At 68.7% G+C, this 54,272-nt stretch carries 59 protein-coding genes (1 of these 59 running past the window's edge); 41 read left to right on the plus strand and 18 right to left on the minus strand.

Annotated elements, in window-relative coordinates; all coding sequences use genetic code 11:
- The 5 genes from ACFOMP_RS08030 to ACFOMP_RS08050 form a co-directional block, all read right to left on the minus strand.
- Window positions 1–817 (minus strand): carbohydrate kinase family protein (locus ACFOMP_RS08030; RefSeq protein ID WP_379029482.1); only part of this gene is annotated, 817 nt, incomplete at its 3' end.
- An 18-nt stretch (window positions 818–835) separates the two neighbouring features.
- The gene (locus tag ACFOMP_RS08035; RefSeq protein ID WP_379029304.1) at window positions 836–2,122 is read right to left on the minus strand and encodes a zinc ribbon domain-containing protein; all 1,287 of its coding nucleotides are present in this window, start codon (window positions 2,120–2,122) and stop codon (window positions 836–838) included.
- Between the two features lie 9 nt (window positions 2,123–2,131).
- A complete protein-coding gene (locus ACFOMP_RS08040; protein ID WP_379029307.1) occupies window positions 2,132–3,250 on the minus strand; it encodes an SPFH domain-containing protein in 1,119 nt (372 codons plus the stop codon).
- A gap of 320 nt (window positions 3,251–3,570) precedes the next feature.
- Window positions 3,571–4,602 carry a DUF2927 domain-containing protein gene (locus tag ACFOMP_RS08045; protein WP_379029490.1) on the minus strand — a complete coding sequence of 344 codons (1,032 nt, stop codon included), beginning with the start codon at window positions 4,600–4,602 and terminating at the stop codon, window positions 3,571–3,573.
- A 2-nt stretch (window positions 4,603–4,604) separates the two neighbouring features.
- Window positions 4,605–5,780, minus strand: a complete 1,176-nt coding sequence (locus ACFOMP_RS08050; RefSeq protein ID WP_289895758.1) for a toxic anion resistance protein — start codon at window positions 5,778–5,780, stop codon at window positions 4,605–4,607.
- Between the two features lie 248 nt (window positions 5,781–6,028).
- Here ACFOMP_RS08050 and fabF point away from each other — a divergent pair, with 248 nt between their 5' ends.
- The 21 genes from fabF (at window position 6,029) to cysE (ending at window position 24,234) form a co-directional block, all read left to right on the plus strand.
- Window positions 6,029–7,291 carry a beta-ketoacyl-ACP synthase II gene (gene fabF / locus ACFOMP_RS08055; protein WP_379029311.1) on the plus strand — a complete coding sequence of 421 codons (1,263 nt, stop codon included), beginning with the start codon at window positions 6,029–6,031 and terminating at the stop codon, window positions 7,289–7,291.
- Window positions 7,288–8,466 carry an endolytic transglycosylase MltG gene (gene mltG, locus ACFOMP_RS08060; protein WP_379029314.1) on the plus strand — a complete coding sequence of 393 codons (1,179 nt, stop codon included), beginning with the start codon at window positions 7,288–7,290 and terminating at the stop codon, window positions 8,464–8,466. Before fabF ends, mltG begins: the two co-directional genes overlap by 4 nt.
- A 266-nt stretch (window positions 8,467–8,732) precedes the next feature.
- Entirely contained in the window at window positions 8,733–9,095 is a 363-nt protein-coding gene (locus tag ACFOMP_RS08065) for a permease (RefSeq protein WP_379029317.1), read from the plus strand.
- Complete coding sequence (locus tag ACFOMP_RS08070) at window positions 9,046–10,386, plus strand: DNA-packaging protein (RefSeq protein ID WP_289895931.1); 1,341 nt, start codon at window positions 9,046–9,048, stop codon at window positions 10,384–10,386. The genes ACFOMP_RS08065 and ACFOMP_RS08070 overlap by 50 nt, the downstream gene beginning before the upstream one ends.
- Window positions 10,387–10,513: 127 nt before the next feature.
- Window positions 10,514–11,710 (plus strand): phage portal protein, encoded by a 1,197-nt coding sequence (locus ACFOMP_RS08075; RefSeq protein WP_379029320.1) that lies wholly within the window; start codon window positions 10,514–10,516, stop codon window positions 11,708–11,710.
- Window positions 11,711–11,712: 2 nt separating this feature from the next.
- Window positions 11,713–11,946, plus strand: a complete 234-nt coding sequence (locus tag ACFOMP_RS08080; protein ID WP_019352420.1) for a GTA head formation protein, RCAP_rcc01685 family — start codon at window positions 11,713–11,715, stop codon at window positions 11,944–11,946.
- Window position 11,947: 1 nt separating this feature from the next.
- On the plus strand, window positions 11,948–12,484 hold the full coding sequence (locus ACFOMP_RS08085) for an HK97 family phage prohead protease (RefSeq protein WP_379029323.1): 537 nt from the start codon (window positions 11,948–11,950) through the stop codon (window positions 12,482–12,484).
- 22 nt (window positions 12,485–12,506) lie between these two features.
- Window positions 12,507–13,673 (plus strand): phage major capsid protein, encoded by a 1,167-nt coding sequence (locus ACFOMP_RS08090; RefSeq protein ID WP_379029326.1) that lies wholly within the window; start codon window positions 12,507–12,509, stop codon window positions 13,671–13,673.
- Between the two features lie 136 nt (window positions 13,674–13,809).
- Entirely contained in the window at window positions 13,810–14,427 is a 618-nt protein-coding gene (locus tag ACFOMP_RS08095) for a head-tail connector protein (protein ID WP_379029329.1), read from the plus strand.
- On the plus strand, window positions 14,424–14,774 hold the full coding sequence (locus ACFOMP_RS08100) for a head-tail adaptor protein (RefSeq protein WP_289895751.1): 351 nt from the start codon (window positions 14,424–14,426) through the stop codon (window positions 14,772–14,774). The genes ACFOMP_RS08095 and ACFOMP_RS08100 overlap by 4 nt, the downstream gene beginning before the upstream one ends.
- Window positions 14,771–15,190 (plus strand): DUF3168 domain-containing protein, encoded by a 420-nt coding sequence (locus ACFOMP_RS08105; protein WP_379029332.1) that lies wholly within the window; start codon window positions 14,771–14,773, stop codon window positions 15,188–15,190. The genes ACFOMP_RS08100 and ACFOMP_RS08105 overlap by 4 nt, the downstream gene beginning before the upstream one ends.
- A gap of 12 nt (window positions 15,191–15,202) precedes the next feature.
- On the plus strand, window positions 15,203–15,616 hold the full coding sequence (locus tag ACFOMP_RS08110) for a phage major tail protein, TP901-1 family (RefSeq protein ID WP_058097454.1): 414 nt from the start codon (window positions 15,203–15,205) through the stop codon (window positions 15,614–15,616).
- Window position 15,617: 1 nt separating this feature from the next.
- Window positions 15,618–15,935, plus strand: coding sequence for a gene transfer agent family protein (locus ACFOMP_RS08115; RefSeq protein WP_379029335.1), 318 nt, complete (start codon window positions 15,618–15,620; stop codon window positions 15,933–15,935).
- Complete coding sequence (locus ACFOMP_RS08120) at window positions 15,932–16,144, plus strand: phage tail assembly chaperone (RefSeq protein WP_379029338.1); 213 nt, start codon at window positions 15,932–15,934, stop codon at window positions 16,142–16,144. Before ACFOMP_RS08115 ends, ACFOMP_RS08120 begins: the two co-directional genes overlap by 4 nt.
- Window positions 16,145–16,169: 25 nt before the next feature.
- Window positions 16,170–16,835, plus strand: a complete 666-nt coding sequence (locus ACFOMP_RS08125) for a phage tail tape measure protein (protein ID WP_379029341.1) — start codon at window positions 16,170–16,172, stop codon at window positions 16,833–16,835.
- Between the two features lie 3 nt (window positions 16,836–16,838).
- Window positions 16,839–17,471: a DUF2460 domain-containing protein gene (locus ACFOMP_RS08130; protein ID WP_289895746.1), complete on the plus strand. Its 633-nt coding sequence runs from the start codon at window positions 16,839–16,841 to the stop codon at window positions 17,469–17,471.
- Complete coding sequence (locus tag ACFOMP_RS08135) at window positions 17,468–18,286, plus strand: DUF2163 domain-containing protein (protein ID WP_379029344.1); 819 nt, start codon at window positions 17,468–17,470, stop codon at window positions 18,284–18,286. Before ACFOMP_RS08130 ends, ACFOMP_RS08135 begins: the two co-directional genes overlap by 4 nt.
- On the plus strand, window positions 18,283–18,708 hold the full coding sequence (locus ACFOMP_RS08140; RefSeq protein WP_379029347.1) for an NlpC/P60 family protein: 426 nt from the start codon (window positions 18,283–18,285) through the stop codon (window positions 18,706–18,708). Before ACFOMP_RS08135 ends, ACFOMP_RS08140 begins: the two co-directional genes overlap by 4 nt.
- A gap of 17 nt (window positions 18,709–18,725) precedes the next feature.
- Entirely contained in the window at window positions 18,726–22,616 is a 3,891-nt protein-coding gene (locus ACFOMP_RS08145) for a baseplate multidomain protein megatron (RefSeq protein WP_379029350.1), read from the plus strand.
- Window positions 22,609–23,331: a DUF2793 domain-containing protein gene (locus tag ACFOMP_RS08150; RefSeq protein ID WP_379029354.1), complete on the plus strand. Its 723-nt coding sequence runs from the start codon at window positions 22,609–22,611 to the stop codon at window positions 23,329–23,331. The genes ACFOMP_RS08145 and ACFOMP_RS08150 overlap by 8 nt, the downstream gene beginning before the upstream one ends.
- Before the next feature lie 63 nt (window positions 23,332–23,394).
- The gene (cysE, locus tag ACFOMP_RS08155) at window positions 23,395–24,234 is read left to right on the plus strand and encodes a serine O-acetyltransferase (RefSeq protein WP_289895741.1); all 840 of its coding nucleotides are present in this window, start codon (window positions 23,395–23,397) and stop codon (window positions 24,232–24,234) included.
- Window positions 24,235–24,236: 2 nt separating this feature from the next.
- Here the strand turns inward: cysE and ACFOMP_RS08160 are convergent, their stop codons facing one another.
- A complete protein-coding gene (locus ACFOMP_RS08160; RefSeq protein WP_379029357.1) occupies window positions 24,237–25,295 on the minus strand; it encodes a quinone-dependent dihydroorotate dehydrogenase in 1,059 nt (352 codons plus the stop codon).
- Complete coding sequence (locus tag ACFOMP_RS08165) at window positions 25,292–25,624, minus strand: DUF952 domain-containing protein (protein ID WP_289895739.1); 333 nt, start codon at window positions 25,622–25,624, stop codon at window positions 25,292–25,294. The genes ACFOMP_RS08160 and ACFOMP_RS08165 overlap by 4 nt, the downstream gene beginning before the upstream one ends.
- Before the next feature lie 125 nt (window positions 25,625–25,749).
- Here ACFOMP_RS08165 and ACFOMP_RS08170 point away from each other — a divergent pair, with 125 nt between their 5' ends.
- Window positions 25,750–27,351: a bifunctional metallophosphatase/5'-nucleotidase gene (locus tag ACFOMP_RS08170; protein ID WP_379029360.1), complete on the plus strand. Its 1,602-nt coding sequence runs from the start codon at window positions 25,750–25,752 to the stop codon at window positions 27,349–27,351.
- Window positions 27,352–27,410: 59 nt separating this feature from the next.
- Here the strand turns inward: ACFOMP_RS08170 and ACFOMP_RS08175 are convergent, their stop codons facing one another.
- Together ACFOMP_RS08175 and ACFOMP_RS08180 are read right to left on the minus strand one after the other, a co-directional pair.
- Window positions 27,411–28,529, minus strand: a complete 1,119-nt coding sequence (locus ACFOMP_RS08175) for a Hint domain-containing protein (protein WP_379029363.1) — start codon at window positions 28,527–28,529, stop codon at window positions 27,411–27,413.
- 140 nt (window positions 28,530–28,669) lie between these two features.
- A complete protein-coding gene (locus ACFOMP_RS08180; protein WP_379029366.1) occupies window positions 28,670–29,026 on the minus strand; it encodes an ArsR/SmtB family transcription factor in 357 nt (118 codons plus the stop codon).
- Window positions 29,027–29,213: 187 nt separating this feature from the next.
- Between ACFOMP_RS08180 and ACFOMP_RS08185 the strand changes: the two genes are divergently transcribed.
- The 5 genes from ACFOMP_RS08185 (at window position 29,214) to ACFOMP_RS08205 (ending at window position 31,885) form a co-directional block, all read left to right on the plus strand.
- Window positions 29,214–29,555, plus strand: a complete 342-nt coding sequence (locus tag ACFOMP_RS08185; protein WP_379029369.1) for an AtpZ/AtpI family protein — start codon at window positions 29,214–29,216, stop codon at window positions 29,553–29,555.
- A 2-nt stretch (window positions 29,556–29,557) separates the two neighbouring features.
- Window positions 29,558–30,304, plus strand: a complete 747-nt coding sequence (locus ACFOMP_RS08190; protein WP_289895734.1) for a F0F1 ATP synthase subunit A — start codon at window positions 29,558–29,560, stop codon at window positions 30,302–30,304.
- A gap of 55 nt (window positions 30,305–30,359) precedes the next feature.
- Window positions 30,360–30,593, plus strand: a complete 234-nt coding sequence (locus tag ACFOMP_RS08195) for a F0F1 ATP synthase subunit C (protein ID WP_010394077.1) — start codon at window positions 30,360–30,362, stop codon at window positions 30,591–30,593.
- A 78-nt stretch (window positions 30,594–30,671) separates the two neighbouring features.
- Window positions 30,672–31,334: a F0F1 ATP synthase subunit B' gene (locus tag ACFOMP_RS08200; protein ID WP_379029374.1), complete on the plus strand. Its 663-nt coding sequence runs from the start codon at window positions 30,672–30,674 to the stop codon at window positions 31,332–31,334.
- The gene (locus ACFOMP_RS08205; RefSeq protein WP_289895732.1) at window positions 31,331–31,885 is read left to right on the plus strand and encodes a F0F1 ATP synthase subunit B; all 555 of its coding nucleotides are present in this window, start codon (window positions 31,331–31,333) and stop codon (window positions 31,883–31,885) included. Before ACFOMP_RS08200 ends, ACFOMP_RS08205 begins: the two co-directional genes overlap by 4 nt.
- Before the next feature lie 224 nt (window positions 31,886–32,109).
- On the opposite strand, the gene ACFOMP_RS08210 is transcribed toward ACFOMP_RS08205, so the two are convergent.
- Both ACFOMP_RS08210 and ACFOMP_RS08215 read right to left on the minus strand, forming a co-directional pair.
- Entirely contained in the window at window positions 32,110–32,787 is a 678-nt protein-coding gene (locus tag ACFOMP_RS08210) for an OmpA family protein (RefSeq protein WP_289895731.1), read from the minus strand.
- Between the two features lie 148 nt (window positions 32,788–32,935).
- Window positions 32,936–33,532 (minus strand): methylated-DNA--[protein]-cysteine S-methyltransferase, encoded by a 597-nt coding sequence (locus ACFOMP_RS08215; RefSeq protein WP_379029378.1) that lies wholly within the window; start codon window positions 33,530–33,532, stop codon window positions 32,936–32,938.
- Window positions 33,533–33,634: 102 nt separating this feature from the next.
- On the opposite strand from ACFOMP_RS08215, the gene nth reads away from it, so the two are divergent.
- Together nth and ACFOMP_RS08225 are read left to right on the plus strand one after the other, a co-directional pair.
- On the plus strand, window positions 33,635–34,303 hold the full coding sequence (gene nth, locus ACFOMP_RS08220) for an endonuclease III (protein ID WP_379029380.1): 669 nt from the start codon (window positions 33,635–33,637) through the stop codon (window positions 34,301–34,303).
- Window positions 34,300–35,307: an adenosine kinase gene (locus ACFOMP_RS08225; RefSeq protein WP_289895728.1), complete on the plus strand. Its 1,008-nt coding sequence runs from the start codon at window positions 34,300–34,302 to the stop codon at window positions 35,305–35,307. The genes nth and ACFOMP_RS08225 overlap by 4 nt, the downstream gene beginning before the upstream one ends.
- A 229-nt stretch (window positions 35,308–35,536) precedes the next feature.
- Here ACFOMP_RS08225 and ACFOMP_RS08230 read toward each other — a convergent pair whose 3' ends face one another.
- The 6 genes from ACFOMP_RS08230 to ACFOMP_RS08255 all read right to left on the minus strand — a co-directional run bounded on the left by ACFOMP_RS08230 (window position 35,537) and on the right by ACFOMP_RS08255 (window position 42,560).
- Window positions 35,537–37,714, minus strand: a complete 2,178-nt coding sequence (locus ACFOMP_RS08230; RefSeq protein WP_379029383.1) for a 3-hydroxyacyl-CoA dehydrogenase NAD-binding domain-containing protein — start codon at window positions 37,712–37,714, stop codon at window positions 35,537–35,539.
- An 11-nt stretch (window positions 37,715–37,725) separates the two neighbouring features.
- Window positions 37,726–38,937, minus strand: a complete 1,212-nt coding sequence (locus ACFOMP_RS08235) for an acetyl-CoA C-acetyltransferase (RefSeq protein ID WP_289895726.1) — start codon at window positions 38,935–38,937, stop codon at window positions 37,726–37,728.
- Window positions 38,934–39,575 (minus strand): glutathione S-transferase family protein, encoded by a 642-nt coding sequence (locus ACFOMP_RS08240; protein ID WP_379029386.1) that lies wholly within the window; start codon window positions 39,573–39,575, stop codon window positions 38,934–38,936. The genes ACFOMP_RS08235 and ACFOMP_RS08240 overlap by 4 nt, the downstream gene beginning before the upstream one ends.
- Window positions 39,576–39,852: 277 nt before the next feature.
- Window positions 39,853–41,631: an acyl-CoA dehydrogenase C-terminal domain-containing protein gene (locus tag ACFOMP_RS08245; RefSeq protein WP_379029389.1), complete on the minus strand. Its 1,779-nt coding sequence runs from the start codon at window positions 41,629–41,631 to the stop codon at window positions 39,853–39,855.
- Window positions 41,632–41,653: 22 nt separating this feature from the next.
- Window positions 41,654–42,043, minus strand: coding sequence for a MerR family transcriptional regulator (locus ACFOMP_RS08250; protein ID WP_289895723.1), 390 nt, complete (start codon window positions 42,041–42,043; stop codon window positions 41,654–41,656).
- Window positions 42,044–42,143: 100 nt separating this feature from the next.
- The gene (locus ACFOMP_RS08255; RefSeq protein WP_289895722.1) at window positions 42,144–42,560 is read right to left on the minus strand and encodes a MerR family transcriptional regulator; all 417 of its coding nucleotides are present in this window, start codon (window positions 42,558–42,560) and stop codon (window positions 42,144–42,146) included.
- A 136-nt stretch (window positions 42,561–42,696) separates the two neighbouring features.
- Between ACFOMP_RS08255 and ACFOMP_RS08260 the strand changes: the two genes are divergently transcribed.
- Genes ACFOMP_RS08260 through ACFOMP_RS08270 form a run of 3 tightly spaced genes read left to right on the plus strand, consistent with a single transcriptional unit; the run spans window position 42,697 to window position 45,012 of the window.
- Window positions 42,697–43,140: a PaaI family thioesterase gene (locus tag ACFOMP_RS08260; protein ID WP_379029392.1), complete on the plus strand. Its 444-nt coding sequence runs from the start codon at window positions 42,697–42,699 to the stop codon at window positions 43,138–43,140.
- A 1-nt stretch (window position 43,141) separates the two neighbouring features.
- Window positions 43,142–43,645 (plus strand): PaaI family thioesterase, encoded by a 504-nt coding sequence (locus ACFOMP_RS08265; protein ID WP_289895720.1) that lies wholly within the window; start codon window positions 43,142–43,144, stop codon window positions 43,643–43,645.
- 2 nt (window positions 43,646–43,647) lie between these two features.
- Complete coding sequence (locus ACFOMP_RS08270) at window positions 43,648–45,012, plus strand: MATE family efflux transporter (protein ID WP_379029396.1); 1,365 nt, start codon at window positions 43,648–43,650, stop codon at window positions 45,010–45,012.
- 98 nt (window positions 45,013–45,110) lie between these two features.
- Here the strand turns inward: ACFOMP_RS08270 and ACFOMP_RS08275 are convergent, their stop codons facing one another.
- Window positions 45,111–45,425, minus strand: coding sequence for a DUF1476 domain-containing protein (locus tag ACFOMP_RS08275; RefSeq protein WP_379029399.1), 315 nt, complete (start codon window positions 45,423–45,425; stop codon window positions 45,111–45,113).
- A 145-nt stretch (window positions 45,426–45,570) separates the two neighbouring features.
- Between ACFOMP_RS08275 and purC the strand changes: the two genes are divergently transcribed.
- From purC to rnr, 9 genes are all read left to right on the plus strand, one after another.
- Window positions 45,571–46,335, plus strand: a complete 765-nt coding sequence (gene purC, locus ACFOMP_RS08280; protein ID WP_028716635.1) for a phosphoribosylaminoimidazolesuccinocarboxamide synthase — start codon at window positions 45,571–45,573, stop codon at window positions 46,333–46,335.
- A gap of 11 nt (window positions 46,336–46,346) precedes the next feature.
- On the plus strand, window positions 46,347–46,586 hold the full coding sequence (gene purS / locus ACFOMP_RS08285; RefSeq protein ID WP_289895717.1) for a phosphoribosylformylglycinamidine synthase subunit PurS: 240 nt from the start codon (window positions 46,347–46,349) through the stop codon (window positions 46,584–46,586).
- Between the two features lie 87 nt (window positions 46,587–46,673).
- Window positions 46,674–47,546 (plus strand): LysR family transcriptional regulator, encoded by an 873-nt coding sequence (locus tag ACFOMP_RS08290; RefSeq protein ID WP_289895716.1) that lies wholly within the window; start codon window positions 46,674–46,676, stop codon window positions 47,544–47,546.
- A 75-nt stretch (window positions 47,547–47,621) separates the two neighbouring features.
- Window positions 47,622–48,101 carry a formate dehydrogenase subunit gamma gene (locus ACFOMP_RS08295; protein ID WP_289895715.1) on the plus strand — a complete coding sequence of 160 codons (480 nt, stop codon included), beginning with the start codon at window positions 47,622–47,624 and terminating at the stop codon, window positions 48,099–48,101.
- Window positions 48,098–49,624, plus strand: a complete 1,527-nt coding sequence (locus ACFOMP_RS08300; protein ID WP_289895714.1) for an NADH-ubiquinone oxidoreductase-F iron-sulfur binding region domain-containing protein — start codon at window positions 48,098–48,100, stop codon at window positions 49,622–49,624. Before ACFOMP_RS08295 ends, ACFOMP_RS08300 begins: the two co-directional genes overlap by 4 nt.
- Window positions 49,621–52,500: a formate dehydrogenase subunit alpha gene (gene fdhF / locus ACFOMP_RS08305; protein ID WP_379029405.1), complete on the plus strand. Its 2,880-nt coding sequence runs from the start codon at window positions 49,621–49,623 to the stop codon at window positions 52,498–52,500. The genes ACFOMP_RS08300 and fdhF overlap by 4 nt, the downstream gene beginning before the upstream one ends.
- 4 nt (window positions 52,501–52,504) lie before the next feature.
- Window positions 52,505–53,320, plus strand: coding sequence for a formate dehydrogenase accessory sulfurtransferase FdhD (gene fdhD, locus ACFOMP_RS08310; protein WP_379029408.1), 816 nt, complete (start codon window positions 52,505–52,507; stop codon window positions 53,318–53,320).
- Window positions 53,321–53,326: 6 nt separating this feature from the next.
- On the plus strand, window positions 53,327–53,548 hold the full coding sequence (locus ACFOMP_RS08315; RefSeq protein WP_289895711.1) for a formate dehydrogenase subunit delta: 222 nt from the start codon (window positions 53,327–53,329) through the stop codon (window positions 53,546–53,548).
- A gap of 44 nt (window positions 53,549–53,592) precedes the next feature.
- Window positions 53,593–54,272, plus strand: the 5' portion of a protein-coding gene (rnr, locus tag ACFOMP_RS08320) for a ribonuclease R (RefSeq protein WP_379029411.1). The gene runs 1,585 nt beyond the window's last position; the window shows 680 of its 2,265 coding nt (coding positions 1–680); it begins with the start codon at window positions 53,593–53,595; the stop codon falls past the right edge of the window.

Consider the following 54,272-nt stretch of genomic DNA (forward strand, 5'->3'; position numbering starts at 1 on the left):
TGGCGCCGGCGGTCAGCGCGTCCAGCCCCTTGCGCGAGAGCACCCCGGCGCGGTCGAGCGCGGCCAACACCCCGGCGTTGAAGGTGTCGCCGGCGCCGATGGTGTCGGCGACCTCGACTTGCATCGCCGGGGCGGCCAGCGGTTCGCCCGACCAATGCGCCCGGGCACCGGTGGAGCCGCCGGTCTGGAAGACCACCCGCGGCCCGCGGTCGAGGATCGCGGCGGCGGCTTGCTCGAAGGTCTTGCCCGGCATCAGCCAGTCGAGGTCGTCGCCCGAGAGCTTGACCAGGTCGACCATCCCGAAAAGCCGGTCGAGCCGGGCGCGATAGGCCGTCTCGTCGGCGATGAAGAAGGGGCGGATGTTGGGGTCCAGCATGACCGGGATGCGGTGGCGGACACGCTCGACCAGGGCTTCGACGGCGGCGCCGCAAGGGTCGGGGACTAGGCTGATGCCGCCGATGAACAGGGCCGAGACCGCGTCGGGGATCTCGGGCAGATCCTCGGGCGCCAGCATCCGGCCGGCCGAGCCCTCGTCGTAGAAGGCATAGCGCGCCTCGCCCCCGGTCAGGGTGACGAAGGCCAGTGTGGTCAGCCGGTCGCTGCGCGGGCAGAGGCCGGTATCCACCCCCGCCTCGGCCAGCGGGCGCAGCAGCATCTCGCCGAAGGTATCGCGCGAAATCGGCCAGAGATAGCCGGCCCGCGCGCCCATGCGGCCAAGCGCAATGGCGGTGTTATAGACCGAGCCGCCGGGCAGCGGCCGGTAAAGGGCGCCCTCGGGCACCATGTCGATCAGCGATTCCCCGGCGCAAAGGATCATAGCCTCTCCCTTCCTTCGTCAGTCCGCTCCCGTCTCCTGATAGCGGTAACTGCCGCCGATGGAAATATCCGGCGTGAGGTCGGCGGCGCCGATGCGGACGAAGCCGCCGCGTTCGTTCAGCCAGAGCAGCGCCAGCAGCAGCGCCAGCGCCAGCAGCAGCGCGAAGCCGATCTTCCAGGCCGACCAGGGCCGTTCGCCCTGCACGCGACCGGACTGACCGTTGACCACGAAACGGTAGCTCTGGCCGTTGTAGCGATAGGCGGCGGTCCAGACCGGCAGCAGGATATGCTTGAAGGTCTCGTCGCTGTGGCGGGTTTCGATGCCGGTGATGCGCTGTTCGTCGCCGCCGATGGCGTGGCGCACGTCCATGGCGATGACGCCGGCCATTTCCTGCCGGGCGATGTCATGGCCCGAGCCGAGCGGGATCGTGTAGCCCTCGGCCAGGAAACCGGCCAGGTATTCGGGCCGGTAGGGCACCAGGTGCGACAGATCCCAGGGCGTCAGCGCGTCGGTGATGCGGCGCGGCAGCGCGCTGGAGGCCAGCACCAGCACGTCGTCGAAATTCCGCGCCACCTGGCCCGAGGCCGGGGTCCAGCGCGTCCTGCGCACCTGCTGGGCCACCCGCTGCTGGCGGCCGTCCACCATCTGCGTGACGTAGACCGTCTCGTAATACCAGTCGCCGCGCGCGCCGCTGTAGCGCGAGGCGGTGTCGGCGTCGAAGGTCCAGAACGGCGAATAGACCCCGCTCATCCTTTTGCCGCGCCGCGCATAGGCGGTCAGGCCCGAAGGCGCGAACCAGAGCCCGCGCAGCCAGTCCTCGAGCGCGGTCTTGGCCTGCGCCTCGGTGATGACGAAGGGCAGCACGCCCTGCGGCTTGAGGTGGCGGCTGGTGCCGGTGTCGGTGACCACGGCGGTGGCGCAGAACGGGCAGGCCGAGGCGTGGCGGTCGCTGGTGATCTCGACCTTGGCGCCGCAATTCGGGCAGGAAAGCGTGCGCACCGTTTCGGTCAGGTCGCTGTGCCGGTCCAGCGACAGCCCGTGTTCCAGCGGCAATTCGCGCAGGCCCGGCGCCTTGTGGCCGCCGTCCCATTGCAGCGCCCGCCCCGTCGCCGGGTCGAGCAGGATGGCGCTTTCGCCCCACGGTCCCTGCCGGGTCTGGCGGGAGGGCGCGCGGGCGGGGCCGGGGCCGATCCGGCTTTCATGCCCGCAATAGGGGCAGACCAGGCTTTGCTGACCCGGCGAGAATTCCAGGCTGGCGCCGCAATTCTCGCAAGGATAGCGATATTCCGAGGGCGGCGTCGGCATTCCGGCCGCTTACCCCGCCTTCGGGACCGGCGGCGGCGGCGGCGCGACGGTGAAGAGCTGGGCGAGTTCCGCCACCTCGTCCGCCGGTTTCCAGCCGTCCTGTCCGGGGGTCCAGACCAGCGTCTCGCGGGTGAAGCCGCCCTCGCGCACGAGGCGGCCGAGATGGGCGCGGCCATAGGGGCCGTCGGCCTGGCCGTTCACGGCGATGTGCCAGACGGTTTCGGGATGCAGCGGCGGCGGGCTTTGCGGGGCCTGCTGCTGCTGCGGCAGGGCGCCCCAGGGGCCGCGCTGCGCCATCGCCGCGCCCAGTCCGGCGCCCAGTCCGGCGCCGATGCCCGCGCCCATGCCGCCGGGCTGGTTCGAGGCGTTCAGCATCGCCTCGGAGGCGGCATATTGGCCGAAGCGGTTCAGGTCGCCGACGATGCCCATCGAGGTGCGCTTGTCGAGCATCCTTTCCACCTCGTCCGGCAGGCTGATGTTCTCGATATAGAATTCCGGAATGGTCAGGCCGTAGCCGGCCACCGTCGGGCCGATCGCCTTGGCGACCATCTGGCCCAGCTCGGCGGTATTCGCCGCCATGTCCAGCACCGGGATGCCCGAGGCGGCGATCAGGCGCGAAAACTCCTGCACGATGATGTTGCGCAGCTGGAAGCTGATCTCGTCGCGGGTGAACTCGCCATCGGTGCCGACGATTTCGGTCATGAAGCGGCCGGGATCGGTCACGCGCATGGAATAGGTGCCGAAGGCGCGGATGCGGACGGGCCCGAATTCGGGGTCGCGGGCGATGACCGGGTTTTTCGTTCCCCATTTCAGGTCGTTGAAGCGGGTGGTGTTGACGAAATAGATCTCGGACTTGAAGGGGCTGCGGAAGCCGTGGTCCCAGTGCTGCAGCCGGGTCAGGATCGGCAGGTTGTTGGTTTCCAGCATGTAGAGGCCGGGCTGGAACACATCGGCGAGCTGCCCTTCGTGGATGAAGACCGCGGCCTGGCCCTCGCGTACGGTCAGCTTGGCGCCGTATTTGATCGCCTTGCCGACGGTCGGGTAGCGATAGACCATGGTGTCGCGGGTGTCGTCGGTCCATTCGATGATCTCGATGAACTCGCCGCCGAGGATGTTGAACAGGGACATGGGTCTGCCTTTCCGTTGCGGCGCCGCGGGCAGGAGCGTGCCGGGACATCCCTGGTCCCCAGCCCGCCCGGCGCTGTCGATGAGGATAGTGCCGAGGCCGCCCCGCTCGTCAAGCGAGGAGAGGGTGGCGATGCCGGCCGGGATTCATCTTTTCTTGAGGAAAGGGTGCTGGCCAATCGGAAATGCCGTCCCGCCCCCGATCCCGGATAGGTGCCATGCCGAAGCAGCCAGACCCTCCGCCCGACCGGATCCTGCGCCGGTTGACGGGGATCGCGGCCTGGCTGGGCCTGACGTTCCGGTCGCTGCGGGGCGGGGGCCGGTCACACCTCGGTCCCCAGCAGCTCGCGGGCGATCTGCATCACGATGGGGCGGGCCTCGGCCTCGGTCATGCCGGGGTGCAGGCGCGGGTCGTAAAGGATCTTCAGCAGCAGTTCGTCATGCCGGGTCAGATAGGCGAATTCCTCGTCGTCGTTGAAGATCGAGGGGCGCACGCGCGGGCTGTCATTGGCCAGCCCCATGCCCTGCGCCAGTTCCTCGTGGATGCAGGAGCGGCGCAGGCGCGGCGGCAGCTCGGCCCGGATCAGCGCCACCGCCTGGGCATAGGTCGGGGAATTGCCGCTGGAATAGGCGAAGACCGTGCAATAATTCTGCGGCGCCAGGTCGCGCAGCGCGGCGATGTCGCCGGCCGGAATGCCCGGCACCAGCGCGGACAGGCGCGGACCGATGGCACGCCGTTCGTCCTCGTTCAGGATCAGCACGTTGAAATTGCCCGAGGCGCCGGTCAACGCCACCGGCTGGCCGCTGACGCGCTGCAGGCGCGCCGCGAAGCCTGCCACCTCGGCGCGGTCGCGGGCGCGCTGGGCCGGGGCGACCGAGTCGCCGAATTCCAGCCGCACCCGCACCGGCTGCTGCCAGCGCCGCAAGGGCGCGGGCACCGGGCGCGAGACCAGCTTGCCGCCGTCGCGCACATATTCGTCATGCAGCGCCACCTCGATGAAATCCTCGGCCAGCTTCTCGGGGGTCAGCGCGATCTCGGTGCCGGGATCGGTGCGCAGCCGGCCGCGGGCGATCAGCGTCTCCTCGATGCCGGCGAGATAGTCGCGCATGTTGCGGCTGACGGGGGATGCGGCTGCGGCCTCGGCCCGGGCGGTGGCGGCGCGGGCATTCTCGGCGCGTTCGCGGCGCAGCGCGGCCTGATCGACCGGCGGCGGTTCGGGCCGGTCGGGTGGCGGCGGCGCCTCGACAGCGGGGGGCGGGGTTTCCGTCGGCGGCTGGGGCGCGCAGGCGGCAAGCAGCGCCAGCAGGGCCAGCGCGACGGGCAGGGGCAGGAGCGGAGGAAAGCGGGCAGGCAGGGTCACGATGGCGTCGTTGCTGGGGTTGCGGATCGGGCGCTGGCCGCGGCGAGGGTGTTGCGCAGCTCGGTCTCCATGGTCTTCAGGTCTTCCTCGGCGGCGGCGCGGCGGGTGCGGCCCTCGTCGGCGATGCGCAGGCTGTCCTCGATGGTCGAGATCAGCTCGGCATTGGCGGTGCGCACCGCCTCGATGTCGAAGACGCCGCGCTCGATCTGGGTGCGGATCTGGGCATTGGCCTCGCGCAGGTTCTTGGCGTTGGCGGTCAGAAGGTCGTTGGTCAGGTCGTTCGCCTCCTTGACCGCGCGAGCGGCCTCGGCGCTGCGCTGGATGGTCACGGCCTGCGCAAGCTGCGTTTCCCACAGCGGCACGGTGTTCACCAGGGTCGAGTTGATCTTGGTGACCAAGGACTTGTCGTTTTCCTGCACCAGCCGGATCGAGGGCAGCGACTGCATGGTCACCTGCCGGGTCAGCTTGAGGTCATGCACCCGGCGGTCCAGGTCGTCGCGGGCCGCGCGCAGGTCGCGCAACTCCTGCGCGGCCATGACCTTGTCGTTCTCGGCCGCGGCTTCGACGGCGGCTTCCTTGGCAGGGGTCTCGTCGCGGTCGATCTGGGCCAACTTCTCCTCGCCCGCGGCGATATAGAGCGCGAGTTCGTCATAGAAGTTCAGCGTCCGGTCATAGAGCAGGTCGAGCGACTTGATGTCCTTGAGCAGCCGGTGCTGGTGCTGGTCGAGATCGGCGGTGATGCGGTCGATCTGGCCCTGCACCTCTTCGTAATTGGCGACGAATTTGGCGAAGGGCGCGGCGCGGCCCAGAAGCTTCTCCCACCAGCTGCGCCGGCGGCGCACGTCCAGCTCGCTGACCGAAAAGCCGCGGATGGTGGTCACGATCTCGCGCAGCGACTCGCCGGCCGGGCCCACGTCCTTGTTTCTGACGTCGGCCAGCATGGCCTGGCTGATTTCCTGCAGCTCGTTCTGGGCGCGGGCGCCAAAATGCACGATCGAGCCGGAGTCGCGGATATCGACCTCGGCCATGCGCTTGCGGATCTCCTCGGCCACGGCGGGCCCGGCCTCGGCCAGTTTCGGCGCGGCGGCGGGCGGTTCGGGCAGGACCACCGAGGTCACGGTCTGGATCTCGTCCAGCGCGGCCTGGGCGCTGGCCTGTGTCTGCGTGGTCATCCGGCGTCGTCCTTTCCTGTGGGAGCTTCTGCAAGGCAGGGGCTCGGCCGCAGAATAGGCCGATTCCCGATGAGTTCAACGAGCGCCCGCGGGTGCGGTTCCCATTGCCCCGGCGGGTGTTGCCATCCTGCCCGGGTGGCGCCGGATCCGCCGGGGCGGGGGCTTGCCGGCCGGGCCGCTTTGCGTTGCGCGGCGGGCGGGGGGCGTGTAGAACCTGCCCGATTGAGCGTTGCGAAGGGAGCCCGTGCATGCGCAGAGTTGTCGTCACCGGTCTGGGGATGGTCACGCCGCTGGCCTCGGGGGTCGAGGAGACCTGGTCGAGACTTCTGGCCGGGGAATCCGGCGCCGGACCGATCACCCGGTTCGACACCAAGGACGTAACGACGAAATATGCCTGCGAGATCCCGTTCGGCGACGGTACGGGCGGCAGCTTCAACCCCGATGACTGGATGGAGCCCAAGGACCGGCGCAAGGTCGACGACTTCATCCTTTACGGCATGGCCGCCGCCGCGCAGGCGGTGCAGGATTCCGGCTGGGAGCCGGCAAACGAGGACGAGCGCGAGCGCACCGGCGTCATGATCGGCTCGGGCATCGGCGGGTTGTCCTCGATCGCCGATACGGCGGTGCTGATCAAGGAACGCGGGCCGAAGCGGGTCTCGCCCTTCTTCATTCCGGGGGCGCTGATCAACCTGGTCTCGGGCCAGGTCTCGATCCGCTTCGGCTTCAAGGGGCCGAACCATGCGGTGGTCACCGCCTGCTCGACCGGCGCGCATGCCATCGGCGACGCGGCGCGGCTGATCGCGCTGGGCGATGCGGACGTCATGGTCGCGGGCGGCACCGAAAGCCCGATCTGCGAGATCGGCATCGCCGGCTTCAACGCCTGCAAGGCGCTGTCGACCAAGCGCGAGGACGACCCCAGGGCGGCATCCCGCCCCTGGGACGAGGACCGCGACGGCTTCGTCATGGGCGAGGGCGCCGGCGTCGTGGTGCTGGAGGAATACGAGCACGCCAAGGCCCGCGGCGCCAAGATCTATGCCGAGATCCTGGGTTACGGCATGTCGGGCGACGCCTATCACATCACCGCGCCCAGCGAGGATGGCGACGGCGGTTTCCGCAGCATGACCAATGCCTTGGCGCGCGCGAACCTGTCGCCGGGCGACCTGGACTACATCAATGCGCACGGCACCTCGACCATGGCCGACGTGATCGAACTGGGCGCGGTCGAGCGGCTGCTGGGCGAGGCGGCGGGGAACGTCGTCATGTCCTCGACCAAGTCGAGCATCGGGCATCTGCTGGGTGCGGCCGGCGCGGTCGAGGCGATTTTCTGCATCCTGGCGCTGCGCGACCAGATCTGCCCGCCGACGATCAACCTGGACAACCAGGCGCGTGAATCCGCCATCGATCTGGCCGCCAATGCCGCCGTGCGGCGCAAGGTGGATTACGTGCTGTCGAACAGCTTCGGCTTCGGCGGCACCAATGCCAGCCTGGTGATGGGGCGGGTCAAGGAATGATCTGGCGCCACATCGCGTCGAACTTCCTGACGCTGCTGATCGTGATCCTGATCGCGGTCGCGGCGGCCATCGCCTGGGGCAAGCACGAATACTCCCGGCCCGGCCCCAGCGCCGTGGCGGCTTGCGTGCGCGTCGCGCCGGGCGCCAGCCTGAACGCGGTCAGCCAGCAACTGGCCGAGCAGGGCGTGGTGTCCAATGCCTATGTGTTCCGGGCCGGCGCGGATTATGCGGGGAAGTCGCGCGATCTGAAATACGGCTCTTACCTGATGCCGCCGCAGTCCAGCATGGAGGAGATCGTCCGGGTCATCACCGCCGGCGGTCCCAGCACCTGCGGCACCGAGGTGGTGTTCCGCATCGGCGTGCGCGAGAACTCGGTGATCCTGCGCGACATGGATGCCGGGACCGGGGTGTTTGCCGAGCAGGCGAAATACAACCCCGCCAGCGAGCCGGCGCCCGAGGTCATCGCCGCGGCCGAGCAAAAGCCGGACGCGCGGCTGCGCATCTCGGTCGCCGAGGGCGTCACCAGCTGGCAGGTGGTCGAGGGGCTGAAGCAGGCCGGCTTCCTGGGCGGCGAGGTCGCGAAACTGCCGGAGGAGGGCAGCCTGGCGCCCGATACCTATGACGTCGAGAAGGGCGCCGACCGCGCCGCGCTGCTGGCCGAGATGGCGCGGCGGCAGGCCGCGCACCTGGCCGCGGCCTGGGAGAAGCGCGAGCCGGATCTGCCCTATGCCACGCCGCAAGAGGCGCTGATCATGGCCTCGATCATCGAGAAGGAGACCGGGGTGCCGGACGAGCGCCGGGTGGTGGCCAGCGTCTTCGTCAACCGGATGCGGCAGGGGATGCGGCTGGAGACCGACCCGACGGTGATCTATGGCATCACCGGCGGCAAGGGGGTGCTGGATCGCGGCATCCGCGGATCCGAGCTGCGTCGGCGGACGCCCTACAACACCTATCAGATCGACGGGTTGCCGCCGACGCCGATCGCCAATCCCGGCCGGGCCGCCATCGAGGCGGCGATGGATCCGGAGGATACCGATTACGTGTTCTTCGTCGCCGACGGCTCGGGCGGCCATGCCTTTGCCCGCACGCTGGAGGAGCACAACCAGAACGTCGCGCGCTGGCGCGAGATCGAGCGGCAGCGCGGCGAGCCGTTGTCGCCGGTGCAGGGCGACTGACACCGCAAGACGGGGGCGATTCCGTCCCCGTTTTCGCCCTGTTGCGCGGCCGCGCGATGGGGTGTTGCGCGAGGCAATTCATTGTTTCGAAAGAGTAATTGGCAGAGGGGCGCGCAACCATGGGTTTTGCGTTGACTCTGCGAACGCCCTGAAGTAGAAATTACCCATGCTGGGAGAAATGGGCAAGCGGCCGGGTCGGTGACCTTGGGCCGCTTTTTTCATGTCTCGCTCGTGCGGACAGGCACACGAGGGCAGGGCGATCAAGAATGACCATGAGTTTCGATCCGGGGCCGGAGGCGCCGGAAGGGCCTTTCGTGCCCGGCGCCGCCACGGCGCCCGATATGAGCGTGCTGGAGATCGCGGACGGGCTGTTTTGGTCCTACGCGGCGGATCTGGACAGGCTTCGCCGCAAGATCACGGCGGGCAAGACCGACGATTTGAAGGAATCCGGCAAGCTGGTGCGCGCCCTGCGGGACGCGACCCAAATGGTGCTGGAGGAAAGGAACAAGGTTGACAAGCTTCGCAAGGATGCTGCCGGACAGGTCGGTGCAGGGGCACTCGACCTTGTCGCGGCACGAGATGAAATCGGGCGCCGCCTGGCTTGCCTCCGCCGAGCCGGAGGAAGTTGACGAATTCCTGGGGGGCCTCAGCGACAATGCCCTGGCGGCGCTGCCCTGGCTTTTCGAGTTCTGGGCGCTGCCGCATCAGCTGCCGCCCGAGGGCGACTGGAAGACCTGGGTGATCATGGGCGGGCGCGGCGCGGGCAAGACCCGCGCCGGCTCGGAATGGGTGCGCGCGCAGGTCGAGGGGGCGACCGCCGATGCTCCGGGGCGGGCGCATCGCGTGGCGCTGGTGTCCGAGACCTTCGACCAGGCGCGGGACGTGATGGTCTTTGGCGAGTCGGGCATTCTGGCCTGTTCGCCGCCAGACCGGCGTCCGGTCTGGGAGGCGGGGCGGCGGCGGCTGGTCTGGCCCAATGGTGCGACGGCGCAGGTCTATTCGGCGCATGAGCCCGAGGCTTTGCGCGGGCCGCAATTCGACGCGGCCTGGGTCGACGAGCTGGCGAAGTGGAAGAAGGCCGAGGAGACCTGGGACATGCTGCAATTCGCGCTGCGGCTGGGGCAGCATCCGCAGCAGGTGGTCACCACCACGCCGAAGAACGTCGGGGTGCTGAAGCGGATCCTGGGCAATGCCTCGACGGTGACCACCCATGCCCCGACCGAGGCCAACCGCGCCTATCTGGCCGAAAGTTTCCTGGCCGAGGTCGAGGCGCGCTATGCCGGCACCCGGCTGGGCCGGCAGGAGCTGGAGGGGCTGTTGCTGGAGGATGTCGAGGGGGCGCTGTGGACCACCGCCATGGTCGAGCGCTGCCGGGTCGAGGCGGCGCCGCGGCTGTCGCGCATCGTGGTGGCGGTCGATCCGGCGGTGAGTTCGGGCGCGGCCTCGGACGAATGCGGCATCGTCGTGGCCGGCGTGGTCAGCGAGGGGCCGGTGACGGAGTGGCGGGCCTATGTGCTGGAGGACGCCTCGGTCCGGGGCGGGCCGTCGGACTGGGCGCGGGCGGCCATCGCGGCGATGCAGCGGCATGGCGCCGAGCGGCTGGTGGCCGAGGTCAACCAGGGCGGCGACCTGGTCGAGAGCGTGATCCGGCAGGTCGATCCGCTGGTGCCGTTCCGCGCCTTGCGGGCCGGGCGCGGCAAGGGCTTGCGGGCCGAGCCGGTGGCGGCGCTTTACGAGCAGGGGCGGGTGCATCATCTGCGCGGGCTGGGCGTGCTGGAGGACCAGATGTGCCGGATGACCGTGGCGGGCTATGGCGGCAGGGGCTCGCCCGACCGGCTGGATGCGCTGGTCTGGGCAATCCATGAGCTGGTGATCGAGCCGGCGGCGGCCTGGAGACGGCCCTCGGTGCGGGGGTTGTAGCGCCGGACCGGGGGACGTCGCGTCCCCCGGACCCCCTGCGGGGTATTTGGAAAACGGAGAAGGGGCCTTGGGGCCTGCGGAGGGTCGCGGGAGCGGCCCTTTTTCATTGGGGATTCAGGAGGGACCGATGGCATTTCCCTGGTTCGGACGGGGGGCTGCGGCCGCGAGGCCGCCCGTCGTCGAGGTCGAGAAGAAGGCCAGCGCCACCGGCAAGGTGGTGGCGCTGGCGGCGGGCTCGGGGCGGGTGGTCTGGTCGCCGCGCGACACGGTCAGCCTGACCAATGCCGGCTTTGCCGGCAACCCGGTCGGGTTCCGGGCCGTGCGGCTGATTGCCGAGGCCGCCGCCGCGGTGCCGCTGGTCTGCCAGGACCGCGAACGGCGCTACGAGGTGCACCCGGTGCTGGACCTGCTGCGCCGGCCCAATGCCGGGCAGGGTCGCGCCGAGCTGTTCGAGGCGCTGTTCGGGCAGATCCTGCTGAGCGGCAATGGCTATCTGGAAGCGGTGGGCGAGGGCGCCAAGGGCTTGCCGGCCGAGCTGCATGTGCTGCGCTCGGACCGGATGGCGGTGGTGCCGGGGCCGGATGGCTGGCCCGTCGCCTATGAATATGGCGTGGGCGGGCGGAAGGTGCGCTTCGACATGGCGGGCAGTCCCGATCCGATCTGCCATATCCGCAGCTTCCATCCGCTGGACGACCATTACGGGCTGTCGCCCATGCAGGCGGCGGCGGTGGCGGTGGATGTGCATAACAGCGCCTCGAGCTGGTCGAAGGCGCTGCTGGACAATGCGGCGCGGCCTTCGGGGGCGATCGTCTACAAGGGGGCGGACGGGCAGGGCAGCCTGTCGCCGGACCAGTATGACCGGCTGGTGACCGAGATGGAGATGCACCATCAGGGCGCGCGCAATGCCGGGCGGCCGATGCTGCTGGAAGGGGGGCTCGACTGGAAGCCGATGGGGTTCTCGCCCAGCGACATGGAGTTCCACGAGACCAAGCTGGCGGCGGCGCGGGAAATCGCCCAGGCCTTCGGCGTGCCGCCGATGCTGATCGGCATTCCGGGCGAGGCGACCTATGCCAATTACGCCGAGGCGAATCGCGCCTTCTATCGGCTGACGGTGCTGCCGCTGGTCTCGCGCGTCGCCGGCGCCGTGGCCTGGTGGCTGTCCGAGCATCTGGGCGCCGAGATCGACCTGCGGGCCGATCCGGACCGGGTTCCGGCGCTGGCCGAGGAGCGCGACAGCCATTGGCGGCGCATCGGCGAGGCCGCCTTTCTGACCGAGGCCGAGAAGCGGGCGGCGCTGGGCCTGCCGCCCTTGGCGGAGGGCTGACGATGGAGGGCTCGCGTTTCGTGAAGGAGCCCTTCGACTGGCACGACCAGCGCTTCGATACGCAGGAGCGGATCATGGCGCTGCAATTCGGCCAGGTCGAGCGGCGGCTGGAGCGGATCGAGGCGCTGATCGAGGGGCTGGAGCGGCGGCTGTGGATGACCGTCTATGGCGTCGTCGCGGTGATCCTGACCCAGGCGGTGCAGTCGATCCTGGAATATGCACCGAAAGGAGGCTGACATGGATTCAAAGGATTACGGGCTGGAGCTGAAATATGCACCAGGCGGCTCGTTGATGGCGGAGGGCACGCGCATCGAGGGCTATGCCAGCTTGTTCGGCCTGGCCGACCAGGGCGGCGATATCGTGGTCCGCGGCGCCTATGCGGCCAGCCTGGCGCGGCTGGCGGCGCGGGGCGACAAGGTGCGGATGCTGTGGCAGCACGATCCTGCCAGGCCCATCGGCGTCTGGGACGAAATCCGCGAGGACGAGAAGGGGCTGTGGGTGAAGGGCCGGCTGCTGCCCGAGATCGCCCAGGCCCGCGAGGCGGCGGCGCTGATCGGGGCGGGCGCCATCGACGGGTTGTCGATCGGCTATCGCACCGTGGCCGCCGAGCGCGACGGCAAGGGCCGGCGGCTCTTGTCCGAGGTCGAGCTGTGGGAGGTGTCGCTGGTCACCTTCCCGATGCTGGCCGAGGCCAAGATCGGGCGCAAGTCCGAGGGCGCATCGGAATTGGCGGCGGCCTTCCGGGCCGCGACGCGGGCGCTGCGCGCCGAGTGAGGTTCACCAGATGGAGGGGACGATGACCGAGGTGAAGGCCGCGGCCGGGGCGGACATGCCCGGCGAGCTGGGGGCCGAGATGCTGGGGTTCGTCAATGAACTCAAGACATTCCGATCCGACATTCAGAAGCGACTGGAAGCACAGGAAGAACGCATGACCATGCTGGACCGCAAGACCATTTCCCGCGCCCGCGCCCCGCTGTCGGCCGAGGCCGATCAGGGCGCGCCGCATCAGAAGGCTTTCGATGTCTATATCCGCCACGGCGACGACGGCGCGCTGCGCGGGTTGCCGCTGGAGGGCAAGGCGATGACCACCACCAGCGACGGCGGCTTTCTGGCGGCGCCGACGGTGGCCCTGCAGGTGCAGGAGGCGCTGAACGTCACCGCCTCGCTGCGCAAGGTCGCCAATGTGGTGACGGTGGAATCGGCCACCTACGAGGTGCTGGTCGACATGGGCGACATCGCCCATGGCTGGGCGAGCGAAGCCACGGCGCAGGCCGAGACCGGCAGCTCGACCGTGCAGCGGGTGGTGATCCCGGTGCACGAGCTTTCCGCCATGCCCAAGGCGAGCCAGCGGCTGCTGGACGACAGCGCCTTCGACGTCGAGACCTGGCTGGCCGGCCGCATCGCCGAGAAATTCGCCCGCGCCGAGGCGACGGCCTTTGTCAACGGCGACGGCGTGAACAAGCCCAAGGGCTTCCTGACCCATGCTAAAGCGCCGAACGGCACGGCGACCAATGTGCAGATCGGCACCATCGCCTCGGGCGGGGACGGGGATTTCGCAGCGACCAATCCGGCCAATGCGCTGATCGATCTGGTCTATGCGCTGGGCGCGCAATACCGGGCCAATGCAAGCTTCCTGATGAACTCGAAGACCGCCGCCGCGGTGCGCAAGATGCGCGATACCGATGGCCGTTTCCTGTGGGCGGATTCGCTGGCGATGGGGCAGCCGGCGCAGCTGCTGGGCTATCCGGTGCTGGTCTGCGAGGATATGCCGGACATCGCCCGCGGCTCGTTCTCGATCGCCTTCGGCGACTTCCGCTCGGCCTATACCATCGTCGAGCGGCCGGACCTGCGGGTGCTGCGCGATCCCTTCTCGGCCAAGCCGCATGTGCTGTTCTATGCCACCAAGCGCGTCGGCGGCGGCGTCACCGATGCCCGCGCCGTCAAGCTGATGGTCTTCGGCTGATCCAGGGCCGAAGCGGGGGCCGCGCGGCCAATGTCCGCCGGACCGGCAAGCCACTGTCCGCGCGCGCGAGGGCGGATATGCGCGGCCCCCTTTTCGTCCAGAGGATGCGGCACTCCGGCGAGTGGGAGAGACGAAGATGATGCTTGTGGAAGTGACGGCCCCCGCGGTCGAGGCGCTGCCCGTTGCCGGGCTGCGGGAGCACCTGCGACTGGGCACGGGGTTCGAGATGGCGGGGGATGCGGCCGAGACCGCGGCGCTGGCGGGGTTCCTGCGCGCGGCCATCGCCGCCATCGAGGCGCGCACCGGCAAGGTGCTGCTGGCGCGGCAGTTCCGGCTGCGGCTGGAGGAATGGCGCGACCCTTTGGGCCAGCCGCTGCCGCTGGCCCCGGTCGAGGCCGTCGAGCAGGTCGAGATCGCCGATGCGGCGGGCGTGGGGACGCCGGTCGATCCGGCGAGTTACCGGCTGGTGCCGGATGTGCAGCGGCCGATGCTGAAGCCGGTGGGGACGTTCTTGCCATCGGTTCCTGCGGGCGGCTTTGTCGCCATCACCTTCCGGGCGGGGTTTGGGACGGACTGGGCGCGGGTGCCCGCCGACCTGGCGCAGGCGGTGCTGCTGCTCGCCGCGCGCTATCACGAGGACCGCAGCTTCGAGGGCACGCAGGGCGCGATGCCCTTCGGGGTCAGCGCGCTGATCGAACGCTGGCGCTCGGTCCGGGTTCTGGGGGGGCGCGGCACTTCGCGCGGCCGGACATGAGCGCGCCGCGGCTGACGGTGCCGCTGGTCATCGAATCGCCGCTGCGGGAACCGGACGGGATGGGCGGCTTCACGCTGTCCTGGCAGGAGGTCGGGCGGATCTGGGCCGAGATGCGATCGGGCGCTGGGTCCGAGCGTTTCGCCGAGGTGGGGGCTCAGAGCGTGGTGATCTGGCGGATCACTGTCAGGGCGGCGCCGTCCGGCGATGCGCGCCGCCCGCGCCCCGAGCAGCGGCTGCGGCTGGGCGAGGGTGCCGCAGCCCGGCTTTTCCGCATCGAGGCGGTGGCCGAGAGCGACCCGCAAGGGCGCTGGCTGGTCTGCGTGGCGAAAGAGGAGGCGCCGGCATGAGCTATCTGGGGACGGCCGCGCTGCAGGCCGAGGTGTATCGGGTGCTGCGCGCGGATGCGGCGCTGCGCGCGCTGGTCGGCGACGCGATCTTTGACGCGATGCCGGTGGCGGCGCCGGCGGGCACTTATGTCTCGCTGGGTCCCGAGGAGGTGCGCGATGCGGGCGACATGACGGCGGCGGGGGCGGTGCATGATTTCGTCGTCTCGGTCCTGTCGGGGGCCGAGGCGGCGGGCGGTTTCGGCGCGGTCAAGGCGGCGGCGGTCGCGGTCAGCGAGGCGCTGGAGACGGCCGAGATGCAGCTTTCGCGCGGGCATCTGGCGGGGCTGTGGTTCCTGCGCGCCCGGGCGCGGCGGGCGGAAAACGGCGCGGGGCGACGGGTCGATCTGACCTTTCGCGCGCGCATCGACCTGGGTTGAGGAGAGACGGTGATGGCGGTGCAGAACGGACGCGACCTGCTGATCAAGATGGACATGACCGGCGACGGCCATTTCGAGACCGTGGCGGGGCTGCGGGCGACCCGGCTGGGCTTCAATGCCGAGACGGTGGACGTGACGAGCCTGGAGAGCGAGGGGCGCTGGCGCGAGCTGCTGGCGGGGGCGGGCGTGCGCTCGGCCAGCATCTCGGGGTCCGGGGTGTTCCGGGACGGGACCACCGACGAGCGGGCGCGGCAGGTGTTCTTTGACGGCGAGGTGCCGCGCTTCCAGGTGGTGATCCCGGATTTCGGCACCGTCGAGGGGCCGTTCCAGATCACCTCGCTGGAATATGCGGGCAGTTACAATGGCGAGGCGACCTATGAGATTTCCATGGCAAGCGCGGGCGCGATCAGCTTCGTCGCCTTCTGAGATGGTCAATCCGCTGGCGGGCGAGGTCGAGATTTTCCTCGACGGCCGGGCGCATGTGGCCAGGCTGACGCTGGGCGCCCTGGCCGGGCTTGAGGCGGAACTGGGCGCCGAGAGCATGATCGCGTTGGCCGAACGTTTCGAGGGCGGGCGGTTTTCCAGCCGTGACGTGATGGCGGTGCTGGTCGCGGGCCTGCGCGGCGGCGGCTGGCCGGGCGGCATGGCGGAACTGGCCGCGGCCGATCTGCGCGGCGGGCCGGTGGCCGCCGCCCATGCGGCGGCGGCGCTGCTGGCGCGGGCCTTCCGCATCGAGGGGACATGAGTGGCGGGCTGGACTGGCCGGGGCTTTTGCGCATGGCCCTTGGCCCCGTCCGGCTGGGCGGGCTGGGACTGACGCCGGAGCAGTTCTGGGTGCTGACCCCGGCGGAGCTGGCGCTGATGCTGGGCATCGAGCCGGGGCGCGGCGGCGCGATGACCCGCGACCGCCTGGCGGAACTGGTGGCGCGCTATCCCGACCGGCCGGCGACATGAACATCTGCAAGAAGGAGGTGCCGTCGTGGCGGACAAGGACGGATTCGACCGGCTGGACGAGGACGGGCCGGCCCTGGGCAAGGGCCTGGAGCAGAGCGCGCGGATGGTGGCGGAGTTCGACGCCGAACTGGCCCGGCTGCGCGAGTCGATGACCTATGCCAATCGCGAGGTGGGCACGCTGACCCAGGGTATCGGCAGCGGGCTGCGCCGGGCATTCGCAGGCTTGGTCTTCGACGGCATGAAGCTGTCGGACGCGCTGAAAGGCATCGCGCGCAGCATGGCGGACAGTGCCTTCGCCGTGGCGATGAGGCCGGTCGAGCAGGCGCTGGCGGGCGCCCTTGCGCAGGGTGTGAACGGCATGGTCTCGGCGGCGCTGCCCTTTGCGAATGGCGGGGCGTTCGCGCAGGGGCGGGTGATGCCCTTTGCCAAGGGCGGCGTGGTCAGCCAGCCCACCTTTTTCCCGATGCGCGGCGCGACCGGGCTGATGGGCGAGGCCGGGGCCGAGGCGATCATGCCGCTGCGTCGCGGGGCCGATGGCCGGCTGGGCGTGGCCGCAGCAGGCGGCGGCGGGCGGCCGTTGAACGTGACCTTCAACGTCTCGACCCCCGATGTGGCGGGATTCCAGCGCAGCCAGAGCCAGATCGCCGCGCAGATGGGCCGGCTGCTGGCGCGCGGGGAAAGGAACGGGTGAACCATGGCATTTCACGAGATCAGGTTTCCGGCGAATCTGTCCTTTGGTTCGGTCGGCGGGCCGGAACGGCGGACCGAGATCGTCGCGCTGACCAATGGCCACGAGGAGCGGCGCACGCCCTGGGCGCATTCGCGGCGCCGCTATGACGCCGGGCTGGGGCTGCGCTCGCTGGACGATGTGGCGGCGCTGATCGCCTTTTTCGAGGCGCGGGCGGGGCAGATGCACGGATTCCGCTGGAAGGACTGGGCGGATTGCAAGTCCTGCGCGCCGAGCGGCACGGTGAGTTTCCAGGACCAGGAGATCGGCACCGGCGACGGGGTGCGGCGGGAATTTGCGCTGCGCAAGGCCTATGCCTCGGGCCCGGCGCGCTATTGGCGGCCGGTGACGAAGCCCGTCGAGGGCACGGTGCTGGCCGGGATCGGCAATGTCGAGCGGCGCGCCGGGGTGGATTTCTCGGTGGACACGGCCTCGGGGGTGATCCGCTTTGCCGGCCCTCCCGAGGCGGGGGCGGTGGTCACGGCGGGGTTCGAGTTCGACGTGCCGGTGCGCTTCGACACGGATCGCATCGCGGTCTCGGTCGCCTCGTTCCAGGCTGGAGACTTGCCGCAGGTGCCGGTGGTGGAGGTGCGGCTATGACCGAGACGATTGCGCGGGCCTGGGCGGTCCAGCGCCGTGACGGGCTGGTGCTGGGCTTTACCGATCACGACCAGGCGCTGTCCTTTGACGGCATCGCCTTTCGCCCCGACAGCGGGCTGAGCGCGCGGGCGCTGGTGCAGGGCCTGGGCCTGTCGGTGGATAACAGCGAGGCGGCGGGCGCGCTGTCGGACGCGGCGATCACCGAGCGCGACCTGATGGCCGGTCGCTGGGACGCCGCCGATGTGCGGCTGTGGGAGGTGGACTGGGCCGATCCCGCCAACCGGCGGCTGATCTTTCGCGGCCATCTGGGTGAGGTGGCGCGCAGCGGCGCGGCCTTCCGGGCCGAGCTGCGCGGGCTGTCCGAGCCTTTGAACAAGGCGCAGGGACGGGTCTATCATCCGCGCTGCTCGGCGGCGCTGGGCGATGGGCAATGCCGGTTCGATTTGTCCAGGCCGGGTTATTCGGCCGAGGGCGCGGTGGTCCTGGAAGACGGCAGCCGGCTTATGCTGTCGGGGGTGACCGGGCATGATGCAGGCTGGTTCGAGCATGGCCAACTGCTGGTGCTGACGGGTGCGGCCCGGGGGCTGTCGGGTCTGGTCAAGGCCGATGCCGCCCTGCCGGGCGCGCGGCGCGAGGTCGAGCTTTGGACGGCGCTGGGTATCCGGCCTGCGGTGGGCGACCGGGTGCGGTTGTTGGCGGGCTGCGACAAGCGGGGCGAGACCTGTCGGATGAAGTTCCTGAACTATCCGAACTTCCGCGGCTTTCCGCATCTGCCGCCCGAGGATTGGCTGATCGCGCCCAAGGTGAACCGGTGAGTGCGGCGGTGGTGGCGGCGGCCCGGGCCTGGATCGGCACGCCCTATGTGCATCAGGGCTCGGTCAGGGGGGCGGGGACGGATTGCCTGGGGCTGGTGCGCGGCATCTGGCGCGAGTTCTTCGGCGCCGAGCCCGAGGCCATGCCGACCTATACCCCCGACTGGGGCGAGGTCGGCGGGGTCGAGCTGTTGCTGGGCGGCGCGGCGCGGTTCCTGCTGCCCGCGCCGGACGAGAGGCCGGGCGACGTGCTGGTCTTTCGCATGCGGGTCGGGTCCGTCGCCAAGCATATGGGAATATTGGTGGAAATCGGCGAGCAGGCCAGCTTCGTCCATGCCTATGACCGGCATGGCGTGGTGGAAAGCCCGCTCTCGGCACCGTGGCGCGCGCGGATCGCGGGCCGGTTCCGGTTTCCGCCGGTTTGAGGGAAAGGTGAGGCGCAATGGCGACGATACTGCTGTCGGCGGTCGGGGCATCGCTGGGTGCGGGCTTTGGCGGCACGGTTCTGGGGCTTTCGGGGGCCGTCATCGGCCGGGCCATCGGGGCGACGCTGGGGCGGGTCATCGACCAGCGCCTGCTGGGCGGCGGCTCGAAGGCGGTCGAGACGGGGCGCGTGGACCGGCTGCGCATCCAGACCGCGGGCGAGGGCACGCCGATCCCGCGGCTTTGGGGGCAGATGCGGGTGCCGGGCCATGCGATCTGGGCGGGTCCTTTGGTCGAGACGCGGCGCCGGCATGGCGGCGGCAAGGGCTCGGGGCCCAGCGTGACCGAGATCGGCTATCGGCTGAGCTTTGCGCTGGCGCTGTGCGAGGGGCCGATCCTGGGCGTGGGCCGCATCTGGGCGGATGGCGAGGAGATCTCTGCCGACGACCTGAACATGCGCGTCTATCCGGGCGACGAGGACCAACTGCCCGATCCGGCCATCGCCGCGCAGGAGGGCGATGCCGCTCCGACCTATCGCGGCATCGCCTATGTCGTCTTCGAGGATCTGGCGCTGGAGCGTTGGGGCAACCGGGTGCCGCAACTGTCTTTCGAAGTCACGCGGGCGGCGAAGGAAGGCCGGGGGCTGTCGCGCGAGGTGCAGGCGGTGGCGATGATCCCCGGCACCGGGGAATATTCGCTGGCGACCACGGCGGTCAGCTATGACCTGGGCCTGGGCGAGACGCAGGTGGTCAACCACAATACCCCGCTGGCGTCGAGCGATTTCCAGGCCTCGATGCGGGTGCTGGGGCGGGAATTGCCGAATGTCGGCTCGGTCTCGCTGGTGGTGTCCTGGTTCGGCGACGATCTGCGGGTCGGCGAATGCACGGTGCGGCCCAAGGTCGAGGACCTGTCGCGCGACGGGCGCGAGATGGCTTGGCGTGCGGGCGGCATCGGGCGTCAGGATGCGGCCGAGGTGGCGCGGGTGGGCGGCAGGCCGATCTATGGCGGCACGCCGGCCGACGGCGCGGTGATCGAGGCGTTGCGGGCGATCGCCGAGAGCGGACGCAAGGCGGTGTTCTATCCCTTTATCCTGATGGAGCAACTGGCGGACAATGGCCGGCCCGATCCGTGGAGCGGCGCGGCGCATCAGCCGGTCATGCCCTGGCGCGGGCGGATCACCACCAGCGTCGCGCCCGGCCGCACGGGCAGCCCGGCCGGCACGGCGGCGGCCGAGACGGAGGTGGCGCGGTTCTTCGGCACGGCCGAGGCGGGGGATTTCTCGCACGACGGCCGGACGATCCGCTATAGCGGGCCTGAGGAATGGTCCTATCGCCGCTTCATCCTGCATTACGCGCATCTTTGCGCGGCGGCGGGCGGCATCGACGCCTTCCTGATCGGCTCCGAGATGGTCGGACTGACGACGATCATGGGATCGGCGCATTCGTTCCCGGCGGTCGCGCAGCTCAGGCGGCTGGCGGCGGAGGTGCGCTCCATTCTGGGTGAGGGGGTCAGGATCGGCTATGCCGCCGACTGGTCGGAATATTTCGGCCATCACCCCGGCAACGGCGACGTGCATTTCCACCTGGACCCGCTTTGGGCGGATGAGAACATCGACTTCATCGGCATCGACAATTACATGCCGCTGTCCGACTGGCGCGAGGGCGAGGCGCATCTGGACGCGCATTGGGGGCGGATCGACGAGCCGGCCTATCTGCGCGGCAATGTCGCGGGGGGCGAGGGCTACGACTGGTATTACGCTAGCGAGGCCGACCGGCAGGCGCAGCGGCGCACGTCGATCCATGACGGCGCGCATCACGAGCATTGGGTCTGGCGCTACAAGGACATCCGCGGCTGGTGGCAGAACCGGCATCACGACCGCATCGGCGGGCTGCGGCAGGCGCAGCCGACGGCATGGGTGCCGGGCAGCAAGCCCGTCTGGTTCACCGAGATGGGCTGCGCGGCGCTGGACAAAGGCACCAATCAGCCGAACAAGTTCCTGGACGCGATGAGCTCGGAATCGATGCTGCCCTATTTCTCGGACGGGCGGCGCGACGACGTGATCCAGGCGGCCTATGTGCGGGCGATGACCGGGTTCTGGTCGGATCCGGCCAACAACCCGGCCCGCGCCGCGTTCGGCAGGACCGGGGCGGGGCGGATGGTGGACATGGCGCGCGCGCATGTCTGGTGCTGGGATGCGCGGCCCTATCCGGCCTTCCCGGCGCGCACCGACCTGTGGTCGGACGGCCCGGCATGGGAACGCGGGCACTGGCTCAACGGTCGCGCTGGTGCGGTGCCGCTGACCGATGTGGTGGCCGAGATCTGCCGCGAGGCGGGGGTGCGTGCCTTTGACGCCGAGGGGCTGCGGGGGTTGGTGCGCGGCTATGCGCTGTCCGGGGCCGAGACCGGTCGCGCGGCCTTGCAACCGCTGATGCTGGCGCATGGATTCGATGCCGTCGAGCGCGAAGGCGTCCTGCGCTTCGTCATGCGCAGCGCGCGGGTCGACGCAGATCTGGGACCGGACGACATGGCGCTGACCGATGAGGTCGAGGCGGTCGAGGTCTCGCGCGCCGCCGATGCCGAGATCGTCGGCCGCATCCGGCTGACCCATGTCGAGACCGGCGGCGATTATGCCGCGCGCACCGCCGAGACGATGATGCCGGGGGCCGAGTTCCTGCCGGTTTCGGACAGCGAGCTGGCGATGGCGCTGACGCGGGGCGAAGGTCGGGCGCTGGCCGAACGCTGGCTGTCGGAATCGGCGGTGGCGCGGGACGGGGTACGCTTTGCCCTGCCGCCCTCGCTGGGGCATCTGGGGCCGGGGGATGTGGTGCGGCTGGCCGAACCCGGCGTCGAGGCACGGCGCTGGCGCATCGACCGGGTCGAGCGGGCGGGCGCGATCACCGTCGACGCGGTGCGGGTCGAGCCGGGGGTCTATCGCCCGGCCCGGCTGATCGAGGGCGAGACGGCGCTGCGGCCCTTTGTGCCGCCGATCCCGGTCTGGCCGGTCTTCCTGGACCTGCCGTTGCTGCGAGGGGACGAGTCACCGCATGCGCCACATCTGGCGGTGACGGCGACGCCCTGGCCGGGGGCGGCGGCGATCTGGGTCTCGACCGAAGCGGCGGGCGGCTATGGGCTGAACATGACGCTGGACCAGCCGGCGATCATGGGTCGGACCGAAAGCCCGCTTTCGGCCGCGCGGCCCGGGGTCTGGGATCGCGGGCCGGCGCTGCGGGTCCGCGTCAAGGGCGGCACCCTGGAATCTGCGACGCCGGAGGCGCTGATGGCGGGCGCCAACCTGCTGGCGATCGGCGACGGTTCGGCCGAGGGCTGGGAACTGCTGCAATTCACTGACGCACGGCTGGTCGCGGCCGGGCTGTGGGAGATCTCGACCCGGCTGCGCGGGCAGGCGGGGACGGATGCCTTCATGCCGGAGGTCTGGCCCTCGGGCAGCGTGGTGGTGGTGCTGGACGGCGCGGCGCGGCAGGTGGAACTGGCACCCTCGGCCCGCAACCAGATGCGATATTGGCGTATCGGACCGGCGACGCGCGCGCCGGACGACCCGAGCTATCGCCATGTCGCCGCGGCGTTCCGCGGCGCCGGGTTGCGGCCGCTGTCGCCCTGTCACCTGGAACTCCGCGGCCGGGTCGCGACCTGGATCCGGCGGACCCGGGTGCAGGGCGATGGCTGGGACGGGCCGGACGTGCCGCTGGGCGAGGCGCAGGAGCGTTACGCGGCCCGGTTGGTTCGGGACGGGCAGGTGTTGGCCGAGGCCGTGCTGGCCGAGCCGCGCTGGGTGGTGCCGGAAGACAGCTGGTCCCGGGCCATGGCCGGAGGCGACTTCGCCGTCGAGGTCGCCCAGCTTTCAGACACGTTCGGGGCCGGGCCCCATGCAAGGAGGATGATCCATGCCTGAGAACACGACCGCCAATTGCGCGCTGCCGCTGTTGATGCCGGCGCAGGCGCAGAAACATGTCACGGTGAACGAGGCGCTGCTGCGGCTGGACGGGCAGGTCGATTTGGTCTTGCAGAGCCTGACCCGCACCACCCCGCCCGACACGGTGGTGGACGGGATGTGCTGGGCCGTGCCCCCGGGTGCGGTCAATGCCTGGGAGGGGCGGGGCGGTATGGTGGCCATCGGCGCGAATGGCGGCTGGATCTTTGTCCAGCCGCGCTTTGGCCGGCGCGCGGTCATCGCCGATCAGGGGGTGGGGGCGATCCATGACGGCACGGCCTGGGTGGCGGGTGCGGTCACGCTGGGCCAGCACGGCTCGGGCCTGCTGGCGCGACAATTGTCCGAGGAGGTGACGCTGGGCGCCGGCGCCTGGTTCGAGACCGCGATGGTCGTTCCGCCGGGCGGGCTGGTCATCGGGGCGACGGCGCGGGTGCTGCAGGCGGTCACCGGCAGTGCGAGTTCGTGGTCGCTGGGCACGGCGGGCAACGCTGACAGCCTGGCGCGGTTCGGGCAGGGGCTGGGCAAGGCGCAGGGTTCCTGGGCGCGGGGGGTGCTGTCGCCGCCCACCGCCTTCTGGGAGCCGGTGCCGCTGCGGCTGACCGCCATAGGCGGGCAGTTTACCGGCGGCCGGGTGCGCGTCGTGCTGCATTGGTGGGAGTTGCGGCTGCCGGACTGACGGTCTTTTCGCGCCCGTCGGTTTCCGCTAAACTTAAGGGGTGAAACCGACGGGCGCGCCTGAATGAACCTGCAGAAAGACATGATCGAGCCGCTTTCCGACGCTCGGGACGCCCCCCGCGATTCGGTCTGGGGGCGTATCCAGCGCGAGGCGCGGGTTGCCGTGCGCGACGAGCCGCTGCTGGGTGCGCTGATTCATGCCGGGCTGTTGCACCATGCCACATTCGAGGCGGCGCTGGCCTATCGCTTTTCGCTGAAGCTCGCCTCGCGCGAGATGAGCGAGCAGATCCTGCGCGAGATCGCCGACGACGCCTTTGCCCGGGCGCCGGAACTGTCGGCGGCGGCGCAGGCCGACCTGCTGGCGGTCTATGACCGCGACCCGGCGACGCATCGGCTGATGCAGCCGATCCTGTTCTTCAAGGGCTACCAGGCGCTGCAGGCCTATCGCATCGGCCATTGGCTGTGGCAGCAGGGCCGGCGCGACATGGCCTATTTCGTGCAGATGCGTTGCTCGGAAGTGTTCGGGGTGGACATTCACCCGGCAGCGGTGATCGGCACCGGCGTGATGATCGACCATGCCCATTCCATCGTCATCGGCGAGACGGCGGTGGTGGGCAACGATGTGTCGATGCTGCATTCGGTGACGCTGGGCGGCACCGGCAAGGAGGATGGCGACCGCCATCCCAAGATCGGCAACGGCGTGATGATCGGCGCTGGCGCCAAGGTGCTGGGCAATATCCGCGTCGGGCATCACTCGCGCATCGCTGCGGGTTCGGTGGTGCTGGCCGAGGTGCCGCCCTGCAAGACCGTCGCCGGGGTGCCGGCGCGGATCGTGGGCGATGCCGGTTGCTCGGAGCCATCGAACACCATGAACCAGCTTCTGGGTCACGAGGACCTGTTCTAGAGCTAGAGCCAGTCCGCGTTGCCGCTGCCGGTCAGCTCGGCCAGTGCGAGGTTTTCGCGTGCGAGCCGTTCGTCGAGTTCGCGCGCGATCTGCGCGGCAAGCGAGAAGCCCTGATAGACCAGCGCGGAATAGATCTGAACGGCCGCGGCGCCGGCGCGCAGCTTTTGCCAGGCCTGCTCGGCCGAGGCGATGCCGCCGACGCCGATCAGCGGCACCCGGCCCCGCGTCTCGCGGTAGAGCCGGGCGAGGATGCGGGTGGCGGGATCGAAAAGCGGCGCTCCGGAAAGGCCGCCGGTTTCACCGGCATGGGCCGAGACGAGGCCGTCGCGCGAAAGCGTGGTGTTGGTCGCGATGATTGCATCGACCGGCGCGGCAAGGGCCACGGCAGCGATGTCTGCGAGCGCGGCCTCGTCGAGGTCGGGCGCGATCTTGATGAACACGGGCGGGCGGTTCGGCAGCGCGTCGCGCGCGGCCAGCACGCCTTGCAGCAGCGCGGCCAGCGCCTGTGGCCCTTGCAGGTCGCGCAGCTTTTCGGTGTTCGGGGACGAGACGTTGACGGTCAGGAAATCGGCATGGGCGCCGGCAAGGCGCACGACCTCTGCGAAATCGGCGCTGCGGTCGGCGCTGTCCTTGTTCGCGCCGATGTTCAGCCCGACCGGGATTCCGGCGGGACGCCGGGCGAGACGTTCGGCGATGACCTGCGCACCGTCGTTGTTGAAGCCGAAGCGGTTGATGATGGCGCGGTCCTGGGTCAGGCGGAACAGGCGCGGCTTGGGATTGCCGGGCTGGGGGCGCGGGGTGGCGGCGCCGACCTCGACGAAGCCGAAGCCGGCGCGCATCAGCGCCGGCAGGGCGCGGGCGTTCTTGTCATAGCCGGCGGCGAGGCCGACCGGGTTCGGCAGGTCGAGACCGGCAAGGCGGGTGCGCAGGCGGTCCGAGGTGACGGGCTTGCCGGGCAGCGTCACCAGCCCGCGTTGCAAGGCGAGGATCGAGAGATCATGCGCGCGCTCCGGGTCGAGGCGATGCAGCGCAGCGAGGCCAAGCCGCTCGATGGGGTTCATGCCAGGTCTCCGGTCTCGTGGCCGTCGGGGCCGAGGGGCAGGGTGCGGCTCCAGAGCACATCGCCGGCCCGCAGCCTGCGGTAGAGATGCGGGAACAGGTCGCCGCCGCGGGAGGGTTCCCAGCGCAGGGCATCAAGCCCCTCGGTTTCGATGGCCAAGAGGTGCAGGTCGGGCTCGCCCGCGAAATGCTTGGCGAGCGTTTCGGGAAGCTGCGCGGCGGTGGACAGGTGGATATAGCCGTCGGCCAGGTCGACCGGCGCGCCGGCCGACCCTCCGTCGCGCAGGAATGCCTGATATTCGGGATCGCGGAAAATCTTGTAGGCCAGCATGGCCGGTTCATGCGTCGCGGTCCGGCCGCCGTCAAGCGCGAACCTTTGGCCGAGCACGATTGACGCAGGCGGGTGCATCGCCCAATCTTCCCCCGGTTCAGATATCCGTGACGAGAGGGATTGAGATGAAACGCTGGCTCCTGGTTACAGCGGCGGCGGTGGTGCTGTCTTCGGGCGCGGCGCAGGCGGATTACACGCTGCATGTGCTGCATATCAACGATTTTCACAGCAGGATCGAACCGATCAACAAGTATGACAGCACCTGCGATGCCGAGTCTCAGACAAAGAACGAGTGCTTCGGCGGCATCGCGCGCCTGGCCAGCAAGATCCGCGAGCTGCGCGAGCAGCTGAAGGCCGAGGGGCAGAACGTCGTCGTTCTGGACGCTGGCGACCAGTATCAGGGCAGCCTGTTCTATACGACCTACAAGGGCAAGGACACGGTCGAATTCATGAACGCTATCGGCTTCGACGCCATGGCGGCCGGCAACCATGAGTTCGACGACGGGCCTGGCGGCTTGCAGATCCTGGCCGAGGGGGCGAAGTTTCCGGTCGTCTCGGGGAACCTGGATCTCTCGCAATCGCCAGAGTTGAAGGGCAAGGTCGGCGACGCGCTGACCCTGGAGGTCGGCGGCGAAAAGATCGGCATCGTCTCGGCCTTGGCGATGGACACCCCCGAGACCGCCGCGCCCGGTGACAAGGTCATTTTCCAGGACGACATGGACAGCCTGAAAGCCGACGTGTCCGCGTTGACCGACGAGGGCGTGAACAAGATCGTCGCGCTGACCCATTCCGGCTACAAGCGCGACCAGGAATTCGCGGCCGAGGTCGCCGGGATCGATGCGGTCGTCGGCGGGCACAGCCACACGCTGCTGGGCGACATGGAGGGTGCCGAAGGGGCCTATCCGACCATGGTGAAGGGCGCGGACGGGGTCGAGGTTCCGGTGGCGACCGCCTATGCCTATGGCAAATATCTGGGCCATCTGGTCCTGACCTGGGACGACAATGGCAAGCTGGTCAAGGCTGAGGGCGCGCCAATCCTGCTGGATGCCTCGGTCGCGCCGGACGAGAAGCTGGCGGCGCGGGTCAAGGAGATGGCCGCGCCGATCGAGCAGCTCAAGCAGAAGCGGGTGGCCGAGATCAAAGCGCCGATCGACGGCAGCCGCAACAATTGCCGCGCCCGGGAATGCGAGATGGGCAACGTGGTGGCCGACGCCATGCTGGCGCGGGTCAAGGACCAGGGCGTCACCATCGCCATTCAGAACGGCGGCGGGCTGCGTGCCTCGATCCAGGCCGGAACGGTGACGATGGGCGACGTGCTGTCGGTGCTGCCGTTCCAGAACACGCTGTCGACCTTCCAGCTTAAGGGCGAGGATGTCCTCGCGGCGCTGGAGAATGGCGCGAGCCAGCTCGAGGAGGGAGCCGGGCGTTTTGCCCAGGTCGCGGGGCTGAAATACACCCTGGACCCGGCAGCGCCGCCCGGCAGCCGGATCGGCGATGTGCAGGTGCGCGACGGCACGAACTGGGTGGCCATCGACCCCAACGCGACCTATGGCGTCGTGTCGCAGAACTACATGCGTTCGGGCGGCGATGGTTACAAGGTCTTCGCCGAGAAGGCGATGAACGCCTATGATTTCGGGCCGGACCTGGCGGATGTGCTGGCGGAGTACCTTGCCAAACAGGGGCCGGAATTCGTGCCCAAGCTGGACGGCCGCATCACCGTCGAGTGAGATCGTCGGAAGCGGACAGGGCCGGGCATTGCCCGGCCTTTTTGCATATCAGGCCGGCGTCATGTCGGCAGGAAAGCGCGGGCGTTCTTCAGATGCCGCTGCAGCAGCCTGCGCGCCTCGTGTCCGCGGGGCAGGAGGCGGGCGGCGGCGGAAAGGCCGACCAGCGCCTGCGGTCCGGTCAGCAGCGATTCCGTCCAGATGCCCTCGGACAGCAGCAGTTCATGGCGGTCGAAGAGCAGGTGCAGGTAGCGGATGCCGCCGGCCGGCGCCAAAGCCCGGATGCCGGGCAGCGCGGTCAGGTGCTTGGCGGCAAGCAAGACCTCCTGGGCGCCAAACATGCGTTGCGCGATGAGCGAGCGGATCAGCACCCGATGCTGGGGCGAAACAAGGAGATCGCGTGCCGGCAGGTCCGGCCCCAGCGCCCCTCGGCCGATCCGGATCGGCCGGAGGTTGGGCTGCAGGTCCAGTTGCCCGGCCGTCAGTTGCGCGCCGCCGATCCAGCGCAGCGGCCGATATCCGTGATCGCGGGTCAGGATGGCATCGCCCGGCAGAAGCGACTCGACCGGCCTGGCGCCTCGGGCGGTGGCGATCAGTGTGCCAGGTGTGAAGCAGGGTGGCGCCTTTGCCGTCTGGTCATAGGCGATCGAGGTCTGGCCGAAGCCGATCTTGTAGCTGCCGACGAAGCTGTAGGTCGCGTCCTGACGGAATTGCGGCCAGTAGTCGCGGCCCTCCGCATCCTGCCGGATCTTCGGCACGATCAGGACGCTGTGCCGGCCGCCTGCTTCGATGGGATAGCCGCTGAGCGCGTAATCCACATGGGTCGGGAACGAGATGTAGAACTCGTTGCCATCAGCATCGCGCAGGATGGCGGCGTCCTGAAAGGATATGCGTTGGCCCGGGTCGAGATCATCCGGTGCGTGCGATGGGCCGAAACGGACGCTTTCCAGCAGGGACTGGCCGGTGTCGCTGCCGGGATCATCGTAGAAATTGCCGGAACCGCCGCGCGAGAGATAACCGAAGCGGGCGTCGTCATCCTCGATGCGGATCTCCCCCATCTGCGCCGCGTCGAGCCGGATGGAGCTGCGGTTCAGGAAGGGCAGGTATTTGTCCGAGCCGGCAGCGGAGGGATCGTTGTAAACTTGGGTGTCGAACGTTGCCGTCATGATCCGGTATTCCATGGATCCACCTGCACAATCATTGATTGTGTGTCAGATAGGATCACAATCGCAGGCCTATCAACTAAACATTAATTTGCCTGTCTCATTTGGCGTTTTCTGTATCGATGGCGCAACTTATGAGCGATTTGCAGGTTAAGATGTCAATCTTCGGGGGGGTCGCTGCCGATCTGGGGCAGGGCGGTGCGAAGGAAGTGTTCGAAATCGTCGAGGTCCACCGGCTCGAACTGTCCGAAGCCCTGCATCCAGACAGAGGCGCTGCGCAGCCCGTCGGGCTCGAGCTTGCACCAGATGATGCGGCCGCGACGCTCCTGCCGGATCAGCCCGGCGGCGGCGAGTACCGCGAGATGCTTCGAGATCGCCGCCAGGCTTACCTGGAAGGGTGCCGCCACATCCGTCACCGCCATGTCGTCCTCGAGCAGCATGCCGAGGATCGTTCGCCGCGTCGGATCGGCAAGGGCGGAGAAAATGGCGTCGAGGCTGGGTGGCTGCGCGGTCATCGGCTTTCGCTTAACTTCGCGGTTGAATATGCGGCGGATGCCCTGTCGACTGCAAGGCCGGGTTTTCGGAACGCAGGGCGTTTCCGCGACTATCGAAAAAACAACGGGTTACACGGTAGACCCCCTTGCTTGACTCGGCTGGCGCAAGCCCCTATCACCGCGCCAACCGATAACGGGGGTGTGAGCCGTGGCCGAGGACGACCATGACGCCGCGCGGACCCGGGACGCGGAGCGGTTGCGCGCGCTGGAGGCCCGGTTGGGCGAGAAGGCAGCCGACACGCCGGCCTCGCGCGCGGAAGAGCATTTCAGCCAGGCCAACATGGCCTGGCGCATGGTGACCGAGCTGGTGGCAGGATTGGCCCTCGGCTTCGGGATCGGGTTCGGGCTGGACTATCTGACCGGCCTGCGACCGGTCTTCATGGTGGTTTTCGTGTTGCTGGGCCTGATGGCCGGCATCAAGACCATGATGCGGACCGCGAACGAGATAGGCAAGGCACCGGGGCGCCCCGGCGACGACAAGGGTGAATGACGATGGCAGAAGAAGAAGCAGGTGGTCTGGTTTTCCATCCGATGGATCAGTTCGTCATTAAGCCGCTGTTTGGCGAAGGGCCGGTGAACTGGTACACGCCGACCAACGCGACGCTTTGGATGGCGCTGGCGGCGCTGGCAATCACCGCGCTTCTGGTCTTCGGCACCCGCGGTCGGGCCATCGTCCCCAACCGTGTCCAGTCCATCGCCGAGTTGCTTTACGGCATGGTCCGCAAGATGGTCGAGGACGTGACCGGCAAGGACGGGCTGAAATACTTCCCCTATGTAATGACGCTGTTCTGCTTCATCCTGTTCGCCAACTTCCTGGGCCTGCTGCCGAAAAGCTTCTCGCCGACCTCGCATATCGCGGTCACCGCGGTGCTGGCGGTGCTGGTCTTCGTCGGCGTCACCGTGCTGGGCTTCGTCAAGAACGGCGCACATTTCCTGGGGCTGTTCTGGGTCAGCTCGGCGCCGCTGGCGCTGCGCCCGGTGCTGGCGGTGATCGAACTGATCTCGTATTTCGTGCGGCCGGTCAGCCACTCGATCCGACTTGCCGGCAACATCATGGCCGGCCACGCGGTGATCAAGGTCTTTGCCGCCTTTGCCGCCGTTGCCGCGATCGCGCCGGTCTCGATCGTCGCCATCACCGCCATGTACGGGCTCGAGGTGCTGGTGTGCCTCATCCAGGCCTATGTCTTCACCATCCTGACCTGCGTCTATCTGAAGGACGCGCTGCATCCGGCGCACTGAGCCCGGCTGCAAGGTTAAAATCGAAACTCTTTCCAAAGCCTCAAGGAGCATGAATATGGAAAATCTGGGTCAACTGGGACAGTATCTCGGCGCCGGTCTGGCTTGCGTCGGCATGGCCGGTGCGGCCATGGGGGTGGGCAACGTTGCCGGCAACTACCTGGCGGGCGCGCTGCGCAACCCGTCGGCTGCCGCCTCGCAGACCGCCACGCTGTTCATCGGCATGGCCTTCGCGGAAGCCCTGGGCATCTTCTCGTTCCTGGTCGCGCTGCTGCTGCTGTTCGCAGTCTGATCCTTTGCCATCCTTGCGGTTGGGTGGGGGCCGTCCGGGCGCCCACCCGATTGTGAAACGACCGGCATGGGGTAGGATATGTTCAGCCTGTTGCAACAGACCGCGCCCGGCGTGGTCGAAGAATCTGAAACGGTGGTGATCACCGAATCCGTCGAAGCGGCGGGACATGGCGCCGATGCGGCCCATGCCGTGGCCGGTGCAGCGGATGCAGCCCATGGCGCGGCTGGCCATGCCGCCAGCGCCCCTGGCATGCCGCAACTGGATTTCACGACCTTCGGCAACCAGATCTTCTGGCTGCTGGTCATTCTGGCCGTGATCTATTGGGTGCTGTCGCGGATCGCGCTGCCGCGCATCAGCGGCGTTCTCTCGGACCGCCAGGGCGCCATTACCGGCGATCTGATGGCTGCCGAGGAATTCAAGCAGAAGGCCAAGGAGGCCGAGGCCGCCTATGACAAGGCGCTGGCCGACGCCCGCGCCGAGGCCCAGAAGATCGTCGCCGCCAACAAGGCAGAGATGCAGAAGGAACTCGACGCGGCCATCGCCCATGCGGATGCGGAAATCGGTGCCCGCTCGGCCGAGTCCGAGAAGCGCATCGGCGAGATCCGCGCCTCGGCCGTCGAGGATGCGCGCACCGTCGCCCGCGACGTGACTGCGGCGCTGGTAGAGAATTTCGGCGGCGCGGCCGACCAGAACCTGGTCAGCGAAGCGGTCGATCAGCGGCTGAAGGGGGTGCTGCAATGAAGCGTCTGAGCGTTCTCTTCGCCCTGATGGCGAGCCCGGCCCTGGCGGCTTCGGGTCCGTTCTTCTCGCTGCGCAATACCGATTTCATCGTCACGCTGGCCTTCCTGCTGTTCGTCGGCATCCTGGTGTATTTCCGGGTGCCGCAGATCGTCGGCGGCCTGCTGGACAAGCGCGCCGAGGGCATCCGCAACGATCTGGCCGAGGCCCGGCGCCTGCGCGAGGAAGCGCAGGAGATCTATGCGAGCTACGAGCGGCGCCAGCGCGAGGTCAAGACCCAGGCCGACGAGATCGTCGCCAATGCCAAGCGCGAGGCAGTGCTGGAGGCCGAGAAGGCCAAGAAGGCGCTGCAACTGTCGATCGAACGCCGGCTGAAAGCCGCCGAGGAGCAGATCGCCAGCGCCGAGGGCGATGCGGTCCGCGCCGTGCGCGACCGGGCGATCCAGACCGCGATCTCGGCCGCAACCGAGATCCTGGGCAAGCAGGCCACCGCCGAACAGCGCGCAGCCGGCATCGACAAGGCCATCGACGACGTGGCGCGCCGCCTGAACTGAAAACGGGCCGACAAGGCGCGACAAGGGACAGCGATACGAGGAACCCCCTTGGCAAAAGCCTCGGGGGTTTCTTGCATGTCCGGGCCCCGCGTCGTCGCCCTTCACCGCTTTCTGAATGCTAAGGGCACCGCTGCCGGGACCGCCGCTCGGTGGTTCCGGCGCCGGGGCATGAAAAAGGCCGGCGGCAGCGCCGCCAGCCCCTGCCTGTTTCCGGCCCGCCGCGGTCAGCGGGTCGGGATGATCAGGATTTCCACCCGGCGGTTCTGCGCCCGACCCGCCGCGCTGTCGTTCGAGGCGGCCGGCTGGCTCGAGCCGCGGCCGGTGGTGGTGACGCGGTTCGAGGACACGCCGCCGGCGGTCAGGATGCCCGCGACCGAACGCGCCCGGCGCTCGGACAGGTCCTGGTTATAGGCGGCCGAGCCGGTGCTGTCGGTATGGCCGACCACCTGGATGGTGCTGTTCGGATATTGGTTGAGGTTGCGGGCGATGATGTAGAGGTCGTTCTGGCCCTGCGCGCCCACAGCCGCCGACTCGGTGGCGAACAGCGTCGATTCCGGCATGGTCACCGACAGGTAGCTGCCATGGTTCACCACGCGGATGTTGGGGTTGTTCAGCGACTGCTGCAGCGCCTTCTGCTGCTGGTCGAGGATGGCGCCGCCGACGCCGCCAACGGCCGCACCGACGATGGCGCCTTTGATCGCGTCCTTGCCCTGATCGTTCTTGTCCTTGTCGCGGGTCGCGCCCAGGATGCCGCCGACCACGGCGCCGGCGATGGCGCCCTGCTGGGCGCGGTTCATCTGGGTTCCGCCCGTCGTCGGGTTGCCATAGGGATCGGTGGGGGCGCAGGCGGTCAGGGCGATGGCGCCGGCCGAGGCGATGAGCAGCGGAATACGGGTTTTCATTTTTTCACCTTTCTTTTCAGGGCGATCCACCGTCGCCTGTCCTTACGACTTGGCCGGAGAGTCCGGCTGCTGGTGCCCAAACAACGGGAACTTGGCATGAGTTCCACGGCAAGGCCAGAGAAAGGCGCGCAAAATTGCTGACGGCCTCTCACAATGCGGCGATGCTGCGGGGTGCGATGCTTGCGCCCTCGCGCGTCAGCAGGGCGCGCTTGACCGCCTCGCCCCAGTGATAGCCGCCGATGGCGCCGCCGGTGCGGGTGACGCGATGGCAGGGCACCGCCCAGGAGACCGGGTTCTGCCCGACCGCGGTGCCGACGGCGCGCAAGGCTCTGGGCCGGCCGATACGCTCGGCCAGCATGGCATAGCTGATGACCTGTCCGGCCGGCACCTGGGTCAGCGCCCGCCAGACCTGCAGCTGAAACTCGGTGCCGCCGAGCCGGACGGCGATCTCGCCCCGACCGCTCAGCAGCGTCTGGATCGCCGGAGCCAGGGCTTCGGGCGCCTCGACCACCTTGGCGCGGGGAAAGCGTGCGGTCAGATCGGCCTCGACCTGATCCTCGGGGGTGGGACCGGCGAAGCCCAGGGCCCAGAGCGTGCCGCCCGCGCCATAGGCGATCGCCGTGCCAAAAGGGGCCGGGAAGCGCCCGCGACAGAGCACGGCGCCCAGATCCTCGGCCGGTTGCGTCGTGATGGCGACGCGCAGCCCCGGTTCGGCCGGGGCAAGGGGAAAGAGCGTCCGTGTCATCTTGGCCTCGCTGCTGTTGCTGGCGGCAGAGTAGCGCGGCGGCGGGCCGAATCCACGCAGGAATGCTTGCGTATGGCGGCGGGGCGGGGCATCTGGGGGGCCATGGCACGCAGCGCTTCCCCTCGTCTTCCGTCGGCCCTGCCCTATGCGGCGCAGGTCGAGATCTTTTCGCGGTTCCGCGCGGCGAATCCGCATCCGGTGACCGAGCTGGAATATACCAATGCCTTCACCCTGCTGGTGGCGGTGGCGCTGTCCGCGCAGGCCACCGATATCGGCGTGAACAAGGCGACGAAGCGGCTTTTCCAGCGCGTCAGCACGCCGCAAGAGATGCTGGAACTGGGCGTCGAGGCCCTGACCGACGAGATCAAGACCATCGGACTTTACCGCCAGAAGGCCAAGAACGTCATCGCCCTTTCCCGCCGGCTGGTCGAGGAATATGGCGGCGAGGTGCCGCAATCGCGCGCCGCGCTGATGACCCTGCCTGGCGTCGGGCGCAAGACGGCGAATGTCGTGCTCAACAGCGTCTTTCATTTCCCGGCCCAGGCGGTCGACACGCATATCTTCCGGGTCGGTAATCGCACCCGCATCGCGCCGGGCCGTGACGTCGAGGCGGTCGAGCGCGCCGTCGAGGACAACGTTCCCGTCCCCTTCCAGCAGAACGCGCATCACTGGCTGATCCTGCATGGCCGCTACATCTGCCAGGCCAAGCGCCCGCGCTGCAAGATCTGCCCCATCGAAGATCTCTGCCCCTACGAGGAGAAGACCGAATGACCACCCCCTATGTGATCGGCATCGGCAATGCCGTCATGGACGTGATCGCGCCGACCTCGGATGCCACCTTGGCGCGGCTGGAGGTGGAAAAGGGTATCATGCAGCTGATCGACCGCGAGCGGTCCGAGTTCCTGATGGCGGCGCAATCGGCCGATCCGCAGGCCGGCAAGGCGCGGCTGGTGCCGGGCGGTTCGGTAGCCAACACCCTGGCGGGGCTGGGAATGCTCGGGCTGCGCACCGCCTTCATCGGCAAGGTGGCCGGCGATCCGCTGGGGCTCAGCTATGCCGAGCAGACCGAGGCGCAGGGCACGGTCTTCGTCAATCCGCCGGTGGCGGGAGAGGTGGCGCCCACCTCGCGCTCGATCATCTTCGTGACGCCGGACGGCGAGCGGTCGATGAACACCTATCTGGGGATTTCGGCGGGGTTGGGGCCGGAAGACGTGAACCCGGCGACCTTCAGCGGCGCCGGCTGGCTGTTCCTGGAAGGCTATCTCTTCGACAAGGATGCCGGCAAGGCGGCTTTCCTGAAGGCGGCGGGGGCCTGCCACCAGGCGGGCGGGCAGGCGGGGATCGCGCTGTCGGACCCGTTCTGTGTCGACCGGCACCGCGCCGATTTCCGCCGGTTGGTGGCCGGGCCGATGGATTACGTCATCGGCAATGTCCACGAATGGCAGTCGCTCTATCAGGTCGAGGATCTGGAGGAGGCGCTGCGGCAGGCCGCGGCCGACTGCGGCACGGTGATCTGCACCCGCTCGGGCGAGGATGCGATCCTGATCCGCGGTGCCGAGCGGGTGACGGCGCCGGTGCATCGGGTCGTCCCGGTCGATGCGACGGGCGCGGGCGACCAGTTCGCGGCCGGGCTGATCTATGGCCTGGCGATCGGCGCCGATCTGGCGGCGGCGGGACGCATGGGTTGCGTCGCGGCGGCCGAGGTCATCAGCCATGTCGGCGCCCGGCCCGAAAGCGACCTGCGTGCGGCGTTCCGGGCCGAGGGGCTGACCTGATCGCGCCCTGGGGCGCGGTCGTCGCAAGACTTGGAGAACCGAGAAGCGCCGGAGGGGAACCCTTCGGCGTTTGGTCTTTCCGGGTATTTTGGAAACGGTGAAATGCCCGGGCCCTGCCCTTCCTGTCGGGGTTCCGGAAGCACCACGGTGGCGGGTTTCACCGTTTTCCAAATACCCATGCGACCGGGAGGACAGGGCCGACCATCGCGGCCCTGTCCCCAGGCTTGCGTCAGGCGGCCTTGCGGGCGGTCTTGCCGTAGAAGCTTTCGCCCTTCGCGGCCATGTCCTTGAGCAGTTGCGGCGTGGCGAAGCGGGGGCCGAACTTCGCCGCGAGCTTCTCGGCGATCTCGGCGGCGCGGGGGGCGCCCAGCATGTCGAGCCAGCCGAAGGGACCGCCCGACCAGGGCGCGAAGCCCCAGCCGAGAATGGCGCCGACATCGCCTTCGCGGATGTCTTCCAGCACGCCTTCCTCGAGCGCGCGGACCGCTTCCAGCGATTGTGCGAACATCAGCCGGTGCTGGATCTCGGTCAGCTCGGGCTGGGTGTCGGCTTCGGGCCATTCGGTCGCGAGGCCCGACCAGAAACCCTGGCGCTTGCCGGCCTCGTCATAGTCATAGAAGCCGGCCTTGGCCTTGCGGCCGAGCCGGCCCTGGTCGGCGAGCTTGAAGATCACCGCGTCCACCGCGCCGTCCGGGTAGGCATCGCCCATGGCCGCCCTCGTGGCCTTGGCAATCTTGACGCCGAGGTCGATCGAGGTCTCGTCCACCAGCTGCAGCGGCCCCAGCGGCATGCCCATCAGCTTGGCGGCGTTCTCGATCAATGTGGGGCTGACGCCCTCGGCCACCATGCGGATGCCCTCGTTGAGATAGGGGATGATGCAGCGGTTGGCGTAGAAGAAGCGTGCGTCGTTGACCACGATGGGGGTCTTGCGGATCTGGCGCACGAAATCCAGCGCCTTGGCCACCGCGCGCGGGCCGGTCTCGCGGCCCTTGATGATCTCGACCAGCAGCATCTTGTCCACCGGGCTGAAGAAATGGATGCCGATGAACTGCTCGGGCCGGATGCTGGCCTTGGCCAATGCGGTGATCGGCAGGGTTGAGGTGTTGGTGGCGAAGATCGCGTCGGCGGGGATCACTGCCTCGGCGCGTTTGGTTACCTCGGCCTTGACGGCGGTGTCCTCGAACACCGCCTCGACGACCAGATCGCAGCCCTGCAGCGCGGCGTAGTCGGTGGTCGGCGTGATCCGGGCCAGCACCTCGGCCTTCTTCTCCTCGGTGGATTTCTTGCGGCTGATCGCCTTGTCCAGCAGACCGGTGGAATAGGACTTGCCGCGCTCGGCCGCCTCTGGCGTCGAGTCGATCAGCACCACCTCGATCCCGGCCATGGCGGAGACATAGGCGATGCCGGCACCCATCATGCCGGCGCCGAGGATGCCGACTTTCTTCACGCTCTGGTCGGGGGCCTCGGGACGGTTCGCGCCCTTCTCCAGCGCTTCCTTGTTGATGAACAGGCTGCGGATCATCGCAGTGGCGCTGGGGTTCATCAACACATTGGTGAACCAGCGCGCCTCGATCTTCAGCGCCGTGTCAAAGGGCACCATGGCGCCTTCATAGACGGCGCTCAGCAGCGCCTTCGCCGCCGGATAGACGCCCAGCGTCTTGCCATGCACCATGGCGCTGGCGCCGACGAAGGTCATGAAGCCCGCCGGATGGTAGGGTTCGCCGCCCGGCATCTTGTAGCCCTTGGCATCCCAGGGCTTCACCAGATCGGCATCCGAGGCCTTCAGCACCCAGTCGCGGGCGGCGGCCAGCGGATCGGCCGCCACCTCGTCGATCAGCCCGGCCGCCTTGGCCTTGGCCGGGTCGCTGAGCTTGCCTTCCAGCAGGAAGGGGGCGGCGCCCATGGCGCCCAGCTTGCGCACCAGCCGCGTCGTGCCGCCGGCGCCGGGAAAGATGCCGACCATGATCTCGGGCAGGCCGATCTTGGCCTTCGGGTTTTCGGCGGCAAAGATGCGATGCGTGGCCAGAGGCAGTTCCAGCCCGATCCCCAGCGCGGTGCCGGGCAGGGCGGCCGCGATCGGTTTGCCGCCCTTTTTCGTCTTGGGGTCCATCCCCGCCAGCTCGATCTTGCGCAGCAGGCGGTGCAGCGTCATCACGCCGTCGAAGACCGCCTGCGCCCCGCCCTGCTTCATGCCGGCGATGACGTTCAGGTCCATGCCGGCAGCGAAATCCGCCTTGCCGCTGGTGATGACGATGCCCTTCACGGCTTCGTCGGCCAGGGCATCGTCGATCAGCGCGCCAAGCGCGGCAGCGCCGTCCAGCGACAGCACGTTCATCGATTTGCCGGGCACGTCCCAGATGATGGTCGCGACGCCCTCGGCGTCCTTCTGCATGGTGAAATCGGTCATGTTCCCCTCCCTCAGACGCGCTCGATGATGGTGGCCGCGCCCATGCCGGACGCGATGCAGAGCGTGGCGAGGCCCACGGTCTTGTCCTGCCGCTCAAGCTCGTCCAGCAGCGTGCCGATGATGATGGCGCCGGTCGCGCCCAGCGGGTGACCCAGCGCGATGGCGCCGCCATTGACGTTGACCATGCCGGGATCGACCTGGAAGGCCTGCATGAAGCGCAGGACGACCGAGGCGAAGGCCTCGTTCACCTCGAAGAGGTCGATGTCCGAAATCGCCATGCCGGAGTCGCGCAGGATCTTTTCCGTCACCGGCACCGGGCCGGTCAGCATGATGGTCGGATCGGTGCCGATCTTGGCGGTGGCGCGGATGCGGGCGCGGGGCTTGAGCCCATGCGCCTTGCCGAATTCCGCGTTGCCGATCAGCACCGCGGCGGCGCCGTCGACGATGCCCGAGCTGTTGCCGGCATGGTGGATATGCTCGATGCGGTCCAGATGCGGATATTTCAGCATCGCCACCTTGTCGAAGCCGGGCATGCTCTCGCCCATTTCCTTGAAGCTGGCCTTCAGCTTCGCGAGATCCTCCAGCGTGGTGCCGGGCCGCAGGTATTCGTCGCGGTCGAGGATGGTCAGGCCGTTCTGGTCCCGGACCGGCACGATGGACTTGGCGAAGCGGTTCTCTTGCCAGGCGCGGGCGGCGCGGCGCTGGCTCTCGACGGCCAGGGCATCGGCCTCCTCGCGGGAAAAGCCGTATTCGGTGGCGATGATGTCGGCGCTGATGCCCTGCGGCACGAAATAGGTCTTGAAGGTCAGGCTGGGATCCACGGCGATGGCGGCGCCGTCGCTGCCCATCGGCACGCGGCCCATCATCTCGACCCCGCCGGCGATATAGGCCTGACCGGCGCCGCCCTTGACCTGGTTCGCGGCCAGGTTCACCGCCTCCATGCCCGAGGCGCAGAAACGGTTGATGGCAAGGCCGGGGATCGACTCGTCCAGGTCGGATTCCAGCACCGCCGAGCGGGCCAGGCAGCCGCCCTGTTCCTTGACCTGGGTGACATTGCCCCAGATCACGTCCTCGACCGCGTGGCCTTCCAGGCCGTTGCGTTCCTTGACGGCATTCAGAAGCCGCGCCGACAGCGCGACCGAGGTGACTTCGTGCAGGCCGCCATCCGGGCGACCCTTGCCGCGTGGGGTGCGGGCGGCGTCGTAGATATAGGCTTCGGTCATGCGTCCTCCTTCGCGGCCCGGTCCGCGGGATTGCCGGGCATCAGGTCATAGGGGTGTTTCCAGCCGGGCAGCGCCGCGATGCGCGCCAGCCAGGCGTCGATATGCGGCCATTCGGCGCGGTCGAAGCCGAAGGGCTCGGGGTAATAGAGATAGCTGCAGCAGCACAGGTCGGCGATGCTCGGCCCGTCGCCCGCCAGCCAGTCGCGGCCGGCCAGATGCCCCTCCAGCGTCTTCAGCGCTGCCCTGCAGCGGCCTTGCAGCCAGGCGATGACCTCGGCCGGGCGTTTGTCGGGCGGCAGGAAGTTCATCAGGAAGCGCAGCGCGCCGAATTGCGCCGAGCCCTTGTGGTTGTCCCAGAACAGCCAGCGCAGGATCTCGTTCCGGTCGCCCTCCAGGAAGCGCCCGGTCCGTTCGGCCAGGTGCAGCAGGATCACGCCGGACTGGGTCAGCGTCAGCCCGTGCTCGACGAAGACCGGCGCCTCGCCCATCTCGTTCAGCGCGCGATAATCGGCGCCGCGGGTGGCGCCGCCGAAGAAGTCCACGAAGACCGGCTGCCAGGGATAGCCGGTCAACTGCATCATCAGCGCCACCTTGTAGGAATGGCCGGATTCTCCGAAACAATGAAGCTGGGCGGTCATCTGGGCTTCCTTTTCTGTACTGGCAGCGCCGGTTGAGCTCTTCGCGTGGGTATTTGTGAAACAAAGAAGACTTTAGGGTTTGCTTAACGCTTCCATCCTAATGTCGGTCTCGCGGTACAGGCTGGGGAGCCGATGACCGCAAACAGAGAAGGCGCTCCGGGTTCCCCGCTTCTTTCCTGCCCTTCAGGGGGAGCCGGGTTCTCGGAGCCCAGCTTTGGCTTTCTCTGTTTTTCAAATACCCATGCGGCCTTGCCTCCTGGCGCTATCGCCGCTGATTTCAGAACCGCGCTGCATCCAGGGCCATCACCGGCTCGGCGCCCGAGCGGATGCGGGCAAGATGCATCGCGGTCGCCGGCAGCTGCCTGGCCATGTAATAGCGCCCCGTCGCCAGCTTGGTCTCGTGGAACGCGGCGTCCTGCGTGCCTTCCCCCAGCGCCTTGCGCGATGCGGCGGCCATGCGCAGCCACATCAGCCCCAGCGCCACATGGCCGAACAGATGCATGAAGTCGTAGGAGCCGGCCAGCGCCGCGTTCGGGTTCTTCATGCCTTGCTCCATGAAGAACATCGCCGCCGATTGCAGGTCCTTCGAGGCCGCTTTCAGCGGCTCGCAGAACTGGGCCTGCAGCACCTCGTCGGCTTCCTGCGCCTTGATCTCGGATTTCACCATCTCGAAGAAGGCCATGATCGGCTTGCCGCCTTCGGCCGCCAGCTTGCGGCCGACCAGGTCCAGCGCCTGCACGCCGTTCGCGCCCTCGTAGATCATGGTGATCCGGGCGTCGCGGACGAATTGCGACATACCCTGTTCCTCGATATAGCCATGGCCGCCGAAGACCTGCTGGGCCTGCACCGCCGCCTCGAACCCCTTGTCGGTCAGGAAGCCCTTGATCACCGGCGTCAGCAACGAGACGAGCGCGTCCGCCTCCTTGTCATCGGCCAGCACGGCGTGGTCGATCAGATGCGCGCCCCAGAAGGCCAGCGCGCGCGCGGCTTCCAGGAAGCTTTTCTGGTCCATCAGGTTGCGGCGGATGTCCGGGTGGACGATCAGCGGATCGGCCGGACCCGCGGGGTTCTCGTCCCCCGTCACCGCGCGGCCCTGCAGCCGGTCGCGGGCATAGGCGACGGCGTTCTGATAGGCGCCCTCGGCCACCGAATAGCCCTGCAGGCCGACGCCGATCCGGGCCTCGTTCATCATGGTGAACATGGCGCGCATGCCCTTGTGCAGCTCGCCCAGCAGCCAGCCCCTGGCGCCGTCATAGTTCATCACGCAGGTGGCATTGCCGTGAATGCCCATCTTTTCCTCGAGACTGCCGACCGAGAGCTTGTTGCGCTCGCCCAGGCTGCCATCCTCGTTCACCAGGAATTTCGGCACGATGAAGAGCGAGATGCCGCGCGTGCCCTCGCCGCCGCCGGGGGCCTTGGCCAGCACCAGGTGGATGACGTTTTCCGCCATGTCGTGGTCGCCGGCCGAGATGAAGATCTTCTGCCCGGTGATCAGATAGCTGCCGTCCTGCTGCGGCTCGGCCCTGGTGCGCAGAAGCCCCAGATCGGTGCCGGCATGGGGCTCGGTCAGGTTCATCGTGCCGGTCCATTCGCAGGACACCATTTTCGGCAGATAGGTGGCCTTTTGCGCGTCGCTGCCATGGGTGTGGATCGCCGAATAGGCGCCATGGGTCAGGCCCTGATACATGGTGAAGGCCATGTTCGAGGCCGAGAACATCTCGCCCGCCGCCAGGCCGATCACATAGGGCATGCCCTGACCGCCATAGGCCGGGTCGCAGTCGAGCGCGGCCCAGCCGCCCTCGCGCATCTGCTCGAAAGCCGCGCGGAAGCCGTCGGGCGTGCGCACCATGCCGTTTTCCAGCCGGCAGCCCTGCCGGTCGCCGACCGGGTTCAGTGGCGCCAGCACTTCCGAGGCCAGCTTGCCGGCGGCATCCAGCACGGCCTGAGTGAAGTCGCGGTCGAGATCGCCATAGCCGGGAAGCGCCTGCTTCGAGATCTCGAGCACGTCATGCAGCACGAATTGCATGTCGCGGACGGGGGCGGCATAGGTGGTCATCGGTCCTCCCAGGGTTGGCGCGTCAGGCGCCGGATTTCAGGTTCTGCAGCCAGAGCTCGCCCTCGGCGATCTGCTCGCGCAGCTCGGTGATGGCTCCGCCCAGCTCGTGGTGTTGCCGCTCCATGTCGGCAAGCCGCTCGCGGGCGGTGGCCAGGGTGGCCTCGGTCTGGGTGAGGTTGCGCTCGGCCGGGTCGTAAAGCTCGAGCAGCTGGCGGATCTGCTCCAGCGAGAAGCCGAAGCGCTTGCCGCGCAGGATCAGTTTCAGCCGCGCCCGGTCGGCGCGGTCGTAAAGCCGGTGCTGGCCCCGACGCTCGGGGAAGATCAGCTCGCGGGACTCGTAAAAGCGCAGGGTGCGGGGCGTCACCTCGAAGGCGTCGCACATCTGGCGGATGGTCATCAAAGCGTCGCTCATCGCCGATCCCTCCCTCAGTGGAACGCCTCGAAGGGGAATATAGGCGCAGTTGACGTGCGCGTAAGGTGCGACGTGGCGTCAGAGCCGCGGGGCGGTCCCGTCAGCGCCCGGCCGCCGCCGCGCCGTCCTCTCCGGAGGTTTCCATGTCCTTCAGCAGCGTCTGGGTCTCGTTGCGCAGCGCCAGCAGGTCGGCCATCGCCGCCTCCAGCTCGTCGCGCTGCTGGGCCAGCACCTCGAGCTGGCGGTCGGCCAGTTCGATCCAGACGCGATATTGTTCGCGCGTGCCCTTCTCGCCATAGATCAGCAGCCATTGCCGGATGTCCTCGAGCGAGAAGCCGAAGCGGCGACCGCGCAGGATCAGCTTCATCCGGGCGATTTCGCGCGGGCCGTAGAAGCGCGAGCGGCCTTCCTTCTTCGGGCTCAGAAGCTCGATATACTCGTAATAGCGCAAGGTGCGCGGCGTCACGTCGAAACGCGCGCACATTTCCTTGAAGCCAATGTATTCGTTATCGGACATCGGAAGAACTCATGCTCGGGCCGGCCTCGGCGCAGCCTAGCGCGCCGCCCGCGCAAACTCAACCATTGGTGGGAGCGGGCTTGCCAGTGTGCCCCGCGATGCTACCATTCCCCATCCAGCAGAGGCAGCCAGACGCATGACCGACCCATCCTCCGAGGAGCAGATCGAGCAGCGCCAGCGCATCGCGCGGCAGTTCATCGAGGTGATCCCGCATGCCCGCGCGCTTGGCATGAGCTTCGGCGAGCTGTCCGAGCAGGGGGCCGAGATCTGGCTGCCCTGGCGCGAGGATCTGGTCGGCGATCCGCGCAGCGGCGTGATCCATGGCGGCGTCATCTCGGCGCTGATGGACACCTGCTGCGGGGCGGCGGTGATGGTGCATCCGACGGGCGCGCGCTCGACCGCGACCATCGACCTGCGCATCGACTACATGCGCGCCGCGACGCCCGGCCAGACCATCCGCGCCAAGGCGAGCTGCTATCACATCACCCGCTCGGTCGCCTTCGTGCGGGCGGTGGCGACGGATGACGACGACAGCCGCCCCGTGGCCTCGGCCACCGGGGCCTTCACCATCGAGCGCTGACATGGCCGACCGCAACGAACCCCTGGCCGCGATCAAGTCGCGCCGCGACAACGCCCTGAACGCGCTGGTCTCGGGCGTGCCCTATATCCGCTGGCTGGGCATCCAGTTCGACCGCCGCGGCGACGAGTTGACCGCCGTGCTGCCCTTTGACCAGAAGTTGATCGGCAATCCGATGCTGCCGGCGATCCATGGCGGCGTCACCGCCGCCTTCCTGGAGGTGACCGCCATCGTCGAGCTGACCTGGACCGCGATCTGGGAGGACATGGAGCAGGGCCGCATCGCCCCCGACGCCGCGGTGCCCGACAGCCTGCCGCGCCTGCCCAAGACCATCGACTTCACCGTGGACTACCTGCGGTCCGGCCTGCCGCGCGACGCCTATGCGCGGGCCAAGGTGGTGCGCTCGGGCCGGCGTTATGCCAGCGTGCAGGTCGAGGCCTGGCAGGACCACCGCCAGAAGCTCTTCGCCCAGGCGACCGGGCATTTCCTGATGCCGCAGAACGGCTAACCATGGTCGAGCTGCAATCCGGCGGCCAATCCGGCGGCCTGTCCGGGGCCGTGCCGCCGCGGGCGCTGACCCACCGCCGGGTGCTGGCCATCGCCCTGCCGGTGGTGCTGTCCAACGCCACGATTCCCATCCTGGGCGCGGTGGATACCGGCGTCATCGGCCAGTTGGGCCGGGCCGAGCCGATCGGCGCGGTCGGGCTGGGCGCGGTGATCCTGACCTCGCTCTACTGGATCTTCGGCTTCTTGCGCATGGGCACTTCGGGGTTGGTGGCGCAGGCGCATGGCGCGGGCGACGCGGGCGAATCCGGCGCGCATCTGATGCGGGCGCTGGCCATCGGCGCGGCGGCGGGGCTGGGCTTCATCCTGCTGCAGGCCCCGTTCTTCGCCGCCGCCTTCCGGTTGGCGCCGGCCTCGGCGCAGGTCGAGGCGCTGGCCCGGGACTATCTGGCGCTGCGCATCTGGGGGGCGCCGGCGACCATCTCGCTTTACGCCCTGACCGGCTGGCTGATCGCCGTCGAGCGGACGCGCTCGGTGCTGGTGATGCAGCTGGCGATGAACGGGCTGAACATCGGCCTGGACCTGTGGTTCGTGCTGGGTCTGGGCTGGGGCGTGCGCGGCGTCGCCGGGGCGACGCTGATCGCGGAATGGTCGGGGCTGTTGCTGGGCCTGTGGTTTGCCCGGCACGCCATCCGCGCCGGGCTGCGGCGGGCCGGGCTGTTCGCCCGCGACCGGCTGGAACAGCTGGCGCGGGTGAACGGCGACATCCTGATCCGCTCGGTGCTGCTGCAGGGCTCGTTCACCACCTTCATGTTCATGGCGGCGGGGCAGGGCGACGTGACGCTGGCCGCCAACCAGGTGCTGCTGCAATTCCTCTCCATCGTCGCCTATGGGCTGGACGGCTTCGCCTTTGCCGCCGAATCGCTGGTCGGGCAGGCGGTGGGGGCGCGGCGGCCGGATCGGCTGCGGCGGGCGGCGCGGCTGGCCTCGGGCTGGGGCGCGGCGGGGGCGGCGCTGCTTGCGGCCGTCTTCCTGCTGGGCGGGCCGGCGATCATCGACCTGCTGACCACCGCCCCCGCGGTCCGGGCCGAGGCGCGGGAGTTCCTGCCCTGGCTGGTGGTGGCGCCGCTGGTCGGCGTGGCCTCGTGGATGCTGGACGGCATCTTCATCGGCGCCATCCGCACGCGCGAGATGCGCAATGCCATGCTGGTCTCGGTCGGGATCTACGCGGTTCTGGTGCTGCTGCTGCCCAGGGCCTTCGGCAATCACGGGCTTTGGGCGGCGCTGATGGCGCTGAACGCGTTGCGCGGTCTGACGCTGTGGCGGCTTTATCCGCGGGTCGAGGCGGCGGCCCGCGGCATGGCCCCCTGACCCGTGATGTCCTGAACCGCGATGTCCTGAACCGCGGCCCCGGAACGCAAGACGCCCCGGCGCGGGGCCGGGGCGTCGGGAATGGCGCGGCGGGCCGCTTACATCTCGTTGACGATCTGGTCGCGGGCGGTGGCGCGCAGCTCGATCATCTTGGCGCGGATCGCCGCCTCGTCGGCCTTGCCGGTCAGGTCGGCCACCAGCTTGCGGAACACGTCCTCGTCGCCCGGTTCGTCGAAATCCGAGCTGACCACGGTCAGTGCATAGGCGCGCGCATCGTCGCCGGACTTGCCCAAAAGCCCGGCCGCCCATTCGCCCAGCAGGCGATTGCGCCGTGCCTCGGCCTTGAAGTTCAGTTCCGCATCATGGGCGAATTTCGCCTCTTGCGCACGCTCGCGGTCGTCAAAGGTGGTCATGGCGGCCTCTGCTTGGGTTTTCCCGTGGTCTTATCGCAGGATATGCCCGCGCCGGGGTCGCATCGCAAGCCTGTATTGCCCCTGACCCCGTTTCTGGCCTATAGCGCGATAAAGATTGTCACCTTGCGGACGGGAGAAGCGCAGCATGGCACCAAGGCGCAAGAAAATCTACGAAGGCAAGGCCAAGATCCTGTACGAAGGCACCGAGCCCGGCACGCTCATCCAGTATTTCAAGGATGATGCCACCGCCTTCAACGCCCAGAAGAAGGCCACCATCGAGGGCAAGGGCGTGCTGAACAACCGCCTGTCCGAATTCTTCATGACCGGGCTGACCAATATCGGCGTGCCGAACCACTTCATCCGCCGCATCAACATGCGCGAACAGTTGGTGCGTCAGGTCGAGATCATTCCGCTGGAAGTGATCGTCAGGAATTTCGCCGCCGGTTCCATCGCCAAGCGCCTGGGCATGGAAGAAGGCACGCCGCTGCCGCGCCCGATCGTCGAATACAGCTTCAAGAACGACGAGCTGGGCGATCCCTTCGTGTCCGAGGAATACATCATCGCCTTCGGCTGGGCCAGTCAGCAGGATCTCGACGACATCGTGTCGCTGGCGCTGCGAGTCAACGACTTCCTGTCGGGGGTGTTCTTCGGCGTCGGCATCAAGCTGATCGACTTCAAGATCGAGGTCGGCCGGATCTGGGACGGCGATTTCATGCGCCTGGTGGTCGCCGACGAGATCAGCCCGGACAGCTGCCGGCTCTGGGATGTCAAGACCGGGCAGAAGCTGGACAAGGACGTGTTTCGCCGCGACCTGGGCAGCCTGACCGATGCCTATACCGAGGTGGCGCGCCGGCTGGGCCTGATGCCCGCCAACACCACCTCGCTGACCAAACCCACCCTGATCAACTGAGAGGCCCGCAGATGAAAGCCCGTGTCACCATCATGCTGAAGGATGGCGTTCTGGACCCCCAGGGCGAGGCGATCCGGCACGCGCTCGGCGGGCTGGGCTTTGCCGGGGTTTCCGGCGTGCGCCAGGGCAAGGTGATCGAACTGGACCTGGCGGCAGCCGATGCCGAGGCCGCCAGGGCCGAGGTGGCGCGCATGTGCGAGGGGCTGCTGGCCAATACCGTGATCGAGAAATACGCGGTCGAGATCGTCTGATCCGCCGGGCCGGGGGCTTCGCGCCCCCGGACCCCCGCGGGGTATTTGGAAAACGGAGAAAGCCGGCCGGGCGGGGAGGGCGGGTCCGTGATCGACAAGCTTTCCATGTTCATGGCCTTGGCGCGCGAGAAGCATTTCGGCCGCGCCGCCGAATCGCTGGGCATCACCCAACCCACCCTGTCCTCGGCCATCCGGGCGCTGGAGGAGCAGCTGGGCGTGCAGCTGGTGCGGCGCGGCTCGCGCTTCCAGGGGCTGACGCCCGAGGGCGAGCGGGTGCTGGGCTGGGCGCGGCGCATCGTCGCCGATGCCCGCGCCATGCAGGCCGAGATGCAGGCCAGCCGCAAGGGCGTGTCGGGGCGGCTGCGCATCGGCGTGATCCCCACCGCCATGCCGCGCATCGCCGAGCTGACCGGGCCGTTCCTGCGCCGCCATCCCAATGCCGGGGTCTCGATCCTGTCGCGCAGCTCGGACGAGATCCGCGACCAGATCGAGGCGCTGGAGCTGGATGCCGGCGTCACCTATCTGGACAGCGAGCCGCTGGGCCGGGTGCAGAGCCTGCCGCTGTATCGCGAGACCTATTGTCTGATCGACCGGGGCGAGCTGGCGGGGCCGGCCGACTGGGCCGAGACCGCCACCCGGCCGCTTTGCCTGCTGACCCCCGACATGCAGAACCGCCGCATCGTCACCCGGCACCTGGTCGAGGCGGGGGCGGATGCGCTGCCGCGGGTCGAATCGACCTCGATGCTGGCGATCCTGTCGCATGTGGCGACCGGCGACTGGGCGGCGATCCTGCCGCGGGCGCTGGCGCGCGGCCTGCCGCTGCCCGAGGGGGTTCGGGCCCGTGACCTGACCGGCGAGGGCCATATGGTCGGCGTGGTGGTGGCCCGGCGCGAGCCGCATCCGCCACTGGTCGAGGCGCTGATCCGCATTGTCTCGTCGATTGATACCTTCAATCAATAAACGATATATCACAATTGTATCGTCTATCACCGGCCTCTAGTCTGGACAAAACAGTAGAGCCCGGACCCCCTAGCCATGACCTCACCAGCGATCGACGCTGATTTCCTTCTGCGCCTTGACGAAATCATCGCCGCCCATCAGGGCCGCGAGGGGCCGCTTCTGCCCATCCTGCACGACATTCAGGCCGAATGGGGCCATGTGCCCGAGGAGGCGCAGCCGCGGCTGGCCGAGGCCCTGGGCATGACCCGGGCCGAGGTCTATGGCGTGGTCAGCTTCTATCACGATTTCCGCGACCATCCGCATGGCCGGCATGTGCTGCGGCTGTGCCGGGCCGAGGCCTGCCAGTCGATGGGCGCCGATGCCTTGGCCGAGGAGGTGCGCGCCGCGCTGGGAATCGACTGGCACGAGACCACCCCGGACGGGCGGCTGACGCTGGAGCCGGTGTTCTGCCTGGGGCTTTGCGCCTGCGCGCCCTCGGCGCAGATGGGCGACAGGCTGCTGGGCCGGGCGAATCTGGCCAAGGTGCGGCAACTGGTGGCGGAGGCAGGCGCATGAGGATCTGGGTTCCCCTGGACGCCGCCGCAAGGGCTTTGGGCGCCGACGCGGTGGCCGAGGCGCTGGGGCGCGAGTTTGCCGTGACCCGCAACGGCAGCCGCGGCATGATCTGGCTCGAGCCTCTGGTCGAGGTCGAGCGCGACGGCGTGCGGCACGGCTACGGGCCGGTCGGACCCGAGGACGCGGCCTCGGTCGCCGAGGCGATCCGCACGGGCGGCGCGCATCCGCTGGCCCTGGGCCCGGTCGAGGAACTGCCCTGGATGAAGGCACAAAGCCGGCTGACCTTTGCCCGGGTCGGCGTGATCGACCCGCTTTCGGTCGAGGAATACGAGGCGCATGGCGGGCTGGCCGGGCTGCGCCGCGCCATCGGCATCGGGCCGGAAAAGGTCGTCGAGGAGGTCACCGAATCCGGGCTGCGCGGCCGCGGCGGCGCCGGTTTCCCGACCGGCATCAAGTGGAAGACCGTCGCCGGCGCCAAGGCTCCGCGGAAATACATCGTCTGCAATGCCGACGAGGGTGATTCGGGCAGTTTTGCCGACCGCATGCTGATGGAGGGCGATCCGCTGGTCCTGATCGAGGGCATGGCGATCGCCGGCATCGCCACGGGCGCGGTGCAGGGCTATGTCTATATCCGCAGCGAATATCCCGACGCCATCCGGCTGATGGAGGCCGCCATCGGCAAGGCCCGGCAGGCGGGCATCCTCGGGCCGTCGGTGCTGGGTTCGGGCCATGCCTATGACATGGAGGTGCGGGTCGGCGCCGGCGCCTATGTCTGCGGCGAGGAGACCAGCCTGCTCAACAGCCTGGAGGGCAAGCGCGGCGTGGTGCGCGCCAAGCCGCCGATTCCGGCGCTGGAGGGGTTCCTGGGCCGGCCGACGGTGGTCAACAACGTGATCTCGCTGGCCTCGGTGCCCTGGATCCTGACCCATGGCGGGGCGGAATACGCCAAGCTGGGCATCGGGCGGTCCAAGGGCACGATCCCGATCCAGATCGCCGGCAACGTGAAATATGGCGGGCTGTTCGAGGCCGCCTTCGGCATGAGCCTGCGCCAGATCATCGAAGAGATCGGCGGCGGCACCGCCTCGGGCCGGCCGGTCAAGGCGGCGCAGGTGGGCGGGCCGCTCGGCTCCTACATCCCGCATTGGAACTTCGACGTGCCCTTCGGCTACGAGGAGCTGGCGACGAAAGAGGGCCTGCTGGGTCATGCCGGCATCACCGTCTTCGACGACACCGCCGACATGCTGAAGCTGGCGCGCTTCGCCATGGAGTTCTGCGCCGTGGAAAGCTGCGGCAAATGCACGCCCTGCCGGATCGGCTCGGTCCGGGGGGTCGAGACCATCGACCGCATCGCCCAGGGCGACGAGACCGGGATCCCGATCCTTACCGATCTTTGCAACACGATGAAATGGGGCTCGCTCTGCGCGCTGGGGGGCTTCGCGCCCTTCCCGGTCATGTCGGCGCTGACCCATTTCCCCGACGATTTCAGCGGGCGCCGCGAGCCCCGCAAGGAGGCCGCCGAATGAAGGATTTCATCATTCCCGACCGTGACATGGGTACGCCCGCGGTCAAGTCCGACGTCACCGTGAACCTGCTGGTGGACGGCATCCCGGTCAGCGTGCCGGCCGGCACCAGCGTCATGCGCGCCGCCGCCGTGGCCGGCATCTCGGTGCCGAAGCTCTGCGCCACCGACCATCTGGCCGCCTTCGGCTCCTGCCGGCTTTGCGTGGTGCAGATCGACGGGATGCGCGGCCTGCCGGCCTCCTGCACGACGCCGGTGGCCGAGGGCATGGTGGTCCATACCCAGACCGACGAGTTGGCGCAGATCCGCAAGGGGGTGATGGAGCTTTACATCAGCGACCACCCGCTCGACTGCCTGACCTGCGCCGCCAATGGCGATTGCGAGCTTCAGGACATGGCCGGCGCCGTCGGCCTGCGCGAGGTGCGCTATGAGCCGGGCCAGAACCATTTCGCCCGCCGCGATGCCGAGGGGCCGAACCCGGAATACCGGCCCAAGGACCAGACGAACCCCTATTTCACCTTCGACCCCGCCAAATGCATCGTCTGCAACCGTTGCGTGCGGGCCTGCGAGGAGGTGCAAGGCACCTTCGCGCTGACCATCGAGGGCCGCGGCTTTGACAGCCGCGTCTCGGCCGGGATGGCCTCGGACAGTTTCCTGTCCTCGGATTGCGTCAGCTGCGGCGCCTGCGTGCAGGTCTGCCCGACCGCGACGCTGATCGAGAACAGCGTGATCCAGATCGGCACGCCCGAACATATCGTCAAGACGACCTGCGCCTATTGCGGGGTCGGCTGTTCCTTCGACGCGCATATGCGCGGCGAGGAGGTGGTGCGCATGGTCCCCAGCAAGGACGGCAAGGCGAACCACGGCCACAGCTGCGTCAAGGGTCGCTTCGCCTGGGGCTACGCCACGCATCGCGAACGCCAGACCCAGCCGATGGTGCGCGAACGCATCACCGATCCGTGGCGCGTGGTCAGCTGGGACGAGGCGTTGGATTTCGCCGCCACCCGTCTGCGCCGGGCGCAGGAGGATTTCGGGCGCGATGCCATCGGCGTCATCACCTCGTCGCGCTGCACCAACGAGGAAACCTATCTGGTGCAGAAGCTGGCGCGCGCCGTCTTCCACAACAACAACACCGACACCTGCGCCCGGGTCTGCCATTCGCCCACCGGCTACGGGCTGAAGACCACCTTCGGCACCTCGGCCGGCACGCATGACTTCGATTCGGTGGACGAGACCGACCTGGCGCTGATCATCGGCGCCAACCCGACGGATGCGCATCCGGTCTTCGGCTCGCGCATGCGCAAGCGGCTGCGCGAGGGGGCCGGGCTGATCGTCGTCGACCCGCGCGAGATCGACCTGCTGAAGACCCCGCATATGGGCGACAGCCTGCATCTGCCGCTGCGGCCGGGGACCAACGTCGCCGTCGTCACCGCGCTGGCGCATGTGATCGTCGCCGAGAAGCTCTATGACGAGGCCTTCATCCGCGAGCGCTGCGACTGGGACGAGTTCCTGGCCTATGCCGAATTCGTGATGGATCCCCGGCATTCGCCCGAGGAGGTCGAGAAGCTGAGCAAGGTGCCGGCCGAGTTGATCCGCAAGGCCGCGCGCGCCTATGCCGCCGCGCCGCGCGCCAGCATCTATTACGGCTTGGGCGTGACCGAGCATTCGCAGGGCTCGACCACGGTGATGGCGATCGCCAACCTGGCGATGATGACCGGCAATATCGGCAAGCCCGGCACCGGCGTGAACCCGCTGCGCGGCCAGAACAACGTGCAGGGTTCCTGCGACATGGGCTCGTTCCCGAACGAATATCCGGGCTATCGCCATGTCTCGGACCCCGAGGCGCGGGCCATCTATGAGCGGGTCTGGGGCGTCGAGCTGTCGCCCGAACCGGGCCTGCGCATCCCCAACATGTTCGACGAGGCACTGGCCGGCCGCTTCAAGGGCCTTTACTGCCAGGGCGAGGACATCGTGCAATCCGACCCCGACACCCGGCACGTCACTTCGGCGCTGTCGGCCATGGATATCGTGATCGTGCAGGATCTGTTCCTGAACGAGACCTCGAACTATGCGCATGTCTTCCTGCCGGGTTCGAGCTTCCTGGAAAAGGACGGCACCTTCACCAATGCCGAGCGGCGCATCAACATGGTCCGCCGCGCCATGACGCCGAAGAACGGCTACGAGGACTGGGAGGTCACGCAGCTGCTGGCCAACCGCATGGGCGCGGCCTGGTCTTATACCCACCCGCGCGAGATCATGGCCGAGATCGCGATGACCACGCCCAGCTTCGCCGGGGTCAGCTACGATCTTCTGGATCGCGAGGGTTCGGTGCAATGGCCCTGCAACGACAAGGCGCCGCTGGGCACGCCAGTCATGCATATCGACGGCTTCGTGCGCGGCAAGGGCAAGTTCGTCCATACCGAATACGTCGCGACCGAGGAACGCACCGGGGCGCGCTTCCCGCTGCTGCTGACCACCGGGCGGATCCTGTCGCAATACAATGTCGGCGCGCAGACCCGGCGGACCGACAACAGCGTATGGCACCCCGAGGACATCCTGGAGATCCACCCCTCGGATGCCGAGAACCGCGGCATCCGGGAAGGCGACTGGGTGCGCGTGGCCTCGCGTTCGGGCGATACATCGCTTAGGGCGCATATCACCGAGCGGGTGGCGCCGGGGGTGGTCTATACCACCTTCCATCACCCGACGACCCAGGCCAATGTGGTGACCACGGACAATTCCGACTGGGCCACCAACTGCCCCGAGTTCAAGGTGACGGCCGTGCAGGTCAGCCCCTCGAATGGCCCCTCGGAATGGCAAGAGGAGTATCGCCATCATTCCGACCTCGCGCGCCGCATCCTGCCCGCCGCTGCCGAGTGATCGCATGCGCGACGTGACGACCGGCGTTCTGCGCTGGGACGGCGCAGGCCAGGGCGGCGGCTGGCGGTTTGTCGAGCCGCCCCCGGCGCCGCAGGAATGCCCGGTGGCCATAGTCATCGACGGCATGAGCCAGGCGGTGCTGATGGCGACGCCGCAGGATCTGCGCGACTTCGCCCTGGGCTTCGCCCTGACCGAGGGGCTGATCGCGGCGCCCGGCGATGTCGAGGGGTTCGAGGAGGCTGCGATCGAGGCCGGCGGTTTCCCGGCGCGCGAGGCGCGGCTGTGGCTGCGCCCCGGTCTTGCCGCGCGGCTGGCCGAGCGGCGGCGCAGCATGGTCGGTCCGGTGGGCTGCGGGCTTTGCGGCGTCGACAGCATCGAGGCGGCGCTGCCGCAGATCGTGCCGGTCGCCTCGGACTGGTCGATGCCGCCCGAGGACGTGGCCCGCGCCATGGCGGCGCTGACGCAAGGCCAGGTCTTGCGCCACCAGACCCCGGCGATCCACGGCGCCGCCTTCTGGGACGGCGCCCGCGCCGTGACGCGCGAGGATGTCGGCCGCCACAACGCGCTGGACAAGCTGGCCGGCGCGCTGGCGCAGGCCGGGCAGTCGGCGGGGCAGGGTGCCGTCGTCATGTCCTCGCGGCTGTCGGTCGATCTGGTGCAGAAGGCCGCCCGCATCGGCGCGCCGATCCTGATCGGCGCCAGCGCGCCGACGGCGCTGGCGCTCGGCTGGGCCGAACGTGCCGGCATCACCCTGATCGCCCGCGCCCGGCAGGCGAGCTTCGATCTTTACACCCATCCCCGGCGCATCGCCGGAAGCTGAGGCCCCATGTCCCACGACGATTCCAAACTGATCCACATGGCCACGCAGATGGCGCAGTTCTTCACCAGCCAGCCCGACCGGCCGGCGCCCGAGGCGGTGGCCGCCCATATCAACGATTCCTGGACGCCGCGCATGCGCCAGGCCTTCGTGGCGTTGATCCGTGCCGGGGCCGAGGCCGATCCGGTGGTGCGCGACGCGGCGGCCTTCGTGCGGCTGCCCGCCGCCTGATTTTGCCTCTGCCACCCCGTCCGGCAGCGTGCTAGCGTGGCGGCATGGCACAGCTACCTTCCCGTCAAGAGATTCTCGATTGGGTGTCCGCCCACCCGGACGCCACCGCCAAGCGCGACATCGCCAAGGCCTTCGGCATCAAGGGCGCCGAGCGCATCGAGCTGAAGCGGCTGCTGAAGGAGCTGGAGGCCGAAGGCCTGCTGGAACGCCGCCGCCGGCATTACCACGATGCCGAGCGGCTGCCGCCGGTCACCGTGCTGCAATTGCTGCCGCCCGACCGCGACGGCGACATTTTCGCCAAGCCTTTGGAATGGCAGGGCGAGGGGCCGGTGCCGCGCATCCTTTACGCGGCGCTGAAATCCGATCCCGCCGTCGCGCCCGGCGAGCGCATCCTGGCCCGGCTGATCGAGACCCGGGGCGAGGATCACGACTATCAGGCCCGGCTGATCCGCCGCATCGGCACGGTGCAGCACCGCATCGTCGGCATCTTCCGCGCCGCGACCGGCGGCCCTGATGCCGGCGGCCGCATCCTGCCCATCGACAAGGGCCAGGACAGGGAATGGCAGGTGCGCCCCGGCGACGCGCATGGCGCGAAAAACGGCGAGCTGGTCGATGCCGAGCAGGTCGGCCCGCGTGGCCGCATCGGCCTGCCCGTGGCGCGGATCGTCGAGCGGCTGGGCGACCCTTCGGCGCCCCGGGCGGTCAGCCTGATCGCCATCCACCA

It is taken from the genome of Paracoccus simplex (assembly GCF_042648325.1).
Lineage (GTDB): Bacteria > Pseudomonadota > Alphaproteobacteria > Rhodobacterales > Rhodobacteraceae > Paracoccus > Paracoccus simplex.

Coding starts and splice junctions, on each gene's coding strand:
- ACFOMP_RS08035 (WP_379029304.1), bottom strand. CDS start 2,122: ATGCCGACGCCGCCCTCGGAATATCGCTATCCTTGCGAGAATTGCGGC.
- ACFOMP_RS08040 (WP_379029307.1), bottom strand. CDS start 3,250: ATGTCCCTGTTCAACATCCTCGGCGGCGAGTTCATCGAGATCATCGAA.
- ACFOMP_RS08050 (WP_289895758.1), bottom strand. CDS start 5,780: ATGACCACGCAGACACAGGCCAGCGCCCAGGCCGCGCTGGACGAGATC.
- fabF (WP_379029311.1), top strand. CDS start 6,029: ATGCGCAGAGTTGTCGTCACCGGTCTGGGGATGGTCACGCCGCTGGCC.
- mltG (WP_379029314.1), top strand. CDS start 7,288: ATGATCTGGCGCCACATCGCGTCGAACTTCCTGACGCTGCTGATCGTG.
- ACFOMP_RS08065 (WP_379029317.1), top strand. CDS start 8,733: ATGACCATGAGTTTCGATCCGGGGCCGGAGGCGCCGGAAGGGCCTTTC.
- ACFOMP_RS08070 (WP_289895931.1), top strand. CDS start 9,046: ATGAAATCGGGCGCCGCCTGGCTTGCCTCCGCCGAGCCGGAGGAAGTT.
- ACFOMP_RS08075 (WP_379029320.1), top strand. CDS start 10,514: ATGGCATTTCCCTGGTTCGGACGGGGGGCTGCGGCCGCGAGGCCGCCC.
- ACFOMP_RS08080 (WP_019352420.1), top strand. CDS start 11,713: ATGGAGGGCTCGCGTTTCGTGAAGGAGCCCTTCGACTGGCACGACCAG.
- ACFOMP_RS08085 (WP_379029323.1), top strand. CDS start 11,948: ATGGATTCAAAGGATTACGGGCTGGAGCTGAAATATGCACCAGGCGGC.
- ACFOMP_RS08090 (WP_379029326.1), top strand. CDS start 12,507: ATGACCGAGGTGAAGGCCGCGGCCGGGGCGGACATGCCCGGCGAGCTG.
- ACFOMP_RS08095 (WP_379029329.1), top strand. CDS start 13,810: ATGATGCTTGTGGAAGTGACGGCCCCCGCGGTCGAGGCGCTGCCCGTT.
- ACFOMP_RS08100 (WP_289895751.1), top strand. CDS start 14,424: ATGAGCGCGCCGCGGCTGACGGTGCCGCTGGTCATCGAATCGCCGCTG.
- ACFOMP_RS08105 (WP_379029332.1), top strand. CDS start 14,771: ATGAGCTATCTGGGGACGGCCGCGCTGCAGGCCGAGGTGTATCGGGTG.
- ACFOMP_RS08110 (WP_058097454.1), top strand. CDS start 15,203: ATGGCGGTGCAGAACGGACGCGACCTGCTGATCAAGATGGACATGACC.
- ACFOMP_RS08115 (WP_379029335.1), top strand. CDS start 15,618: ATGGTCAATCCGCTGGCGGGCGAGGTCGAGATTTTCCTCGACGGCCGG.
- ACFOMP_RS08120 (WP_379029338.1), top strand. CDS start 15,932: ATGAGTGGCGGGCTGGACTGGCCGGGGCTTTTGCGCATGGCCCTTGGC.
- ACFOMP_RS08130 (WP_289895746.1), top strand. CDS start 16,839: ATGGCATTTCACGAGATCAGGTTTCCGGCGAATCTGTCCTTTGGTTCG.
- ACFOMP_RS08135 (WP_379029344.1), top strand. CDS start 17,468: ATGACCGAGACGATTGCGCGGGCCTGGGCGGTCCAGCGCCGTGACGGG.
- ACFOMP_RS08145 (WP_379029350.1), top strand. CDS start 18,726: ATGGCGACGATACTGCTGTCGGCGGTCGGGGCATCGCTGGGTGCGGGC.
- ACFOMP_RS08150 (WP_379029354.1), top strand. CDS start 22,609: ATGCCTGAGAACACGACCGCCAATTGCGCGCTGCCGCTGTTGATGCCG.
- cysE (WP_289895741.1), top strand. CDS start 23,395: ATGAACCTGCAGAAAGACATGATCGAGCCGCTTTCCGACGCTCGGGAC.
- ACFOMP_RS08160 (WP_379029357.1), bottom strand. CDS start 25,295: ATGAACCCCATCGAGCGGCTTGGCCTCGCTGCGCTGCATCGCCTCGAC.
- ACFOMP_RS08165 (WP_289895739.1), bottom strand. CDS start 25,624: ATGCTGGCCTACAAGATTTTCCGCGATCCCGAATATCAGGCATTCCTG.
- ACFOMP_RS08170 (WP_379029360.1), top strand. CDS start 25,750: ATGAAACGCTGGCTCCTGGTTACAGCGGCGGCGGTGGTGCTGTCTTCG.
- ACFOMP_RS08175 (WP_379029363.1), bottom strand. CDS start 28,529: ATGGAATACCGGATCATGACGGCAACGTTCGACACCCAAGTTTACAAC.
- ACFOMP_RS08180 (WP_379029366.1), bottom strand. CDS start 29,026: ATGACCGCGCAGCCACCCAGCCTCGACGCCATTTTCTCCGCCCTTGCC.
- ACFOMP_RS08190 (WP_289895734.1), top strand. CDS start 29,558: ATGGCAGAAGAAGAAGCAGGTGGTCTGGTTTTCCATCCGATGGATCAG.
- ACFOMP_RS08195 (WP_010394077.1), top strand. CDS start 30,360: ATGGAAAATCTGGGTCAACTGGGACAGTATCTCGGCGCCGGTCTGGCT.
- ACFOMP_RS08200 (WP_379029374.1), top strand. CDS start 30,672: ATGTTCAGCCTGTTGCAACAGACCGCGCCCGGCGTGGTCGAAGAATCT.
- ACFOMP_RS08205 (WP_289895732.1), top strand. CDS start 31,331: ATGAAGCGTCTGAGCGTTCTCTTCGCCCTGATGGCGAGCCCGGCCCTG.
- ACFOMP_RS08210 (WP_289895731.1), bottom strand. CDS start 32,787: ATGAAAACCCGTATTCCGCTGCTCATCGCCTCGGCCGGCGCCATCGCC.
- ACFOMP_RS08215 (WP_379029378.1), bottom strand. CDS start 33,532: ATGACACGGACGCTCTTTCCCCTTGCCCCGGCCGAACCGGGGCTGCGC.
- nth (WP_379029380.1), top strand. CDS start 33,635: ATGGCACGCAGCGCTTCCCCTCGTCTTCCGTCGGCCCTGCCCTATGCG.
- ACFOMP_RS08225 (WP_289895728.1), top strand. CDS start 34,300: ATGACCACCCCCTATGTGATCGGCATCGGCAATGCCGTCATGGACGTG.
- ACFOMP_RS08230 (WP_379029383.1), bottom strand. CDS start 37,714: ATGACCGATTTCACCATGCAGAAGGACGCCGAGGGCGTCGCGACCATC.
- ACFOMP_RS08235 (WP_289895726.1), bottom strand. CDS start 38,937: ATGACCGAAGCCTATATCTACGACGCCGCCCGCACCCCACGCGGCAAG.
- ACFOMP_RS08240 (WP_379029386.1), bottom strand. CDS start 39,575: ATGACCGCCCAGCTTCATTGTTTCGGAGAATCCGGCCATTCCTACAAG.
- ACFOMP_RS08245 (WP_379029389.1), bottom strand. CDS start 41,631: ATGACCACCTATGCCGCCCCCGTCCGCGACATGCAATTCGTGCTGCAT.
- ACFOMP_RS08250 (WP_289895723.1), bottom strand. CDS start 42,043: ATGAGCGACGCTTTGATGACCATCCGCCAGATGTGCGACGCCTTCGAG.
- ACFOMP_RS08255 (WP_289895722.1), bottom strand. CDS start 42,560: ATGTCCGATAACGAATACATTGGCTTCAAGGAAATGTGCGCGCGTTTC.
- ACFOMP_RS08260 (WP_379029392.1), top strand. CDS start 42,697: ATGACCGACCCATCCTCCGAGGAGCAGATCGAGCAGCGCCAGCGCATC.
- ACFOMP_RS08265 (WP_289895720.1), top strand. CDS start 43,142: ATGGCCGACCGCAACGAACCCCTGGCCGCGATCAAGTCGCGCCGCGAC.
- ACFOMP_RS08270 (WP_379029396.1), top strand. CDS start 43,648: ATGGTCGAGCTGCAATCCGGCGGCCAATCCGGCGGCCTGTCCGGGGCC.
- ACFOMP_RS08275 (WP_379029399.1), bottom strand. CDS start 45,425: ATGACCACCTTTGACGACCGCGAGCGTGCGCAAGAGGCGAAATTCGCC.
- purC (WP_028716635.1), top strand. CDS start 45,571: ATGGCACCAAGGCGCAAGAAAATCTACGAAGGCAAGGCCAAGATCCTG.
- purS (WP_289895717.1), top strand. CDS start 46,347: ATGAAAGCCCGTGTCACCATCATGCTGAAGGATGGCGTTCTGGACCCC.
- ACFOMP_RS08295 (WP_289895715.1), top strand. CDS start 47,622: ATGACCTCACCAGCGATCGACGCTGATTTCCTTCTGCGCCTTGACGAA.
- ACFOMP_RS08300 (WP_289895714.1), top strand. CDS start 48,098: ATGAGGATCTGGGTTCCCCTGGACGCCGCCGCAAGGGCTTTGGGCGCC.
- fdhF (WP_379029405.1), top strand. CDS start 49,621: ATGAAGGATTTCATCATTCCCGACCGTGACATGGGTACGCCCGCGGTC.
- fdhD (WP_379029408.1), top strand. CDS start 52,505: ATGCGCGACGTGACGACCGGCGTTCTGCGCTGGGACGGCGCAGGCCAG.
- ACFOMP_RS08315 (WP_289895711.1), top strand. CDS start 53,327: ATGTCCCACGACGATTCCAAACTGATCCACATGGCCACGCAGATGGCG.